The following is a 57,671-nucleotide window of genomic DNA, read 5'->3' as shown; positions in this document are numbered from 1 at the left end:
AACGGACGATACAGGAAGTTAACACTCCGTTAACATTCTGTTGATATACTTGCATAAGTAGTCCAATTATCAAGATAAGGGCGGGGGTAACATTGACGCAACGCATGCTTGTTATTGAAGATGAGCCGACACTTTCGCGGCTGTTGTCCTACAATCTGACGCAGGAAGGTTTTCAAGTCGAGGTAGAGGAACACGGTACCGCAGGTTACGAGAAAGCGTCGAATCATGATTATGATCTGATCCTGCTGGATGTCATGCTGCCTGGCATGAACGGCTTTCAGATTTTAGAGAAGCTTCGAAGTAACGGAATTACCACGCCGATCATTATTCTGACGGCGAAGAACGCCGAAGAGGAAGTTGTTCAAGGTCTGAAGATGGGGGCGGATGACTATATTACCAAGCCATTTGGCGTATCTGAGCTGCTGGCCCGTGTATCAGCCGTCATGCGCAGGGTTTCCGGTCACGCCGATGAAGTAAAGACGACGGACCACCAGGGAAACGTCATTTCACTTGGAGAATTGGAAATCTATCCTGAGAAATATGAGGTCCGACTTGGCGGTCAGAGCATTAATCTCCGCCCGAAAGAATTTGAGGTGCTGCTCTACCTGGCCAAAAAACCGGGCGTTGTGTTAACGAGGGATGATCTGATGAACGTGGTTTGGGGCTTCGATTATATCGGAGGTCAGCGAACCGTGGACGTTCATGTGAGTTCTCTGCGCAAGAAGCTCGAGCTTGATCCTGAATCTGTACACATTGACTCCATTCGCGGGGTTGGTTATAAACTTGTAGTGAATCCGAAAAAAGGCTCCCATCATTCCGTTTGAAATGATGAGGAGTCTTTTTTTTGGGTCTTTGGTCAGATCCTGACATGTCGAATGTCTCATTTCCGCGCCATTATCCTTCCGCAGTTTACGCTCCCTTAATCATTCGAGCATATTCCCATAATACTTGTCCGGTAAGATGCGTCTAAAGGACCAGATGAAGAAGGGGTGAAGGCACATGACACTGCTTCAAACCAAACCGATTCAGACAGAGAGAATGAAGATGGGGGTAAAGCCGGAACTTAATGGACAAGCAGCAAACGAGCCTGAAGCAGGCGCATTATATCGGCAATACATAAGAAGGGTCCCTGTTATAACAAAGTCTGAATCCTGCCTCGATGTGCTGAATGTGTTTGCGAAGGACCAGCGTATACCGTGTGTTATTTATTGCGATGAGGCAGACACACCTGCAGGACTGATCATGAGGGATGTGTTTTACCAGCGAATGATGGGCAGGTTTGCCGTGGACCTGTATTATTCCAAGCCTGCCTACCAGTTTGCGGACCATCAACCGACGCGTATCGACGTATTCGAGAAGGTCGGAACGCTGCTGGAATTGTCCCTGCAGCGCCCGGATTCCAAATTTTACGATTGTGTCCTGGTCACGGATGAAGGACGACTGCTAGGGGTGCTTACCGTCCGGGATCTGATGAGCCTGTCCAGTGTGCTCCAAGCGGAAGCGGAGGCGAAGCGGGAACTGATCCTGCAGGAAAGCTACCGGCATACCCGAAACATTCAATCCTCTTTAACCGAGGTCCGAACGGCAGCAGCGAGAACAAACTCGGAATGTATACGGATGAGGGAGTGGTCCCAAACCGGGAGGGAGAAACTGGATCTTGTCCGAAGCTCGTACCTTGGTCTTGTTGAGGATATGACGAAGCGTGAAGGCCAGGCCTCGGAGCTCGCTGCCGATGCCAGCCGCATCTTTTCCATCACCGGCATGATTACCGAGCTTGCGAACCAAAGCAGTCTGCTGGCCATGAATGCCTCAATTGAAGCAGCACATGCTGGAGAGCATGGGCGTGGATTCCAAGTGGTTGCGGCAGAGGTACAATCGCTCGCAAAACAAACACGCAAGCTGTCAGGGGATATATCCCAGCTGCTCGAGCAAATCCAGCGGCTGGCAGGAGATACAGCCAAGGGGGCTGTATCGTCGCTGAAGGAAATCCAATCCTGCGAGGGGTATGTAACGGAAGGTGCCCAAATGTTTAATGAAATGGACAACGCCGTTCAAGAGGTTCAGAAGTCCGGTAATCAGGTTTATCAACTGGCCGAGGAAACCGTGAAGCGTGTGGAGCGGGTTAAGGATGAGCTTGCCGGAATGAACACAGGTGAAGCTCCGATCGTGGAATAAAGGTCGAATCTATAACTCTACCTTTATTAAAATATTTTACACTGCGTTTACATTTCTCAGAAACTGCTATTACATTCGGGGATTAATATCAATATTGTAAGTAGGAAGTAGAGACAACAACCATTTTGAAGGAGTGGATTCGTTTGTTTAAAAGAAGGGGTCGTAAACCAGCAGGTATTCTCGTACTGGTATTGATGCTGAGCACGCTTTTGGCGGCATGCGGCGGAGGAACAACTTCCGGCGGTGCTTCAGGAGAAAATACAGACAACGGTTCAGCACAGCAAAATGAAGGAAGCACCACAACAGCTTTGTCGGGAACGATTGAAATTGACGGTTCCAGTACATTGCATCCGTTAACTGAAGCCATTGCTGAAGAGTTCGGCGCAGCGAACCCGGATGTCCGCATTCCGATTGGAACAGGCGGAACAGGTGGCGGTTTCAAACGCTTCAATAACGGAGAGATTCCAATCTCCAATGCATCCCGTCCAATTAAAGACAGTGAAGCTGAAGAAGCAAAATCCAAAGGCATTACTTATCATGAGGTTCTGGTAGCTTATGACGGACTTTCCGTTGTTGTTAACCCGAGCAATGAATTCGTAGATAAATTAACAGTAGATGAGCTGAAGAAAATTTACGAGCCGAACAGCACCGTAAAAACATGGGCTGACGTTCGCGAAGGATGGCCGGCAGAGGAAATCAAAATTTACTCCCCTGGTACAGACCACGGAACATTCGATTACTTCACAGAAGCGATTAACGGTGAAGCGCAAGCAAGCAGAAACGATAGCCAAATCACGTTCAGTGCCGATACAAACGCAGTCGTACAAGGGGTTGCTGGTGACAAGAACTCCATCGGATACTTCGGATTCTCCTTCTATGAAGAGAACCAAGACAAATTGAAGCTGGTTCCGATCGATAACGGTACGGCTACAGTAGCTCCAAGCATGGAAACGATCAAGGATAACAGTTATGCTCCATTGTCCCGTCCGCTGCTGCTCTATGTAAATGACAAGGAGCTTGAGCGTCCGGAAGTGAATGCATTCATGAACTTCTACCTTGATAATGCCGCTAGTCTTGCTGGCGAAGTTGGTTTCGTACCGCTTCAAGATGAACAGTATCAAGAAGAAAAAGACAAGTTGGCAAAATAATTAAAGACTTCATGCCCGAAGGGAATCCTTCGGGCAACCCATAGAAAGGGAAGAGGAGAATGAACAAAACTTCACCCGTGGCGGCAAACACTAAAAGCATGACATTCCGTCGAAGCAAAACACGCCTCTCAGACAAAATCGTTCCAATCCTGCTCGGCTTGTGTGCCATGCTTTCGGTGTTTACCACCATCGGTATTGTATATACGCTTCTACAGGAATCCGTGATCTTCTTCAAGGAAGTGCCAGTATGGTCCTTCTTGACCGGAACGACATGGAGTCCGATTCTCCCTCCAAAAGAATTCGGCGTGCTGCCCTTGCTGGGCGGCACATTGCTGATTACAGGCATTGCGATCATTTTCGCAGTGCCTATCGGCTTGGCATGCGCTATTTATCTCAATGAATACGCTCCTGCCCGGGTTCGGGGGGTTGTAAAGCCAGTGCTTGAAGTGTTGGCTGGTGTACCAACGATTGTTTACGGATATTTTGCGCTTGAAACGGTAACGCCATTCCTTCAAAAGATTTTTCCCGACATGGGGATATTCAATGCGCTTAGCGCGGGTCTCGTGGTCGGCATCATGGTACTGCCGATGATCTCGTCTTTAAGTGAAGACGCGATGCGTGCGGTGCCTAAGAGCCTTCGTCACGGAGCATACGCGCTGGGTGCTACCCGATTTGAGGTTGCACTGAAAATTGTACTGCCTGCCGCTTTATCGGGGGTTGTATCCTCCTTCGTATTGGCATTCTCGCGCGCAATTGGCGAGACGATGATCGTTACGGTGGCTGCAGGTGCTACACCGCAGCTGACACTGAATCCGCTGGAAAGCATTCAGACGATGACTTCTTATATTGTTCAGGTAAGCATGGGAGACGTTCCGCGAGGAACGATTGAATACGGCACGATTTTTGCGGTAGGTCTGACCTTGTTTGTCATCACCTTCTTGCTTAATATATTGGCGCAGTGGGTCGCTCGCCGCTTCAGGGAGGAATACTAGATGAAACAATTGAATCTGGGGGATAGCAAAGGAATCAACCGGAGACGTCTGGGTGACCAAACGCTGCATATGATATTCCTGGCTTGTACCAGTATCGGTATTCTAGCCTTGATGGCTTTGATTGTTACGATCGTGATGGATGGCGTTCACAGACTCTCACCCGATCTGTTCACGAACTTTCCGTCGCGTATCGCGGATAAAGCAGGCTTGAAATCGCCGATTGTCGGCACGATTTATCTGCTCCTGCTCATGGCCCCGCTGTCTTTTGTATTAGGCGTAGGCGCGGCAATCTTTCTCGAAGAGTATGCGGGCCGCAGCCGCTGGGTTCGGCTGATCCAGCTGAATATCAGTACGCTTGCAGGGGTTCCTTCTATTATATACGGTATCCTGGGACTGGCGATTTTCGTGCGCGGCATGAATCTTGGCCGCAGCCTGTTGTCCGGGGTATTAACGATGACGCTGCTGGTGCTGCCAATTATTATCGTTGCCGCTCAGGAGGCGCTTCGCGCCGTGCCTAAGAACCGGCGCGATGCTTCTTATGCGCTGGGCGCAACGAAATGGCAAACGGTATCCAGCGCCGTGCTGCCATCAGCGATTCCTGGAATTATGACCGGGGTTATCCTGGCCTTGTCTCGTGCGATCGGCGAAACCGCACCGCTGATCATGATCGGTGCTTTAACGTACGTGGCCTTCTTGCCGGAAAATCTGCTCGATTCGTTTACTGTCATGCCGATCCAGATCTTTAACTGGGTATCAAGACCAAGTGAGGCTTTCCACGAGCTGGCGGCTTCGGGTATTATTCTGTTGCTCATCATGCTGTTCATCATGAACATTGCAGCCGTGTGGATCCGGAACAAGTATTCGAAGAACATCTAAGAGACGCATAAAGCAGATCTAATCGTGAAAAAGGAGACATGAATAAGATATGGAATCCATCATACAGATTAAGAAATTAAACCTTTACTACGACACGTACCATGCACTTAAAAACGTGGATCTGGACATTCCGGAGAAAACGGTGACGGCGTTCATCGGACCGTCTGGCTGCGGTAAGTCTACGCTGCTGCGCACGCTGAACCGCATGAATGACATGATTCCTTCCACTCGGATTGAAGGCAGCGTGCAAATCGGAGGAACCGAAATCTATAGCGAGGAAGTCCACGTTGAAGCCTTGCGCAAGCAGGTAGGGATGGTATTTCAGCAGCCGAACCCGTTTCCTAAATCCATTTATGACAACATCGCTTACGGGCCGAGACTCCACGGTATCCGCAGTAAAGCGGAGCTGGACCAAATCGTGGAACAGAGCTTGAAACAAGCCGTGCTGTGGGATGAAGTCAAGGACTATCTCAAGCGGTCCGCGCTGAGTTTGTCCGGCGGCCAACAGCAGCGTCTATGCATTGCCCGGGCACTTGCCGTGCAGCCGGATATCCTGCTGATGGACGAAGCAACTTCCGCGTTGGACCCGATCTCGACCCTGAAAATCGAAGAGCTGGTGCAGGAGCTGAAGAGCAAATACACCATCGTCATGGTTACGCACAACATGCATCAGGCAGCACGCGTATCCGGGCAAACGGTCTTTTTCCTGAATGGCGAAGTGGTCGAATCCGCAAACACCGATACGCTGTTCTCGACGCCGTCGGACGCACGTACTGAGGATTATATCTCGGGCCGTTTCGGTTAAGCCATTATCACGACAATGATCTTTCTTAAAAGTAGATAGGAGGAGCATCACACATGATCCGGAGAATTGAGTTTGATCAGCAGCTTGATGAGCTGAAAACCTTGCTGCAGGATATGGGCAAACATATGGAGGAGGCACTGGCGAGCAGCGTAGAGTCTCTTCAGACCTTGGATGCGGAGAAAGCGCAGACGGTTATCAAGAACGATGTGCAGTTAAACACAATGGAAGAGCAGATTATGGACATCGGCTCCCGCTTGATCGTGACTCAGCAGCCTGTGGCGAAGGATTTACGCCGGATATTGGTTGCTTTCCGGATTGCAAGCGATTTGGAGCGTATGGGAGACTTGGCGCGGGATGTCGCTAAAGTTACGATCCGTCTGCAAGGCCAGAAGCTGATCAAGCCACTAGTGGATCTTCCACGGATGTCGGATTTGGTGCGCGCGATGGTTTCGGAATCCATCGAATCCTATCTGACGGAAAATACGGATCTGGCCTATAAAATGGCCCAGGACGATGATCAGGTGGATCATTTGTACAGCGTGATTTTGCAGGACCTGTATGCGCATCTGACCTCCGATCCGGATTCGGCCAATCAGGCGATGCTGCTGATCATGGTGGGACGTTACATCGAACGGATCGCTGACCATGCAACCAACATTGGCGAGAGCACGGTGTACCTCGTAACAGGTCATCGTCCCGACCTCAACCAATAGCATAATGTTAAGTCAAACGCTGGCGAAAGCTGGCGTTTTTTTGCGTATTCTTAGGAATTCACCGTTAATCGAACGGATTGTTCGGAATTGGCGGTAACCTATGTTATCATGTGGAAAGGAAGTAATATTGGTGCGAGGTGTTCTATGGACAAGCTGATTTTGATTGATGGAAATAATATCATTTACCGGGCATTCTTCGCGATGCCGCCGCTGACCAATGCCAGCGGACAGCAGACAAATGCGGTTTACGGCTTTACGACGATGCTGCTTCGCTTGATTGAGGAACACAAACCGACCCATATGATGGTCGCATTCGATGCAGGCAAGGAAACGTTTCGGCATGCGGATTTTCAGGATTACAAGGGTGGCCGCCAGAAAACGCCTCCCGAGCTCTCCGGACAATTCCCACTGCTCAAAGAGCTGTTGAAAGGCCTTGGCGTCTCCCAATTTGAAATCGGCGGTTATGAGGCCGACGACATTATCGGGACCATTACCCGTCAGGCTGACGAAGCTGGTCGGAAGGTGATGGTGGTATCCGGAGATAAGGATATGCTGCAGCTGGCCTCGGAGCATACCACCATCGCGATGGTCCGCAAGGGCGTTACCGATATCGAGTATTACGGACCAGAACAGATTAAGGAGCGATATGATCTGACGCCTGATCAGATTATCGACCTTAAGGGACTGATGGGCGATGCTTCCGATAACATTCCCGGCGTTCCGGGAGTGGGTGAGAAGACGGCTCTGAAGCTGCTTCATGAATTTGGATCCGTTGAAGCCGTGGTGTCACGCACCGACGAGCTGAAAGGCAAAATGAAAGAGAAAATCGAAGAGCATGCGGATTCCGCCATACTCAGCAAGAAGCTGGCTACGATCTTCCGCGAAGTGCCGCTGGAGCAGTCGCTGGATGACATGGCGTTTACTGGCTTGAATGAAGAGACAGCGGGACCCGCACTGGCGAAGCTGGAGTTCAAATCGCTGATTGAACGGTTAAACCTGAGCACAAGCGGAGTGGGCGGGGATGCGGCTGAGTCGAAGCCCGAAGCGAAGATTGAAGTGACCCTTGTAGACACGAAGGGGCTTAAGGAGGTTGCGGATAACCTGGCCCAGGTCACCGTACTCCACGTAGAGACGCATGGGGACAATCCTCATCAAGCCGAGGTGATCGGGCTTGCACTCGCTACGGAGGAACGGCAGTACTTCATTCCGTTTGAGGTTCTGAAGTCGGAAGAGGCCGAGCCTGTCCGTGCTTGGCTTGCCGATAGCGGGATCCCTAAACGCGGATATGATCTGCACCGCATTGATCTGGCCCTCCACTGGCAGGGCATCGCTTTTGCCGGCGCGGCATTCGACGTTCATCTGGCTGCCTACCTGCTGGACCCGACCGAATCGAATCAAAGTCTCAGCGGTCTGGCCTCCAAATACGGGCTTGCGTATCTACAAGCCGATGAGGATGTGTTCGGTAAAGGGGCAAAGTACAAGGTTCCCGATATGGAGAAGCTTAGCGAGCACATGGCCAGAAAATGCCTGGCTGTATCCGAACTGGTTCCCGTTCAGGAGAAAGAGCTGGCTGCCAATGAAATGCTGCCGCTGTTCCATGAGCTGGAGATGCCGCTGTCCCGCATTCTGGCTGATATGGAGAAGCAGGGAATTGCCGTGAATGCGGAGGATTTGAAGGAGCTGGGGCGCGAGTTTGAAGGACAGATCGAGAAGCTAGTTCATGAGATATATGAGATCGCCGGAACGGAATTCAATCTTAATTCGCCTAAACAGCTGGGCGAGATTCTGTTTGTGAAGCTGGAGCTTCCGGTCATCAAGAAGACCAAAACCGGTTATTCCACCGATGCCGAGGTGCTCGAAAAGCTGGCGCCTTATCATGATATTGTCCGCTTGATTCTGAAGTATCGTACCTTGGCCAAGCTGCAATCCACTTATGTGGAAGGTCTTCTGAAGGAAATTTCGTCGCAAACTGGCAAAGTGCACACATTCTATCGTCAGACGATTGCCGCGACGGGTCGTCTGAGCAGCCAATATCCGAATTTGCAGAACATTCCGATCCGTCTGGAGGAGGGCCGCAAGCTGCGCAAGGTCTTCGTTCCGTCCGAGCCGGGCTGGAGCATTTTGGCGGCGGACTACTCTCAGATCGAGCTGCGCGTACTTGCGCATATCTCGGATGATGAACGGCTGAAGGAAGCCTTCGTCCACGATATGGATATCCATACAAAGACCGCGATGGACGTGTTCGGAGTCAGCATGGATGAGGTGGACTCCAATATGCGCCGATCCGCCAAGGCGGTTAACTTCGGCATTGTGTATGGAATCAGCGACTATGGCTTGTCCCAGAACCTGAATATTACCCGGAAGGAAGCCGCGGCCTTCATCGACCAGTATTTCGAGGTGTTCCAGGGCGTGCGGCGTTATATGGACGTGATCGTCAAGCAGGCGAAGCAAGACGGCTATGTGAAGACATTGCTTGAACGCAGACGTTACCTGCCGGAGATTAACGCCAGCAACTTCAACCTGCGGTCTTTTGCCGAGCGGACGGCAATGAATACGCCGATTCAGGGAACCGCGGCCGACATTATCAAGCTGGCCATGGTCCATATGGACAAGGCGCTGCATGATCGTCAATTGAAGAGCCGCATGCTGCTTCAGGTGCACGATGAATTGGTGTTCGAGGTGCCGGAGGATGAGCTGGAGATCATGAAGGAATTGGTGCCGGAAGTGATGAGTCAGGCACTGAAGCTGTCGGTACCGCTGAAATCGGAAGTCAGCTATGGCGAGAACTGGTACGAAGCGAAGTAAAGTTATACAATGTGTTAGCGGATAGAGAATCGTTTATAGGGATCATGGCGTGAAGAGGGGCGCATTATGCACCATACCTTTCCACAAAACCATGGTCCCGCTCTGTCCTAACTTCCGGTATAATGGGAGATGAGGTGAAGTCATTATGCCGGAATTGCCGGAAGTAGAAACGGTGAAACGAACACTTAACCAATTGATTAAAGGTAAGCATATAGATCATGTATCCATACATCTGCCGCGGATTATTCAGCGTCCTGACGATATTGAGGCATTTGCGTTTATGTTGAAGGATCATACCGTGGAAGGTGTAGAGCGCCGCGGGAAATTTTTACGGATATTGCTGGACGGACTGGTGCTCGTCTCGCATCTTCGGATGGAAGGGCGTTACGGGTTGTACTCTGCCGAGGAGCCGGTGGAGAAGCACACCCATGTTATATTCCATTTCTCGGACGGCACGGAGCTGCGCTATAAGGACGTACGCCAATTCGGAACGATGCATCTCTTTGCAACGGGGGAAGAATTTCAGCATGCTCCTCTTGCCAAGCTGGGGTATGAGCCGCTGGATGAAACGTTTACGTTCGGAACCTTCAAGGAAGTCATCGGCAGCAAAAAAACGAAGATTAAAGCGGTGCTCCTGAATCAGGCATATGTGGTCGGCATCGGCAATATATATGTCGATGAGGCATTGTTTCGAGCCAAGATTCATCCAGAGCGTAACGCCAACAGCCTGAAGGATGCCGAACTCAAGCGATTGTATCATGCCATTGTGGATACACTGTCCGAAGCCGTAGAAGCGGGTGGTTCCTCCATTAAATCCTATGTCAATGGACAGGGTGAAATGGGGATGTTCCAGCATAGTCATCAGATTTACGGACGGAAGGACAAGCCGTGTCATACATGCGGTGGACCGATTCATAAGATCGTGGTTGGCGGACGGGGGACCCACTACTGCCCGAAGTGTCAGCCGGTTAAGAAGTAATCCAATAGGCGTGCACCCATTCCTATCCCTACACATATAATGTGGAACATATGTGGAGCGCATGGAGCTGCTCTTCTTCATGAATGAGCCGCTTGATGTGGAGCTTACGAGGAGGGAAAAGGGTGCTCAGTCATATTTTCTCGTCTGCGCTGCTGGCCATGGCATTAAGCCTGGACGGATTCGGTGCGGGGGTTACATACGGTCTGCGCAAAACAAGGATACCGCTGCTGTCTGTATTGATCATCTCGCTATGTTCCGGCTTGGTGCTTGGCGCCTCCATGCAGGCGGGCGCGCTGTTACAGCGGTTCTTATCCCCATCCGTGGCGTCCGTGATCGGAGCCGCCATTTTGATTCTGCTGGGCTTATGGTCTCTATATCAGCAAGTTCGCAGAAGAAACGAGTCAGATGTGCAGCCGGTTTCCAGTAAGGATGTTTCGAAGACTCTTATGGAAACGAAGGCATCTGACCATCAAGTGAAATCAAGACGTGAGGTTAACACGGCAGGTCAAGTGCATCTTCAGCGGACGGTATTCTCTCTTGAGATTCCGAAGGTCGGGGTTGTCATTCAAATTCTGCGCAGTCCCTCGAAGGCGGATCTGGACGACTCCGGCAGCATCTCCCCGTGGGAGGCGATGTGGCTCGGGATCGCGTTATCGCTCGATGCGTTCGGCGCAGGGCTTGGCGCTGCCATGCTGGGCTTCTCACCGTTAGGTACCGCGGCTGTTGTTTCTTTGTTTAGCGGGGTATTCCTGGTGCTGGGCATGAGGGTTGGTTTACGTTTTGCATCCAAGGGCGGGATGCGTTTTATCTCTTATTTGCCTGCTTTTTTGTTAATCGTCATGGGTATAATGAAGCTGTTATGAGGTGAAGTCATGAATATCGGTTTAACCGGAGGAATTGCAACTGGCAAGAGCACCGTGTCCTCCATGTTGACCATGAAGGGAGCACTTCTCGTCGATGCGGATCTCATCGCCCGGGAAGTCATGCTCCCGGGTCATCCGGTGCTGGGTAAAGTGACCGAACATTTTGGACAAGCAATCCTGTTTGAGGACGGTACGTTGAATCGAAAAAAACTCGGGGAGATGATCTTCCACCATCCCGAGCAGAGAACGGTATTGAATGAGATCACGCATCCGGCGATCCGGCAGGAAATCCGGGAACGGACGGAAGCGTATGAGCGGCAGTATCCCGACCGGCTCGTTGTAGCGGATATTCCGCTGCTGCTTGAGGCCAAGGAACATTATTCTTATCTTGACCAGGTCGCTGTTGTTTATGTACCGCGAGAGCTGCAGCTTGAGCGTCTGATGGTGCGCGATGATCTTAACAGGGAAGCGGCAGAAGCGCGTTTAAACAGTCAGATGGATATCGAGGAGAAGAAGCGTCTGGCGGATATCCTCATCGATAACAGCGGAACATTGGCCGAAACGCAGCAGCAGGTGGACAACCTGTGGGGCAGGTTGGTTAGTCTATGAAGTGGCTCCGTAAAAAAAGAGTGCTGCTTCTGCTGTTTGTCTCTTTCGTAGCGCTGCTGTATCTGAGCTCGAACTGGATGACCTTGCTGTATCCGATTCATTATAAAGATGAAATACGGAAGCATGCCGCTTACTATGAGGTCGATCCGTTCCTGGTGGCATCCATTATTCGTGTGGAAACGAACTTTAAGCCGGGCAAGGAGTCCAAGAAAGGCGCGCTGGGCATTATGCAGCTGATGCCGGATACGGCGAATTGGGCGATGGAAATGGCCAAGCTGCCATCGGTAAACCTGCTGAACGTTAAGAATGAAGTGGATGCAAATATCCAGCTGGGCACCTGGTATATTCAGAACCTGCACAAGGAAATGGACGGCAACCCGATTGCTGCCATCGCCGCCTACAATGCAGGCCCCGGGAACGTCAAGAATTGGATCAATAAGGGCATGTGGGATGGAACCTACGAGAATGTGAAGAGTATTCCCATCGGGGAAACCCGCCACTATGTACAGCGCGTGATTTATTATTATAATCAATATACGGATGTGTATAAGGACGGCTTTTAACGAAAAAAGAGCGCTGGACAGGCTCTTACATTGAGCCGTCCAACACTCCTTTTTAAGGAAGAATCAATTATTGACCGGAGAATTGACCAGCCAATTGTTGCTCGGCCAGGGTTACAAGACGCTTTGTGATGTATCCCCCGATCGAACCGTTCTCGTAGGAAGTCATGTTACCTTGGTATCCGTCTTGTGGAATGGAGATACCAAGTTCTTGAGCTACCTCGTACTTCAATTGCTCAAGAGCAGCGTTTGCGCGAGGAACAACCAGGTTGTTGGAGTTGTTGTTGCTTTGTGCCATGTTAAGTTCACCTCCTTGGGTTGGTAAAAGTATTATGTCTCGGGTTTCGCATTTTCATAACATAAAAGAAAAAAGTTTTGTTGGTAAATTTTTCATTAGTGCCTTTAAGGCTAAAATACGCTGAAACAAAGGAAGTGAAGATGACTTTATGAAGTGTCCATATTGCAGTTATGCCGGAACGAAAGTGCTGGATTCCAGGCCTGCCAACGAGAATAAATCCATCCGCCGCCGCAGGGAATGCGAGCAGTGCAGCAAGAGATTTACAACCTTTGAGATGGTGGAGGAAACGCCGCTGATTGTTGTGAAGAAGGATGGAAGCCGCGAAGAATTCAGCCGGGAGAAGGTACTCCGCGGTTTGATTCGGGCATGCGAGAAGCGTCCGGTATCCGTGGACCAGCTGGATATGATCGTATCGGATGTCGAGAAGGCAGTGCGCAATACCGCAGCAGCAGAGGTGGAGAGCCGCCAAATCGGGGAGCTTCTGATGGAACGGCTGTATCCGGTCGATGAGGTAGCATACGTCCGGTTTGCGTCCGTGTATCGGCAGTTCAAGGATATCAATATGTTTATGAAGGAACTGAAAAGCTTGCTGTCCAAGGATACGGACGGTCAGGAGCTGTAAGAGCGCCAGGCTTGTGCGTGATCCAGGTGCTCTTCCGGTGCTCTCAAGGAGCCCCATCCTCATCATCGATAAGTGACATTATATAGAGAAGTAAAAGGGATACAGCACGTCATCAAAAAATGTGAAAAACCTGTTGACATGCCTGCTGATTTTTTATATGATATAGAAGTCGCTTACGGGGCCTTAGCTCAGCTGGGAGAGCGCATCGCTGGCAGCGATGAGGTCAGGGGTTCGATCCCCCTAGGCTCCATAATAAGAAAACCCTTGATGGTATATCATCAAGGGTTTTTTGCTTTTTTAGTGATTCTTTAATTCTCCCCAAGAATGGTCTTGAGGAGAATTGGGGACGAGAATCGAACATAATGAACGTAGATTTATAATTTTCCGTAGAGCTATATGCGGCCAGTTCCGGGTGCCGATATGATCGATCTTGCTTTGGTTCGGTATCTAAGGGGCCATGAAAAAGCTCTTATTAGTCTGAAGACTTAGCATTGGGAAGAATGGAAGGAAAGATGAGGGTTACCTCGGTTCCTTTTCCCGTTTCACTCTGAAGGCTTAATCCATAAGCGCTGCCGTATTTGAATTGGATGCGGTGATGAACGTTAGCCACCCCGATATGTCCGTTTAATATCGAGTCCTTGCCCTCAGAATGGAGAAGATGGTTAAGCTGCTCCAGCCGGTCAGATGACATTCCAATCCCATTATCTTTTACCATGACAACAAGATCCCCATTTTCGTTGGTGTGCACATGGATATGTACTGCCCCGCCTTGAGCCAAGGTTTCAAGACCGTGCGTGAGCGCATTTTCCACGATCGGCTGGATGATCATCTTGGGTATGAGGAGGGGCAAAAACTCCTCTGGGCAGACCAATCCATACGTAAAGCGGCCGGAGAACCTTATCTGATAGATGGTGATATACGCGTTTACGATTTGAAGCTCTTCCCCGAGACTGACCTCATCCCCTCCCTTGATGCTGTACCGGAGCATCCGGCTTAAGGCACCCGCCATTTCATACGTTTCTCTGCTGCCCTGCGAAATGGCGATCCCTTTCATCGTATCCAGCGTATTGCTTAGAAAATGCGGATTGATCTGGCTCTGAAGGAAGGCGTACTGCAACCGCTGTTTCTCCAGCTCGGATTGATACAGTTGGGTATCGGATTGAACCAGCTGATTCGTTAAACCATTGATCCGCTGAAGCATCGTGTTGAATTCATTCGAGATCATTTCGATTTCCGCATAACCTTCCAGTCGGACCTTTGAATGCAGCACATTCAAGTTTCCGGTCTTTAATTGTTTCATGAAGGTCATGAGCTTGGACAGCGGCTTTAATAAGTTCATCATTAGAATACTGTACGGAATGGATATAATCAGAAGCATCAACACAACCAGAATGTAGCTCTTCGTTTTTAAAGGCTGGAGACCCTTAGTCAGCAGGCTGATCGGCGTAGCCGTCACAATTTTGCCTCCAATTTCGGGCAGCACATGGGATTGCACGATATAACGGGCGCCGGCATTCGTTTCTACGACCATGTGATCCTGGTCCTTGTTCAACAAGGGGCCGTTGATCAGCTGGATTAGTTGCTCATCCTGGCTGCTGTTGGAGTACACCAGATCGCGGTTGTCAAACAGATAAAAGTTGGTACCGGCCAAGCGGGGGTATTTTTCGATCTCCTTATTTATGGAGCGCACATCGAGCCCGATCATCATAAAGCCGGCGTTGTCCCCGTACGGGATTCTATTGCCTAGGGAGAAAATATTCATGCTGAACAGGAATTTGTCCCGGTCAAGCGTGGGACTGCCCTTTCGGAACCCGGCATAGTGAGCGGCACCGTCTTGCTCCGGTATGTTTTCCGCATCGTAAACATCGGTAATCGTTCCCTTTAACGAGACGACTTTGCGGGTGTTGCTGACGACGGAGATGTCCAATATATCGGGATTGGTATTTTTGATGACGCCCATGACGCTTTCAACCTTCTTGGCAAGCTCGTAAATTGTTAGATCATCGCTTTCCGCTAAGAAATTCTGAACCGTAGCATCATACCCCAGATTGACCATGAGTTCGGAAATCTCAGAGTAGTTGGAGGATATCCGCTGCTTCATGATAGCGATAAGCTCTTTGTTATACTGAGTGTTCTGATCGATAATTAATTCACTAGACTGCTTGTACGCATTTAGTACAATAACAGGGACCATGGCGATAATAATGAGTCCGATCGTCATGACCTGAACTCGGATAGACAGCTTTTTGAAAAACTTCATTTGGAAATACTCTCTCTGTACTGCGTCGGTGTTTGGCTTACGATCCTTTTAAATATACGGGTGAAGTAGAAATAATCGTTAAAGCCGCATTTCTCACCAATTTGCTTGATAGGGAGGTCCTTTTGAGCAAGCAGCTTGCACGCATATTCGATCCGAAGACGGGAGATATACTCGATAAAGTTTTCGCCAACTTCTTTTTTGAATAAGTGACATAAATAATTAGGGCTTAGATAAAATCGCTCGGAAAGACTCTGAATGGAGATTTCGGTTGTAAAGTTGTCATGGATAAACTCCAACATTTTTCTGATCGTTTTATGGGAAACCTCGGTTATGAGTACAGGCTGTTCTTCCGAGAGGTAACCCAGCGTGTGCTCCATCAAGTAGTCAATCATGGCATCCGCATCCCCGTAATGATATGAAAGCTCCTCATAGCCTTCATACACCCGGGCTGAGCTTGATACGCCTTCCCTGTAGAACAAAGTCATTAAGGCAGTGAAGATGAGATAGGCATCCTTTATGCTGAAAACACCGCTGCGAAATTGGAGCCTGGCGTGGTTCATGGCAGCGCTGAATTGGATTCTATCCTTCTGTTCCATTGCTTGCGATAAATTCCTTAGTACCTCTTCAATTCGGGGATTGGTATGTGGAGGAGCATTGAACACACCGGGTTTTCCGGTTGTAAAGATCCCGTACGATGCAAGAGAAGCCGCTTCTAAGGAAGAACTGAGCTCGGACAAGTCGGAGAGGGCATAACCGATCCCGATGCTGCACAATGATTCTTTACTGTTAGTAGAAAACAGGCTGTGAATCAAAGCTTCCGTCTCATTTTCATAGACTAGAAAGCCGAACCGGCGGGGGCTCATTTGAAAGCGGAGATGCTTGATTGTCCCTGAAATAACGGAGAACTTATTGCCATGAACAACAATTACCAGAGGCTGGATTTTATGTTTATCATGTAAGTTCATCTCGCTTCGTGTGATTATCTTCTTAACCAGGACCGTCTCATTGGCGCAGATCGCCTCGTAGAGTTCAGGTGAAGGAGGCAGGACTGATTCTTGCGGACGCGCCGATAGTACATCCGACAGCCGCTTTAACATATTGTGAATTTCCTCAACCTCGAACGGTTTAAGACAATAGCCGAACGTCCCGTAATTTAAGGCTTTCTGGGCGTACGCAAATTCAGCATGGGCGCTGAGCACGACAAATAATGTATTGGGAAATCGTTCTCTGCCTGTTTTGATGAGCTCAAGACCGTTCATCAGCGGCATCTTGATATCCGTAAATACGACATCCGGTCGAAGCTGTTCCATCATGGTAAGCGCGTCCTGACCGTTTTCGGCACTGCCGACGACCTCGAAGCCGTATGATCCCCATTCTACTCCTGCTTTAATGCCTTCCATGATCCATTTTTCGTCATCTACAATAATAGCTTTGTACATATGACCTCCTGTGTAGAACGATGTGCAAGTATGGATGCTGCTGAAAGCGCACTCATTTCTTATGGAAAGAATACACTACTTTTTGATTCGGGTAAACGGGGAAGCGGGCCTTACGATATAGACATTATTACGGATTCCTATGTACAAAACTTAGAATTGGGGAATGCGGATCAGATCATAAATAAGTCCAAACAGAACCCGAATTATGTCTATATGCGCCGAAACGGATGATTAATATAATAAATCACATCAAGTCGATATGGACTGCAGTCTCTATTTGAAACGTGAAAACGTATACATAGAGACGGCACACGATCATGAAAATACGGAATAAGGCGGCGAGAAAGAATGAAATCAGAGAAAAGATTGGAGGCGCACCCCTCTAAAATTGCTTTGTGGAGCACCATTCGTCAATATAAGTATCATTATTTAATGCTGCTTCCCGTCGTGATCTGGTACCTAGTGTTTAGCTATTTGCCGATGTATGGGGTCACACTTGCTTTAAAAACGTTTGATTTCAGCAAGGGGATATTAGGAAGTCCCTGGATCGGGTTCGATCATTTCAAGACGCTTATGCATGACCAGGAATTCTGGAATGCTTTCGAAAACACCGTTATCATCAGCTTGGCTAAGCTGGTCATCCATTTTCCGCTTCCGATCATTTTAGCTATAGTCATGAACGAGTTTTCACGCAGCCGAGCAAGAAAGTTCTTCCAGACACTCTTTACGTTTCCGCATTTCATCTCTTGGGTTGTCCTGGCGGGGATCCTTACCAATATTCTAAGTAATGACGGAGTATATACACAGCTCTTGTCACTGCTAGGTATTGAAACATCATCACCGTTGGTCAATGAAAATGAGTTCCGGCCGATGCTTTACATAACCCATGTATGGAAAGAGATAGGATGGGATTCCATCATTTATATGGCAGCGCTCGCAGGCATCAATCCGGATCTGTATGAAGCTGCTGAAATCGATGGGGCCAGCCGGTTCCAGCGACTACGGTATATCGCTTGGCCAGGTATTAAGAGCACAGTAGCCATCCTGTTTGTACTTACAATTGGCGGGCTGATGAGTCTGGGAGGCAGCTTTGATCAAATCTTCAACCTGTACAGTTCACCGGTATATTCCGTAGCGGATACAATCGATACCTATATATACCGGACCACATTTACAGTCGGTGCTGATTTTGGTTATATGACAGCGGTCGGATTGCTAAAGTCGGTGATCAACCTGGTGCTTTTAGTGCTGGCGAACATGGCTGTGAAAAGAATGGGAGAACAAGGATTGTACTAGCTGAAAGGAGCTGCTAAAGAGGATGGAACCAACGCGAGCTAAAAAGAAAATGAGCACCTTCGATATCGTAACTTATATTGTTCTGGGCATTCTTGCACTAATTACTTTTTATCCTTTCTATAACGTGATCATCATTTCATTTGCTAAGTTTGATGTCATCAGCAAAAGTGATTTATACTGGCTGCCGCAATCCTTTGACTTCTCAGCTTATAAGGTTGTATTGTCGGATACGAAATTCTGGAGCTCCTTCCTGGTTACGATCTTGGTAACCATCGGCGGGGTGATCTTCAGTATGGTCATCTCGGTGGCGGGTGCTTATGCTCTCTCCAAAAAAGGGATGCCGGGAAGGAACGCGGTTCTTACACTCATCTTGTTCACGATGTTTTTTAACGGGGGGCTCATTCCCTTTTACCTGGTGGTAAAGGAAGTAGGCTTGATTAATAACATCCTGGTCATGATCATCCCTGCGGGGATTAATACGATGTACCTGATTATTATGAAGAATTACTTCAGCACGATTCCAGATGGCCTGGAAGAATCAGCCAAGCTGGACGGCGCGAATGATATGTATATTTTGCTCAAAATTATCATCCCGATTTCCATGCCATTTATGGCAACCTTCGGTTTGTTCTATGCGGTGGAAAGGTGGAATGAGTGGTGGCACGCCCTCATCTTTATCAGTGATGCAGACAAGGCCCCGCTGCAGATTTACCTTAGAAATATCTTGATTACGGCCAGCTCTTCGCTAAATAGCATTGCTATGACCATGGCCGAGCAGAAAAATTTGACGAAGGTTTACACCCCGAGTCTCCAGATGGCCAGCATCGTGATTTCCTGTTTGCCGATCATGCTGGTATACCCGTTCCTGCAGAAACACTTCGCCAAGGGCGTCCTTGTCGGATCCATGAAAGAATAATACTTTCATATACAGTCATCCGGTTGTACACATAAAAAAGGGAGGTTTTACAATGCAAAAGCTACGAAAATTCAGCACGCTGACCATCATTCTAGTGCTGATGGCAGGATTGTTGGCTGGATGCGGAACAAAGGATGCTTCAAATCAAGAACCCAACAGCAATGGCGGGACGGGCGCGGCCAGTGATGATCCGTTCAAGGAACATCTCGAAATTTCGGTTGGTTTTTGGGATATCGACACGATTGCTCCCAAGTTTCAAGAGGATAAGATTTTTCAGGATGTTATGAAGAAATTCAACATTACCATCAAGCCTGTAAACGTGACATGGGATGACTATGTACAAAAATATCAGATGTGGGCCGCTTCCGGCCAGCTTCCGGATATTTTTGCAACAGATGCCATCGGAACTCAATATTACAGAAACTGGGTGAATCAGGGGGTCGTTAAGGCGCTTCCTGAGGACCTGTCCGCTTACCCGAACTTGAAAGAGTACTTTGAAACGCCAGATATTAAAGGATTGAGTGAGGACGGGAAATTCTATAACGTTCCGAGACGTATGTTCCCTACGGTTCAGTGGAGCGTACTTGACCGCCCTGTATTGTACAGATGGGATCTTGCCCAGCAAGCGGGTATCACCAAGGAGCCTGAAACCTGGGATGAATTCAAAGCCATGCTGCAAGCGATTGTAGAACAAGATCCGGAAGGCAAAGGGATTACAGGTCTTACATCATCTACGGTTAAAATGCTTGGCGGATTCTTCTGGTTGTACGGTAATGCTGCGGCAACAAGCGACGGCAGCGGAAGCGATTTTAAATGGATCAAGGAAGACGGGAAGTTCATACCGGCTGTATTCAGCAAAAACGCGCTTCCTGCTCTGCAAAACATGAGGGATATGTATGACAACAAACTGGTTGACCCGGATATCGCATTGACCAAACCGGACTCTGCGTATGATAAATTTGTTTCCGGTAAATCAGCAGCACTGCTGATGGGTGGAGGATTTAAAGGCATTGATCAGAACGTTTATGAGAAGCGTTGGAAAACAGTGTATCCAGACGCAGAATTCACGGAAAACGTAAAAATATTGAAGCCGCTAATAGGTCCGGACGGCGAACGCTATCATCCAGTATTTAAGACTTATTGGTCTGAAAGCTACTTTAACGCCAAGATGGATGATAAGAAGCTTGACCGTATTATGAGACTGTACGATTATATTCTTTCCGAAGAAGGCAGCACATTGCTGACTTATGGCATTGAAGGTGAAGATTACAAAATTGAAGGGGACAAGAAGGTTCCTCTCCACGAAGAGAGCCTGATGTTGAAGTATCCAGCTATTAACACACTGTTAAACCTGGTTACTTACAACACTTCGGATACTTATGCAATGGATAATCCAACGATTACTAACAAAAAGGTCAGACAGGAAGCGGTTGACTTCATTGATTGGAGTATTAAAAACTCCAAACTGCCGGATTATGATATCCGCCTGACTTACCTGTCCACACCGACCAAGGATAAATTCAGTGTGCTGGATCATGATGATTTGCTGAAGGTCATGCTGAGCAAAGAGCCGGTAGAGCAGGCTTGGAATAATATTTTGAATAACTACAAATCCAAGGGACTCGATCAGATGATTGAAGAGGTCAACGCCAAAGCGAAAGAGTCCGGCATTGAATAACAAAAGGCAATAGCAGCAGGTAGTACCGCAAAAAGCGTCTCTTTTATTAAAGGAAATGTCCAGTGACTTGGAACAAATTCTAATAAATAGGGGCTCTTTTGCGTTATCTGGTTTCTAGATCATGAATCGAGACGGGAGTGAGGAGAAACAAATTTTAACGGTAACGGTACAGATGTATCACAGCGGGAGTTTGAAGCGGCAAAACCATTGAACCCGGGAGAGATCAGCGGTGTTATTCCGATTCAGGGCGGATTTGCCTTGCTGCACAGGAAAAAACCAGGGCAGGCCCGTTCGGGTCTGTCCTGGTTCCTTGTGTTCATTATAGAATATGGCTCAGGCAAGCTACCGTTTTTCTTCCTATCATCAATTTACCGTCCTGTACAAATCCTTCTTCTCGATCTTCCAGCTCCTGAATGAGTCTCGCCCTCCATTCATGAAGTCTCGGTTCTTGATCCGTATTGGCTGCTAAATTCACTGTTTCATGCGGGTCCGCCGTCAGGTCGAACAGCTGCTCCTCCCCCGTCTGGGAGTACCATATGTATTTCGTTGACCCGTCTGTAACCCAATGGTTGGATTGTTCGCCGAATGCCTGCTCTCCATGAATGTAGGAGCGCCAAGCCGTGTCTCTACCTGTACACAGCGGCAGCAGGCTCTGTCCTTCGACGGATGGTGGGATTTCCGCACCCGCTGCATCAAGGAAGGTTGGCATAATGTCCCGGAGCTCTATCACTTCTTGTACCCGGCTGCCCTTTGAGAAGCCGTATCTGCCTGAAGGGTCGTTAACAATAAACGGAATTCTGGTGCTGCCTTCATAAGCAAGGGACTTGCGGAAATAATGATGGTCCCCTAATAACTCCCCATGATCTGAGGTGAATAGGATAATTGTATTTTGGTAGATTCCGTATTCCTTCACAGCATTGAGCAATCTGCCGATCTGATCGTCAATGTGGGTGAGCAAAGCGTAGTAGGCGGCCTGGGCCCGATGGAGACGACGTTCCGGTATTTTACCGCGATTCGTTGTTGGATCAAAGCTTCCCGCTTCGGCTTTAACTTGATCCACCCAGTCACCGATAGGGGGATCTGGCATTTCCAAATCTTTGTACATGTCAAAATACGCCTGCGGCGGGTCCAGCGGAGAATGCGGGCGAACAAAGGATGTCCACAAAAAGAAAGGCTTATCGGGATCACGCCGTCTCAGAAAGTCGATAGATTGTTCGACGGCCCAGTTGGTGGGATGAAGGCGCTCAGGCAGATGCCAAGGCCGTGCTACCGTGGAGGCATTACAGTCGAGCCCCAAGTCCAGCAGATCATGTTCTGCGCCTGCTGTTTGCCGCAGCCATACCAGGTAGTCGTCAGCCTGATCAAAATGAGAGCCGTAAGGAGTATGTCGATCTCGATTGTGGTGCAGGTATCCGTCATGCAGTACAACATTATGGAAGCCGCACAGATTACGTGCGGGGTACACGTGCATTTTGCCTACACATTGGGTGTGGTAGCCGGCCTTAGCCAGTTCCCCCGGCAGCATATGCTCGTAACGCCATGGCACTTTATCCTGATATCCTACTCGGCCATGAGAACGCTGGCTCATACCTGTGAAAATGGCAGCTCTTGCCGGGATGCATGTCGGTGTTGCCGAGTAAGCGCGATCAAAGAGCACACCGGTTTGGGCCAAATGATCCAAGTTCGGTGTCTCTACAATCGGGTGACCGAGAAGGCTCAGGCAATCTGCTCTCATCTGATCGACTGTAATTAGCAAAATATTGGGTTTCACTTCATGCCTCCAAACTATGACTTTTTACTTCATTCTATCAAAGTTCAGGATTTGATTATACAATCGATTGTTCATTCGGCTGATTTCGTCACACGTGATTTCATAGTAACTGACGTTGTTACAAGAACATCTTTGATGTACGCCTTCCCGTGCATCACTCTTTACGGGCCGATACCTCATGTTCATGGAGCATGGAATATAGGAGTATCACTGAATGAGGATGAAATAACGCTCTGTGACCATCTGAAGCAGTCTGGTTACCGTACGGTTGGGGTTGGTAAAATGCATTTTCGATCCTCGATGCAAATGGGATGGAGGAAGAATGACTGGTTGTGTTTACGAGCGATCACGGCGAGCTGCCGAGTGTCCATGTTCCATGCTGACTAGGTACATTCAATAATGAAGGCGCGGCTTGGTGTCGACGGAGGATTTGGACGATAGGCCCGGTCGAAAGATTGTACCCACATGTGCCAGACGACCAAGATTCAGCGCCCCCATGAACAGATGTTAAACATGCCGATCGTATTTCAGTGTTGCAGTCGCTTCGTAACGGGACTTGCGGTTTCTATATAATCTATCCAACACTTTCAAGCCGAAATAGTGCCTAAGTTAAAGCTCTATTGTTTTCCACACATTCAAGGCTGCCCCGGTAACGACGGCGGCCTCTTTGAGCTGGCCTTTCGAGAACTGAGGTTTATATTTCGAAGAGTAATGCACGTGTTTAAGAGCTATTTTAGTCGATTCTTCGAAATACATTTGGTTTGATGTAATGAGCGAACCGCCAAGGATGACCATCTCAGGATGCAAGGTGTTGATTAGGTTGGCCAAGCCGATACCAAAATAGGCTGCGGAGCGGCTGAACATCTCTCTCACGGATGGATCGCCTGCCTTTAATGCCTGAAGCAGTGTATCGTAACGAAGCTGCTCGGGCGGAATCTCCAACTGTTGGTCATGGTTTAAGAAAACGCCCATTTTTGCAAGAGACCTTGCTTCCTTTTCTAAAGCTTCAATGGATGCATATGCCTCAAGAGCACCATAATTGCCCGAAGCATTCAATCGGGGACCGTCGCACTGAATAATCATTTGCCCAATGGAACCCTCCATATCGACCGTTCCATGCACGATCCGCCCGTGAGACATTATGGCTGAACGCAGGCTTACTCCCGCATGGACGTACAAGGCATGTTGGATACTTTGATCACGCAGGGCCCATTGTTCGCCCATTAGGGCCGCATTTGTTCCATTTTCCAGCAACGTCAACCAGCCGGTTTCGCGGTGGAACAGTTCACAGATCGGAATGTCATGCCAGCCCTTCGCCGGAAAATACAACGGGTCCAGAACGGTTCCCGTATTCCGGTCTAAGGGACCGACGGATCCGATCCCGACCCCCAGGATCTTGTCCTGAGGAATGGCATGGTCCCTCAAGAAATTTCGCATTTGTCCTACGGTGTACTCCAGAAAGCGCTCGGGAGTCATCGCCTCGTCCATCCGCCAGTGGACAACAGACCGCGGATTCAAATGCATATCGAACAAGCCGAGAGAGGAGTGAATCCTGGAAATCTCCAGTCCGAAGATGTAACCATAATCGGCAAGGGTTCGGTATAGAATTGGCCGTCTCCCGCCCCGAGAAGGTCCAAACTCCGCGGCCTCAATCAGCTTTTCCTCGATCATTTCATCAAGGAGACGGGTGAGGGTGCTGCTGGTTAGGTTGGTTTGAGCGAGCAAATCAGCCTTGGCAGCCGTATCCTTCTCTGCAATCCGTGTATAAACCAGTTTTTTAGGCCCCATTATGTATTGTTCATCGATTAACATATGCTGCTCCTTCAATTCATCCCTTAGTTAATCTGATTATAGCGGACAATATGCTTAAATACCACGGGGCTAACTTTTTGCCAAAAAGGAATAAATATATTGCATTTATCCTCGGATTTTTCGTTAATAACAAAAAAATACCCTGTCCACAACCAAGTTTATAAAATATTTAGATGATAATAAGCAAACTTTATACCAAAATGAAATAAAGATGATACAATGAGATGGGTGAAAGGAGATGGGAAGACATGTTATGGTCACGTGAAAAGTTATCCCTCGTACTACAGTTGTTTGCTGTTTTTTTTCGGATCGGTCCTTCAACCTTTGGCGGGGGATATGCAATGATACCGGTAATTGAAAAAGAATTTTTACGAAAACGAAAGTGGTTTGACGAATTAGAAATGACGGATATGATTTCCCTGGCGGGTACGGGACCCGGAGGCGTTGGTGTAAACTTGGCAGCCTTTATAGGATACAGAAATGCAGGAATGGCCGGGGCGGTAGCAGCCGTCGCCGGCATAACGCTGCCGACGTTTTTAATCGTGCTTTCACTCAGCTTGGGGTATTTGTTTCTTCACGATATGCCTAAGGTGGAAGCAGCATTAAAAGGTATTCACGGCGCAGTTATCGCCCTGATCCTTATGGCAGCTTACCGGATCGCCAAACAAGCCGTATTTGACAGTTCAACGGCCGTTATGGTTATTGTGACCATTGTCCTGCTTCTATCTGCACAGTTCAGTCCGATGTATATGATTGCGTTCGGTCTGCTCGCCGGGATTATCGTCATCCAGGGAAAGAAATGGTTCGGTTTAGATATCCACACCGAAAAAGAAAAGAAAAGCCACAGCAATCAGGATCCTGTACAGCCTGAATATTTCATTTAAACAGCATAAGAAAGAAGGATAACTATGCTCTGGGAGTTATTGTTTACGTTTTTGATAATCGGACTAGTATCGTTCGGCGGAGGATATGCCGTAATTCCGCTGATTCAATATGAGGTTACCGAGAAGGGATGGCTAACAACGGAACAGCTGCAAGAAGCCATTACGCTTGCAGGCATGGCTCCGGGGCCGATTGCCACGAATACAGCGACACTGATCGGATATCAGACCAAGGGAACGCTTGGCGCCATTTTCTCTACGCTTGGCATGGTGCTGCCTTCGTTGGTTATCATTATCGCCTTAGCTGCATTTTTTTATCGCGTGCAGCATAACCGATGGGTGAAGTCCTCCTTCTATGGTCTAAGACCGATCATTGCGGGACTAATCTTTTATGCGGCTATCCATTTCGGCTTTATGGGGCAGCATCAGATGGGTTTCTCATGGTTTACCATAGGGACACTGGTGATCTGCGGTGCCAGTCTCTTTTTGCTGTTTAAGTATAAGCTTCATCCGCTCCTGCTTATTCTTGTCGGCGCGGCTGCAGGTATCGTATTATTTTAACTAGATAAAGAGATTGTCAGATTATACAGGTTTAGCGGCCTATCACCGGCTGACAGCCGCCCGCAACCCGAATACCTGAAGCCGACGGGAAAACGTTCGATGCGTGGCGGATTATACTTGCGTCACCGATCGTATTGCAACCGTTACCGCGTAGACGCACGAGCTCCAATACGCGGATAGTTCGTCAGGAAACTGTGGATTTCGTGTAGCACGTTCTTTGTAAGTCAGATGATGACAATAAAAGCACTCCTTAAGTGCCCCTTTTCAACATAAACGGTTAACAAAATCCTCTTCCTCATGAACCTTTACGTCCAAGTTAAACAGATAGTGCACGCCACCCTCTTTAGAAATGACACTGAAAGGGATGTTGGGGCGGTGAATTAACACATCTCCGGTTTGGGCTGCGTATTCCTTGCCTTCCGAGCTCGTGATTAGATTGCCTTGTTTCATATAGGAGACAGTGTAGCACGACTGGGTGTAATCTAGTACAACCCTGGATTGATACCGGACCTTTTTTACATCGAATATTGTGATTCCAATATGATTGTTAGTAGTAGCGGAACTCACCAGATACCGTCGCTCCTCTCAGGCAAACGTCTTCGCGGCTTGACAGCCTGGCTTCGGTTTCTGTACTGGCCGGGCGTCTCTCCCGTTAACGATTTGAATACTCTGTAAAAATGAGCAGGTGTCTCATATCCGCATTTCTCTGCGATCACATTCACATTCTCGTCGGAAAACGATAGAAGTTCCTTGGCTTTAATGATTCGTTTGGTGTTGACATAGCCTATAACGTTCAGTGAAGTTAACTGCCGGAACACTCTGGAGAAATGAGAAGGCGATACGCAGGCTTCCCTTGCAAGGTCAGTCAGATGAATCTCTCGCTCGGGATGCTCGTCAATCCGCTTTAGAGCCCGCAGTATCCAGGAGGGGCCAATCCGCGGGCTTTCGTGCTGGGTTATTTCATCGGTAAGGAGATGACGATTAATTTGCAGAAGTAACTGGCCGATCGTCAGCAGCACGGCTTCACGGTATCCCGTTTCCTGGTTCGCGAACTCGTCCGCGATTTGCTTGATTGCCATTTCGGCAGCGATTCGCAGTGATCCCGCCAGTCCAATCTTGAACTGCTTTTTTTTGCGGGCGATTTCATAGCATTGAAGCGGAAAGTATCCGTCGCCGAGCGAAGGCCCGGCAATGAGAGACGGTGCAAAGAATATCGCCGATGAGACGATTGGGTCTTCTAGGTCCGGTAGAGAATGATGGATCGTGTTGCCGGGGATGACGAACAGATCGCCGGCGCTTTTTTGGTACCAGCAATTGTCGATGAAAAATATCCCTTGGCCACTGTGCACATAAACGAGTTCATAATGATCATGCAGATGATCGGGGAGTTCATTGTCCGGGTACTTTATTGTCTTATACACAATTTCAAACGGAAACAGCGGATCTCCTGCAAATGATTTACGGTAGGGCTGCATGGATGGAGACCTCCTTTTCGGCTGCTTGTTCATATCAAAAAAGGATATAAAAATGCCTGTTCTAGACATTACAATATCATAAAACGGAATATACAATAAGGGTATTCAAGCTTAGATACCAATGAAATGGTGATAACGAGGTGGTTGTTTAACATGAGAATCGATGCCCATCAGCACTACTGGTCTATCGCACGCGGGGATTACGGATGGATTACGCCGGAGATTCCGAAGCTTTACCGCGATTTTTTGCCAGCCGATCTGGAGCCGCATTTACGCGTCCATGGGCTGGATGGTACGATCCTGGTTCAAGCCGCCCCGACTGTCTCGGAAACAGACTTTATTCTGAGGCTGGCTGAACAGACGCCTTCCATACTTGGCGTCGTAGGCTGGCTCGATCTGTTCGACCCGAACCATCGACTGCATTACGAGAGATTCAGCCGCCACCCGAAATTTGCAGGCTTTCGTATCATGATCCAGGACATGCCCGACGCAGCGCGAATTTTGGAGCCGGCATTTGTGAAAGCGCTTAAAGGCTACGCCGGGGATGATGTTCCGATCGATCTGTTGATCGTATCCGGACAACTCCCCCCCGTACTGGAGCTGCTGAGGCAGGTTCCAGACCTGAGGGGCGTCATGGATCATATCGGAAAGCCGTCGATCCGAAGCGATGAATGGGAGCCATGGGCAGAGGCGATGAGCCAGGCTGCTGCGTTTCCAGGCATCCACTGCAAAATTTCGGGGATGGTGACGGAAGCCCATCATGAAAGCTGGAATTACGAAGAGTTCGCTCCCTATGTCCAGCACATTCTGGAGACATTCGGCCCAGACAGAGTCATGTTTGGCAGCGATTGGCCAGTCTGCCTGCTTGCTGCCGGGTATGACGAGGTTATAGAGATTGTTCGGCGGGCTCTACCGAAGTCTTGGGGAGAAGAGGAACAGTCGCGTTTGTTCGGAGTCAATGCAAAAGAGTTCTACAAGCGATGAACGATCTGAACCTCAGCTCGCAATGCTGGTAATCGGTCAAAAAGTCTGGAAAAAGAATGGCCAATATGCATGGATGGAGGGAAACCAAAATGAAGTTTCGAAAATGGGGTCGCATGGGACTCGAGGTGTCGGTCCTCAGCTTCGGCGCCTCTTCGCTAGGATCGGTGTTCCGGGAAACGTCAGACCGCGAGAGCATTAAAACGGTGCATGCTGCCCTTGACGCAGGCATCAACTATATTGATGTTTCGCCTTACTATGGATTGACCAAGGCGGAGTCCGTACTCGGCCAGGCGATCAAGGAGCTTCCGCGGGATCGTTTCCTGCTATCGAGCAAAGCAGGACGATACGGTGAGAATACATTTGATTTTTCTGCGAAACGAATTTTTGACAGCGTTGAAGAAAGCCTGAGCCGACTGAACACGGATTATCTCGATATTCTTTTTTTGCATGATATTGAATTCGTGCCGTCCGGCATCATTCTAGAGGAAGCCGTACCTGCACTGCACAAGCTGAAGGAGCAGGGGAAGATCCGTTTTGCAGGCGTCAGCGGTCTTCCGCTGAAACTATTCGAGCAGATGCTTCCGCAGATTGAAGTGGATGCGATCCTGTCATATTGCCACTATTCTCTCAACGATACCTCATTGCTTAATCTGCTTCCGCTGTTAGAGGAGTACAGCGTCGGCCTGGTCAATGCTTCACCGCTATCCATGGGACTGCTGAGCACCCGAGAAACCGCCGACTGGCACCCGGCCGATCCCGAGCTCAAAGCTGCCTGCAGGAAGGCGGCCGAATACTGTGCTACCCGCGGATACGATATCGCCCAGTTGGCCGTGCAGTTCTCGACCGCTAACGAACGCATCCCGACGACGCTGGTGAGCACGGCCAATCCGGAGAACATCGTCAAGAACGCAAGGTGGGTCGAAGAGCCGATGGACCAGGAGCTGCTGGGTGAAGTGTCGGACATTCTCGCTCCGGTCCATAATCGGACCTGGACGAGCGGACTGCCTGAGTATAATGGCAGTCCACGGACGGCAGCGAAAGAGGGGCGGGCGTAATGAAGGGGGTTGTCTGCTCAGAAGCCGGAAGGCTGGTTTATCGAGAGGATTTACCCGAGCCAGTCAGGGGCGAAGGAGAGGCGATCGTCGCGATTCGGCGCATCGGCATCTGTGGCACGGACCTGCACGCATACCAGGGAAACCAGCCTTATTTTACTTACCCTCGCATCCTCGGGCATGAGCTCTCCGGGGTGATCGAAGAGATTGGTGATAATCCGGAAGGGCTAAGAGTAGGCGATCAGGTTAGTATGATTCCGTACCTGCACTGCGGCAATTGCGGCGCCTGCCTAAGCGGGAAAACGAACTGCTGCCGCAGCATGCGCGTGCTGGGCGTGCACCTGGATGGCGGCATGCGCGAGCGGATTTCTGTTCCCGTCTCCCATCTATTCCGGATGGAAGGGCTGTCACTGGATCAGGCGGCTCTACTCGAGCCTCTGGCGATCGGCGCGCATGCCCTCAACCGATCGGGACTACATCCCGGCGTGCGTGCCCTCGTAATTGGAGCCGGGCCAATCGGACTTGGCGTCATGGCGATGGCGGCAGCTTCCGGTTCCGAGGTGGCCGCGATGGACGTGAATGCAGACCGTCTTGCCTTCGCCAAATCCTGGGCCAAATCAGTACATGCCGTTCTTGCGACGGAAAGTCCGAAGGATCGCCTTCTCGAATGGAACGATGGAGAACTGCCGTCCGTTGTCATCGACGCGACAGGTAACCTGCGTTCGATGACGGATGCATTCGGGCTGGTCGGTCACGGCGGCTCGCTTGTTTACGTCGGACTCGTGAATGGCGACATTACGTTTAACGATCCTGATTTTCACGCGCGGGAACTAACGCTCCTGAGCAGTCGTAACGCTACACGGGAAGATTTCAGACGTGTGGCTGACGCGGTGACGAGCTCAAAAGTCGATCTAAACGCCTATATTACGCACCGTTGTACGCTCGATCGGATGACAGAGCAGTTCGACGCCTGGCTGAAGCCGGAATCCTGCGTGGTCAAAGCCATTGTAGAGATCAACTAAAACCAGTTTTTAGAGGAGGAGAGATAAGAATGGACAACCGGTTACAGGAGCACCGCTTGTGGTATTCAAAGCCCGCGAAGGAATGGAACGAAGCGCTGCCGGTAGGCAATGGACGGCTGGGGGCGATGGTCTTCGGGGGAGTTTCGGCGGAGCGTTTACAGCTCAACGAGGACTCCCTATGGTACGGAGGCCCACGAGACCGGAACAATCCGGACGCGCTACCCAATTTGACGGAGCTGCGGAAACTGATCCTGGAGGGGCGTCTGAAGGAAGCGGAGGAGCTGGCCTCGCTAGCCCTTCCCGGACTTCCGGAAACGCAGCGCCACTACCTTCCGCTAGGCGATCTTCTCCTGATGTTTAAGGGTCAGGATGAGCCCTGCACGGAGTACAGCCGGGAGCTGGATCTTGAACGCGGAACAGCCACGGTGCGTTACCGGATCGGAGATATCCTGTATACACGTGAAGTTTTGTCTAGCTATCCCGATCAAGCGCTGGTCATCCGACTATCAGCCGATAAAATCGGCGCGGTTTCGTTCAAGGCTCGTTTTAATCGCGGTCGATGGAGGTACCTGGAGAAGACCGAGAAATGGGGCGAAGACGGACTGGTCATGACCGGACATAGCGGCGGGGAGGGCGGAAGCACCTTCTGCGCCGCTTTGAAGGCGGTCAATGAAGGAGGGACCGCCCAGACGATCGGTGAGCATCTTGTAATCGAGAACGCCGATTCCGTAACATTGTTCCTTGCTGCGGCAACGACCTTCCGCCAAACGGACCCCTCCGCACACTGCAGATCGCATCTGAATGGCCTGCTGAATCAACCTTACTCAGAGCTGCTGGAGCGGCATCTTGCCGATTATCAGTCACTTTATAGCCGTACGAGTCTGTCGCTGCCGGGAAGTGCCGAGCTGGCCGGTTTGCCTACCGACGAGCGGCTGGATCGCGTAAAGCGGGGCGAAACGGATCATGGCCTGATCGCCCTGTATTTTCATTTCGGCCGGTATCTGCTTATTGCGTCCAGCCGTCCCGGTTCACTACCAGCGAACCTGCAGGGCATCTGGAACGACAGTTTCACGCCGCCGTGGGACAGTAAATTTACGATCAATATCAACACGCAGATGAACTACTGGCCAGCTGAGCTTTGCAACCTGGCGGAATGTCACGAGCCGCTGTTCGATCTCATCGAACGCATGCGGGAGCCGGGCAGGGTAACCGCACAAGCGATGTACGGGTGCCGCGGTTTTACGGCCCATCACAACACCGATATCTGGGCGGATACGGCGCCGCAGGATACGTACTTGCCGGCTTCATTCTGGCCAATGGGTGCGGCCTGGCTCTGTCTGCATGTATGGGAGCATTACCGATTCGGGCGAGATCTCACTTTCCTTGATAGAGCATACGAAACAATGAAGGAGGCTGCACTCTTTCTGCTCGATTATCTGATCGAAGACGAGCAGGGAGAGCTCATAACTTGCCCATCCGTCTCGCCCGAAAATCGATATATTCTTTCAAGTGGGGAAGCCGGTGTGTTATGTGCGGGCGCGTCCATGGATTTTCAGATTATTGGCGCGCTGTTCGGCGCCTGCATCGAGGGCGCGAAGCTGCTTGGGAAGGATGAGACTTTCAAGGGCGAACTGGAGACTGCCCTGAAACGGCTGCCGCAGCCGAAGATCGGCAAGTACGGACAGATCCAGGAGTGGATGGAGGATTACGAAGAGGAGGAGCCGGGTCATCGCCATATTTCCCATCTGTTCGCCCTGTATCCTGGCGATGCGTTCACGACCGAGCGCACGCCTAATCTAGCCGCTGCCGCGCGGACCACACTGAAGCGCAGACTGTCTTCCGGTGGGGGTCATACCGGCTGGAGTCGGGCCTGGATCATCAATTTCTGGGCCAGGCTCCAGGATGGGATGCTCGCATACGACAACGTGATGGCACTGCTGCAACATTCTACGATGGCCAACCTGTTTGACAATCATCCTCCGTTCCAGATTGACGGAAACTTCGGCGGAACTGCCGGTATCGCGGAAATGCTGTTGCAAAGCCATGCCGGCATCATTCGGTTGCTGCCAGCGATTCCGGACGCATGGAGCAAAGGCGAGGTTAATGGTCTTCGCGCACGTGGCGGATTCACGTTCAGCTTCAAGTGGGCAGAATCGAAGATTTCAGAAGTCGTCGTAGAATGTACTGTGTCTGGACCATGCGAGTTCGAGGCTCCCGGCTTCGCTCCCGTCTCCTTTATCGCAGAGGCGGGTAAGAGGTATACGTTCGAAGGAAATGTAGTGATAAATCACAAACAATGAACATATCGATAGGGACTCCTTTTTCATGGTAGACGGTGGCAGAAAGTAAATGAAGAAATTGCTATCGGAAGATTGAGGTCAGCGTTTCGATCCTCCAAGGCTCCATAATAAGAAAACCCTTGATGGAATATCATCAAGGGTTTTTGGTTCTTGATCTGTGATAAGCAGGGATATTAAATCTTTTACATAACCACTTTATGTTTACTTTTATTACATCGAAGCTAAAATCAGATATTTTTGGCGCTTTACAGAAAAATAGGTTTGATTTTTTCATAATGGAAAAAAATAGGGGTTGAATTGCAGACCATCTGCATCCTCTTACGGGAAGATCGAGTTATATCAAATTATAATTACCTCTATAGAAAAATAATATAACGTGATTTTTATTGACATAATGAAGAGAATTAAAATAACATAATAATTATTTTCATCACGAAGGAGGCAGCCATGAGCTTTAAAGAACAGTACGAAGAAATTGCAGGCGTTGGGCGGACCATATTCGATAACCCCGAACTTGGCTACAAGGAATTTAAGACCCATCAAACAGTGACCGAATTTTTGAAGAAGGTAAATCCGGATATCGAGCTGCAATCATTCAGTACAACCGGGCTTCGGACAACCCTCGGCAGCGGCAAGCCGCTGAATATCGCTTTTATTGCGGAGTTGGACGCCGTTTACGCTCCAACGCATTGGCGATCGGATAAAGAGACGGGTGCGGCACACAATTGCGGTCATTATACGCAGGTGGCGATCGCACTGGCTTTATACAAATATTATGTTGAATCAAAGGCGTACGAAGCCCTTGATTATAGCTTAACGTTTATTTTCGTTCCTGCTGAGGAGTATTTGGATCTCGCTTATAGGGACGAGCTGCTGGCCAGCGGTAGGATTTCCTATTACGGGGGGAAACCCGAAGCAATGAAACTCGGCGTGTTCGACGATATCGACATCGGGTTATGCGTGCACGCCATGGGTGGTGAGTTTGCAGAGCGCACGATCGAAATCAACTGCGATCTGGCAGGATTCCTATACAAGCATTATACGTTTACCGGAAAAGCGACCCATGCTGGTTTCGATCCTTTCTCCGCCAAAAATGCCTACAGCATGTCAACCCTGTTCAATGTGGCGTTAGGGCTCAGCAGGCAGCAAATGAAGGACAGTGAGAAGGTTCGCATGAATCCGATCGTTCTGGACTCCGACATGTCGACAAACGTCATTCCCAACCGGATTACGGTGGGCAGCGATCTGCGCACCCAGTCGGTCGACTATATGAAGGAAGCGGCCTCCAAGATGGACGATGCGGCCAAGGGCAGCGCACTGGCCCTTCAAGGCGAGGTCGAGATTAAGACGCAGATGGGATATTTGCCGTTCGTTCAGGACCGGTATTTGTCCGAATTCGTGATGGAGGCGTTCCAGGATAACGAGGAGATATCCCGTATTTGGAACAATAACGCCATCAGCGCGGCAGGAGATATCGGCGATCTGGCCTTCATGATGCCTTGCATTCAAATCGGCTACAGCGGTTTTACGGGGACGATCCACGGCGACGATTTCAAAGATATCGATCCCGAGTTTATCTATGAAGTGTTCCCGAGATTTTTAACCCAGGTGCTGGAGCGAATGAGCGGACGTATCGATCGGTCGAAGCTCTACCGTCGTACATTCGCCGAATACGAGCATCTCCTTGCGTCGATAGTTAGCCCCAACTAAGAACAGAAAAGAGGACATCATGGCATGAAGTTAAAACTACAGTATCTTTATTTGCTTGCATTCGTGCTCATTGTAATCGCGGTTGCCGAATTTATCGGCATTCAGTCGATCCAGGTGGGCTCCGTGAAAATAAGCCTGCTTCCGCTCGTATTCGCCATTTTGATCACGATGGTGCTCGGTTTGTCGATATTCCGGAAAGGCTTGATGAAGAAAATTTACAGCAAGGAAAACGTCGGCTTCTCCAGCAAGTATCTGATCTTTATTATGCTGCCGCTTATGGCGAGATACGGCGCCGACGTTGCCCCTAGATTAGAAGAAATCTTAAAAGTGGGCTGGGTATTCATCATACAGGAAATCGGCAACCTGGGGACGATTCTGCTCGGACTTCCCATCGCCATCCTGCTCGGCCTGAGAAGGGAAGCCATCGGCGCTACGCTTGGACTTGGAAGGGAAGGGGAACTTGCTTACATATCCGAGAAGTATACGCTCGACTCCGACGAAGGCCGCGGGGTACTGTCCCTCTATATTATCGGTACCCTGTTCGGGACGCTGTTCTTCAGCATTTTGGCGCCGGTCATGGTTGCCGCGGGCTTCTCGATCGAAGCGCTGGCCATGTCCTCCGGCGTCGGCTCCGCCAGCATGATGACAGGCTCTTCTTCCGCATTAATTGCGCATTCTCCTGAGATGACGGAGACCATTAACGGATACGCTGCTGCGAGTCAGCTGCTTACCAGCTTCCTCGGAACGTATACGATGGTATTTCTCGCGGTGCCGCTGCAGCGGTTTATGTACAAATTAATGGTCAGAGGTGAGAAGAAATGAGCACCGGTTTGAATAAATACGCAAAATACGCCCTCGTCCTGCTGCTTAGCGTCGGTCTTATTTTATTTACGGAGCAAATGAAGTTCATCAAAAACGGCGAAGGCCATATTACGTTGGGGACGATAGCCGGCTTGGCCGTGCTGTGGCTTTTTTCCTTCATTGGTGTTCTGATCTCGTCACTCATGAAAAAGACGCCGGTGAAATTCTTGCAGGACTTCCCGGTTCTCGGCTGGGTATCCATCGTTTCGCTTATCTGCTGCCTGATTTCGGATGTGTTCGTGGATGCCATTGCCAACGTCAACTTCTTGTCCATTACGACCCCGATCTTGGCGTTTGCCGGCATTTCCGTTGCCGACAGGCTGGTTGATCTTCGCAAAACATCGTGGCGCGTCGCCATCGTTGCGGTATTCGTGTTCACGGGCACGTACGTGGGAAGTGCATTGTTATCAGAGTTCGGCCTCTATTTGTCCGGTAAGTAAACGAATCTATTTCTTCATAACCCCGCCTGTTCTTTTGGACAGGCGGGGTTTTCATTTATTTGTTGTATATTATGCTTATTTAAAATTCAATTAATTCGAGAGGTATTATCTTCTTAAGTAAACGTGGAAAGGGGGCTTCATTCTGATCAGGGTGAAGCCCCCTTGTTCCAACTTTTATAGAAACTACGGCATGGTCACATGGGGCAAGCCATCAGCGACCTTTTCCAGCGAGACATTGGAATCACCTTTGACATAACGGTCGAAGAATGCGGATGAGAGCTCGTTAATGGAGCGGTGCATCTGACGAGGGGCAGCCCCTGTTGGCGGTAGTAATGGAGAGAATAGGTAAAAATCCGTGAAACTCATATGGTTCGCATGGGCGAATTCGACCGAGTATGCTTCTCCAGCCCCAGCCCGTTGTCGGCGATCCGCCGACTCGGCCCAAAACTGCTCGTAATCTTCCCGACTACGGCCGGAGGATTCCATTGCCTGGTCCAAGGATCGCTCGAATGCGAGGCGGTCTATGCTAAGCTCCGCATTCATCTGCATATATGGCTTCCCGTATCCGCCTTCAGGCACTGGCTGGCCGTAAAGCGTTCCGTCCATATTGAGGGCAGCTTTCACTCTGTTATCCGCCAGCAGCATCTGCGCTGCCGTGGCGCCGCCAAAGGAATGGCCGAACATGCCGACCTTATCCATATCGAGTCTATCGGATAAGATCCCTTTATGGTCCGATTCGTTAAGCAGCTCAATTTGATCCAATACGAATTTGGCATCTTCGACCCACAGCCGGCTCTTCTTCTCGTATGCATCGAAGCCCGACAGGTTCTCGAGTTTCAACATGGCTGTATGGTCCGGATAGACAACGGCGGCGGCATCATAGGCGTGATCGATGCCGACAACGACGTATCCCCGACTGGCCAATTCTTCAACCTGAAACGTGTTCTGGTTACGGAAGCCGGTCAGTCCGTGGGAGAACAACAGCACGGGATAACGATCCTGGTCCGTGGATAACTCCGCATCTTGCGTGGAATGGGGCTGCACGTATTTCAACTGACCTAACAACAACGGGGGAATGGAGATGGCCTGCTGTAAACCTTCAAGAACGACCGGGAGATGCTCTATATACGGAGATGGCCCGGTCCCTGTGCCCGGTGACGCAGGGTACCAGATTTGGATCATAAGCTTTCTGTGATCCGCAGGATCATCCGTGGCCGGCTCTTCTCTGCGCTCATCCTCGAGTACCATCGTGGTCGTTCCGACAGGATAGGGTCCTTGAAGTTTGGCAAAGGAGAAAACCGGAAGGAGTGACGGCAATGCAGCCGAAACGCCGATATACACGAGCAGAAGCAGTGCGGTAATCCAGCGTTTGATTGCTGTCATTCCGGCAAACTGCTTTGCAGGCTGGACCGAGGGGTGATCCTTCGAATGAGTGGACTGCCGTAAATGATAGAGGGCCAGTCCTCCTACAATTAGACACCCCGCATAGGCCGGGATCATCTGCCATCGGTAGCCTTCGGTTATCATCTGGATAAGGCTGAGGCCCCCGGACAGTGCGGCTGCCCAGAAGGAGAGATGTAGAGAACGCTTGTGTTTCCCAAAAAACGTGACGCAACCTATGATTAGCGCCAGATTCATGATCCATAATGCTGTTTCATATATACGCATAAGTATCCTCCTGTTTCATCGTAAAATAAGCTTATCAACCGGAGCTGTAGACTAGCTGTAGTCAACCTTACATAATCCTTACAATTAAAAATGGCTACGTCTGACCGATAATTACAGTGTATATTTTTATAAAGAGAGCCGCGGCTTTGCCGTATACATATGGAGGAACGATATGGAACAAGATACGAGACTAGTAAAAGAGCGGACGATCTTGATCGCGGACGACGAGTCGGACATCACGGAGCTGCTGAGGCTGTTCTTGGAGCGAGAGGGCTATCGCGTGCTGGAAGCTGTAACCGGACGGGAAGCATGGAATATATTGCAGTGCGAGCCGGTCGACCTGGCGGTAGTCGACATTATGATGCCAGAACTTGACGGCTATCAGCTGATCGCCCGGATCCGGGAGAATCACAGGCTTCCTGTCATTATTTTGTCGGCTAAAACCGGGGATGTAGATAAAGTTACCGGGCTGGGGCTCGGGGCGGACGATTTTATCTCCAAACCGTTCAGTCTGATCGAAGTCGTAGCGAGAATCAAGGCGCAGCTTCGTCGTTATTACGAACTGAAGGGCGCGGAACCCGCCCAGCGGTCGGAGACGTTAAAGACGGTGTGCGGACCACTGATGCTGGATCATGAAGCTTGCGTCCTTTACAAGCGAGGCGAGGCGATAACGTTGGGCCCGCTGGAATACAAGCTGCTCAGGTTATTGATGGAAGCGCCGGGACGGATCTTTACGAAGCGTCAAATTTATGAGAATGTCTGGAACGAGCCGTATCTGGAAGACAGCAATACCGTTATGGTGCAGATCAGCAGACTGAGGGACAAGCTCGAGGACGACCCTCGGGAACCGAGGTTTCTTATCACCGTTAAGGGACTTGGGTACAAGCTCGATCCGAGAGACGTGGCACCATGAGAAATCGAAGAAGCGTCCATAACAGCCTGATGATAAATTATGTCCTGTTTTCCGTCATTCTAGGGGTTATCGGTTTTCTGGTATATGAAAACATGTATGATGCCCGTGAGGAATATATAAGCCGGACACTTCCCATGGTTGAAGCGAGCCAGCTGATACGGAACGATTGGGAGAGCATCCCCTATGAAACCGTCCAATCCTTTGGCGGTTACATCCAGGTGCTGGACAAGAGCCTGAACGTTGTCTTTTCGCGGGGCAGCGGAATGGAGAAGGCAAAAGTCTCCTATACGGAGGAGGAGCTGCTCGCCCTGTTCTATGAAGGGAACGGGTCGGGCTATCACTCCCTAGCCCCTTTCGTTTCACCGGAAGGCCGGGAATACCGGCTGCTTGTTACGATACCTGGCGGAGCTGTGATGAAGGAAAGCCGTTTGGTGAAGACAAACGCCGAGATAACTGAAGTTTTCACCGGACTCCTGATTGAGGGATTTCTGTGGTTTGCCGCCGCATTTTTATTGAGTTTATGGTTATACGGCCGGATTACGGGAAGAAGGATCACGAATCCGCTTACGGACGTTTCCCGCGAGCTCGCACAGATTGCGGAAGGTAGGGGAGGGAAGCGGCTATTTTTTCGAGCCAATAAGGAGTTAATGGATCTTCAGCTTCATTTCAACCGGATGGCGGACAGGCTTGAGCAGGCGGAGACGGCAAAGCGAAGACTTGAAGAAGGGCGCCGCCGGCTGATGATGGACATTTCCCATGATCTGAAAACGCCGATCACAACGATACAGGGTTATGCGGAGGTGCTGCGGCTCGGTATGGAGCAGGACGAGGAGCAGCGCCTGAAATATGCGAACCGCATCCATGCCAAGGCGAGGTTTATCGCCTCGCTTGTCGATGACCTGTTTGAGCTAACCAAGCTGGAGAGCACGGAACTGTCATACGAGCGGAAGATAGGCGATTTAGCAGAGCTGTGCCGCACTGCAGCGGCCGATCTGTACGATTCGTTTGAACGGAAGGGAATCACGCTCGACATCCGCATTCCGGAATCGCCGGTCATGCTGTCTTATCACGAAGGTCTCATGCATAGAGCTATTTCGAATTTATTGACGAATGCCCTGAAATACAATAAGGAGGGTGCACATGTATGGCTGGAGCTGGAGGCAAGTGATGAAGGCATCCTGCTTACCGTGGGAGATGACGGTCCGGGAATATCGGACTCTGTGAGAGATACGGTGTTCGAACCTTTCGTGCGCGGTGATCAGGCCAGGAGAAGTGACGGCGGCAGCGGGCTCGGTTTAGCTATCGCACGAAGCTCGGTTGAGCGGCATGCCGGGCAAATTTGGCTTGATCCGGAGGCGGAGGGCACCGTTGTTCATATTCGATTGACCAAGACATGAGCGAAAGGAGCGAATGGGATGTTAAAGCATATTCATCGTTTCCAACTAGAAAGCGCCACGCAAAATAAAACTTGCGTGGCGCTTCGTATTTATTTCTGAAAATATCTATTTCGTCTCGAAAAGATAGAACTGCCCTTTCGAATTATACAATCCATTCACGGATGGTGCATTCTTCTTGGTAAACTGAACGACGCCCGGACGGTCTTTATCTTTTGAGATTTTGTAGTCGGACAAGTCCAGGTTTAAGACACCCTTGGCTACAGGAATCGCAGCTTGCAATAGTTTGTTTTCGCTATAGCTTATAAGTTTGTTGTACCCCTTGGTATATTCGGTTACGGAATCTTGTAAGCTCGTTACTTCTATTTTCGTGATTCGATGCGCCCCTTCCTCGATGTTTATGAAGACCGGGGTTTTAGGAGAGTCACCCTCGAATTGGAGTTCCGCGTGATTGCTGTCCTGTCCTTTAACATATGCTGCCTTCGTCAATTTCCCCAGGCTTATTCCATTGAGGCCTTCAACAGCGGCATTTGCAGCATCCAGCATGTCCTGAGATACGGATTCGAGCGGCATGGTGGACATAACCCGCTTGATTTCGCCATCTAACAGTGTAATGTAATGGTTATTTACGCTCGCAAACATTTCAAGTTTCCCCGAACCGGCATATTTGTAAAGGCTGACGGAATCGGGAAGCGTCTCCACGTTCAGCTCCTTGAGCACGGATTTGAGCGTCTGCTTGTATGTGTTTTGAAGATCGGCCCATTTTTGTTCCAGTTGAATGGTGTCCACTTTATTATTGACGATGTTGACGTAACCGTTTTTGACTCCCTTAATCGTCAGGGTCCAGCCTGTATCATTTCCGGTGCTCCATTTTTCCGCCTTGCTGAAAGCATAGCTTTTACCGGTTACTTCTTTAAGGCTGTTCTGTGCCTCTGTTAATAATTTGGCATCAATTTTTTTCAAAGATGAAACCGCAGCCGCCGAGGAATGAGTTTGGGCGGCGTGAGTATGACCGGTCAGAGCCGGTGTGCTGTTCAGCAAAAGGCCTGCAGCGGTCAGAATCGTCACCATTTTAATATGCTTGTTCATTTTTTCCTCCTATGATTCGGATCATTTATTCTGTTCTCCCGCAATAGGTATCGTCATTTCTAGAGCGGGGATATATTCCTTCTTCCAAGAGCCGCTGGCAGTTTTCCTCTCTTTCTTTTCCTCAAGCTCTTGTTCGATTGCATACCGAAACGGCTTAATGGTGAATGACTGCGCATCGGAAGGAAGGGGCTCGTACAGCATGTCGTAATGACGGTAACCTTGGTTCATATCATATCCATATCGGTCTACCATTCTAATTTCTTTGCCGTTCTGATCGACAATCTCAAAAAACATGGCTCGTTCATCCGGAGAACGGTCCTTTAACACCATTTCCAAACGGGTGGAGACAAGGGAACGCTCCATTTCTTCCAGCTTCCAGCCGATATCCCCCGACGATTTTTGCGCAGCGGGATACAGAGCATGGGTATCCGTATTTTGTTGCATCGGAATTTGTAGAACAAAAGGCTCCGGGATCCCCTCCAGTCTAACTTCCAGCGTCAAATCAAACGCCGCAGGCAGTGGAGGCCTACGGCTAACTCCGTCCAAGGATGCGCCGGTAATCGTCACGATGGCCGATCCGGTATCGCTGCCGGGGCCGATCTCCCAGGTGATGCCTCCTTCTTCTCCGTTCACGAACGCTTTCATCATTCCAAAGGAACCCTTGCTTTTTGGAAACGAATCTTCGTAATGGCTGCGGGCGTGAGGATCGTACAGAGAGGCAGGGTGCCCTGTCCCGTCCAGTTGAAGGGCAATGCCTCCACGCAAACCGTCAAATACGACCTGTGACGCTGTCAAGGTAAAGCTGTCGTGCGTGTCACGATAATGAGTTTCCATCGCCAACCCATGTTGTTCGGCTGTCTGCAATCCCAAATCCCCGGCGAGTTTGAACACATTATGCATCAGCGGAATTCGGCTTAAGGTTTCAGCCATCGCGGGGGAGATAAAGGCCGAGGATACGATGCTAATGCCTAATAAAACAGCGACTGTGCTTATGACCAAGGCTTTTCGAATGAAACTTCGATTACGTGATCTTCTGGTTAACGGGCCTTGGTTTGAAATATTTCTCTCGGTTGAGTTCCATACACGGTCATAAATATCCTGAGGGGTCGCCATATGATTGGCGGCACGGTGCATTTGATCTTTTAACTGCTCTTCAATGGACAAAGCAATCACCTCCTTCTTCGTGATCCAGGAGTATAGAGTGTTTACGAAGCTCTTTTAAAGCTTGGTGGTGCCTTGATTTGACGGTCCCCATGGGAATCTCGAGCAGTTCGGAAATCTCATTCATGCTGTATTCGTGATAATAGCGGAGAACGACGACAATTCGCAGCTTGTAAGATAAATGGTTAAGAATATCAAGCATTTCACGGCTTGTCTCGTTCAACATAATGACCCGGTCCGTCCGCGGGTGTTCAGGCTCGATTTCAAGCAACTTTTGACGCTCGAACAGCCGGAATTTCCGCCACTTTTTGCGTCTCCAGTCCTGAACCTGCCGGATTGTGATTCCGTGCAGCCAATTTCGAAAGGGACGACTTGAGTCATAGTTCGGAAGCGAGAGCCAAAGCTTCAAATAGATTTCATTCATGATATCCTCTATATCCTGCCGGCCGGATACTAGGAGTGCCACAGTTCGGTACACATTATCGACGGTTAGATCATAAACATACCGGAATGCTTCCTTGTCCCCCTCCTTTAGTCTTTGCAGCCACGGCGTTAAGTCTGAACCTTGCAAGCTTGCTCCTCCTTTAATGTGACCTCACCTATATATTCGCTCTGAGACATCAATAGGTTCAGTAAAAAAATACAGGCAGAAGGTGACCGAACCACTCCGGTCACCTTCTGCCTGTTTGAATATAAAGGCGCATGTTGCTATTTTTATCGTGCTTCCCAAGCCATTACGATTTCCGCCTGACGGGTATCCTCGTCGATGGTTTCTTCAACGACGGCAAAGCCGTTCCGGGAATAAAAACGAAAAGCGTTCCCGTTCTCTTTATATGCCTTGAGCTCGAGTTTGGGGCTGCGTTCCTTCACGAATTGAAGAAGAGCACGGCCATATCCCTTGCCCTGATGGCGTGGGTGAACGAACAAAGCGGCCAAGGCATGCTGTACGGTCGAAACAAAGCCGACCGTAACGCCCGCTTCCTCCAGCACATAGGTATCGGCCATTGGCAAATACACGTTTCGCATGTCCTGCTGCTTGGATTTCCAGTATTCGAGGGGGATGAAATGGTGGGCATCCTCCGATGCGGCCAGCCAAATGTCAATGAGGCTGTCCATATCCTTGTCGGTCATCAATCGAATTTGCATCGTATTCACTCCAGTGTATAAAACGTTTGCTACAGACATACGACCCGTATTGTAAAAGATTTCCTGACGGATGTCAATTCGTCATTCCATTTGACCCGCAAATCATGAGGTGATATATTTATCACGTAAAGTTACAAATATATCACTATTGAAAGAGGCGTTTGCGATGAAAATCATTCTCCGATTCACGATGGGACTGCTCTGGATCGGCATTGGCATTCAGAGACTTACCCAACAGTCGTACCCGCTGGCGCTATTATTTTTGGCAGGAGGCGTTCTTTTTGTATATGCAGGCTGGAGACGTTGGAAAGTCGGCAAGCAATGAGGGGGTGGATGGGCGGCATTTATTAAGCTTGAAGGGGTTAGCTGCTTGGTACCGTGCGGAAACAGACGCCGTCATCTCGAATCTTAATTTGGAGATCGGCCCCAATCAGATCATAGGTTTGGTGGGATTGAACGGGGCAGGCAAGAGCACGCTGCTCCATGTCCTGAGCGGCATTCACCGGCATTATTCGCTGGAGCGGCTACAGTGGAAGAACGAGGAAACTTCCCTGACAAGCCCTGCATTTAAACGAAACCGGTATACGGTGTTCTCGGAAGACGAGTCGTTTGAGTATTTTACGTTCGAGGAGTATGTAAGGCATGTGTTTCAATCCTACGGACAAGAGGTTCGTCACGATATCTTGGACGAGCTCGCTGCAGGATTCCATTTTCAGAAATACCGGAACGCATTCTTGGGCCAATTATCGATGGGCAACAGGAGGAAAGCCTACCTGATCACGGGATTTGCATTGCGCCCGGAGCTGCTGCTGCTGGATGAGCCGGTTAACGGACTGGATTTCGAAAGCACGGAATTTCTGTATCAAATGATGAACGAATACAGGAAACATGGGACGATTTTGTTTTCTTCTCACGTTCTGGAGAGTTTATGTCTAACATCAGACAGCATCATCATTTTGGAAGCCGGAACCATCCGTTATACCTTTTTGCAGGGAGACATGGATCCCGAGTTTATTAGAGGGGTACTAAACAAGTGATCTCGACATTTCATGGATTCGCCAAAAGGCTCCTGGGGTCAAGCTACGACCGATTGTGGAAGCATGCCGCAGCCGTAGCTGCTATCTTTGTGGCCATGAGCAGTCTGGATATCCATTACCAGGTATCCTTGAATTTATTCATGACGGCTATCTCCGTATTTACGTTCGGCATGGTGCTGAGAACCTTATCCTCGGACGATAACCGCAGGAAGCTGAAAGGGGCGTTCATGCTTCCATTCAGGCCAAGCAAGTTCAACGCAGCTTATTTTCTTGCGATAGCACTATATACCTTGGTCACTAAAACTTCGTACATCCTCGTATTCTACATGGCATTTTCGTCATTTACCGCTATGCATGTACCGGCATTTCTGCTGAGCTTCTTGAATGCGGGGGTGACCGCCTTCGTGGTATTTGCCCTGCTGAACAGGGGGAACAGGATTCCGGCCTGTTTCTGGATGCTGCTGCAAGCGGCGGTTTGTCTGCTCCATGAGCCGTCCTATCGTTTGACGGGATTGCTGATCAGCTTCATCCTCCAATGGTTCGTACTGCATCGGACAGATTCTTACCGATTTTACAAGGATTTGAAGACGACGGAGATCCATGGAACGCCGATTCGAAACTCTTCGTTCCTCCGGTATATAGGACGCTACCTATTCTCCCATAAAAGCTATCTATACAATACGATTGCATTATGCATATTTGCAGGCTTCATGGCGTTCATGCTGGAGCAGATGCACCTTGCCTCGTACCTGCCGCTTGGATTTGCGGTGCTATCCTTCAACACGCCGATCGGCATCCTGCTGTCGAGTAATCGCGGGCTTTACCGGAAAATCCAAATGCTGCCCGGCCAGCTTCAACGTATAGTGGTTCCGTATGGGCTGTTTATACTGGCAGTAAACTTATTCATATATGCGATCTACTTGGCATGCTGGTATCTATTTCATGGATCGGTGGAAATCATGTATTATGTACTTAGTGTGTTATTTGCCGCCCAATGCGCCATTTCGACCGTTTGGCTCGAATGGAAACATCCCATTTTCCGTTGGAAGGTGGAGAGCGACTTATGGCATCATCCCCGCAAATATGCCGTTCCGCTCATCATGTGTTTATTGGCGGTCACGGTGATAAGCATGGAGCCGGCCGTGTATATGATCGCTCTGCTGGTAGGGACAGAGATGGTTTTGATTTTTAACCGCAGGAGAGGAATCAGGAATGTATAAGGGACAGAAGAAGCGTTACGTACGAATCGGCAAGCACGGATGGCTGCTTGGTTTATTGGGGTTTAACGGCCTTCAGTATTTCAAGACCCATGATCCTTCATTTTTGTTTTACTTTAGTTTTTTCAGCTTTTTCAGTTTCTATTTCCATGGGAAGCTGGCGGAGGAGATGCCGGATGAGCGGTATTACATGAATGCCCAGAAGGCGCGGTCCATCACCATGTGGGTGCCGGCCGTATGTTTGTTTATCATCGGAATCGGCAGCATGTTTCCCTTCGGAACAAAAGAATTCATGATCATCGTGAGCGCAGCGGGTTGGGCAGCTACGTTTCTGACGTATTCCATAACTTTTTATTATCTGGATAAATATTGTTAGGTGGATGCCCATGGAACCATTCAAATGCAATTTAAAAAAGTACAGGCAGTTAGCGGAGATGACCCAGGACGAGTTGGCGGGCAAGGTCGGGGTTCGCAGGGAAACCATCATCCGTCTGGAGGCGGGCAAATATAATCCCTCCCTAAAACTGGCGATCGATATTTCGCGGGTGGTAGGAGCGCCCATTGAGGAGCTGTTTATATTCGACTAAACAACGATGATGCATTTAATGGGTCCTAGCTATCCAAGCGAATGCGTAATTTCTTATATCTGCACAAAAACTAAATAGTTCTTGAAAAAACTATTCAGTCATACTACAATAACATTTGTTCCCAGTCAGAAAGAGAAAGCATTATTCCGTTTTCACACGGACTCTCAACATGTTATGGATTCTCCGACCGATACCCCATGGTGAGTTGGACGCAGTTATTTCATAGATTCGTAGAACGGCTAATATTTGGATTATTTTAATATATTCATATATTTTTTGGGCTTTTTAGTATTTTCATGCAACCTTATCTTAATCTTAACGTCTGATATGTATATTCAGTCATAGGAGGAATAATATTCATGTATACCAATCAAAAGAAAACCGTCGCTCGACTCGTCACAACAGGTATGGCCTTAGCTCTACTCGCATCGCCAATCTCTTCCATGCTGCCAGGGCCGGGGCATGTCGCCGCTGCTGCGTCTGCTGTGGGCAAGTCTTCCCACAACCTGAAGCCAATATGGACGAAGACGTTGGGAGATCCAAGCAGGATTGACCCCCAGACGACATTAATTAAGAACAACTTATACTATACCGTTGGGAAGAAGTATATTGCTTTTGACGCGTTGGCAGGCAAAACCCGCTGGACGTATCCCGCCGCTGCCGTCTCACAGACCGTAACGGATGGCCAATCGGCATGGTTTACGGATGCGACAGGCCGATTAATCAAGCTCAATGCTGCAACTGGCAAGCTGCAGTGGAAGGTCAAAACACAATCCCAGCCAGGAAAGAAAGAGAGCTATGTGAACCTCAGCTTGCATGCAGCCGATGGTGTGATCTATGTCGGTGACGCGTATGGGCTGACGGCGTACAACGCATCAAGCGGGAAGGTTAAGTGGAAATTGAAGGGCAGCGCCCATGGATACAAACTGCTCCAGACGGGAAAAATCCTTGTCGCAACCACGATTATCGACGGAGCATTGACCACGAGCGGGTTACTGGGAATCGATGCCCAGAACGGTAAAGTAAAATGGACACAGACCGACGGTGACCATCAGGACATTCTCTTCTCGAATGACAAGTCGTTTTATACGCGTGACGTAACCGAAGGCATCGATGCCGGATATGCAGCGAACATTGATGAAATTAATCTGACCAACGGAAAAATTATGGCTACCCGATCCTATATACCCGTGGATTTCGTGGAAGACCAAAGTGCATCCGATGTCGTATCCGACGGGGAATATTTCTATGTCATTGAAAAGTATGATGACACTCAAAAGAAAGCTGTAGTCTCCCGATTCCCGACGGCTAGTCGTTCCAAAGCCGAGCCGGATCAAACCTATGCATTTGAAGCGGGAGTGGCCGAATGGTCCCTCGGGGATGCAGGCATCGCCTATGTAAGACTGGAAAACGGCAAGCTGTTTACGCTAGATACGAACAGCGGACGTACGCTGGCCTCTGCTCAATACAAAGGCACTCCATTGCCGACGCTTATCGGTCAAAACGTGCTGGTCGTTCAGCATGGTGGGCAGATCAGCGGCGTCAAGAAAGCTGCTGCCTCCCAGTAACGCATGTCAAATGTCAAACCTTGGCGTAGTTCCATACTTTAAAACAAAAAGTCGACCTAAAATGGGTCGACTTTTTGGTATGCCGTATCGTAGGTTGCAGTGTATGATATCTGTATGCCATAATCTTTGAGTTATTTAGATCATGCCGTTGAAATGAAGGTTGGCTAAGACATATCCGGTAAATCGTAAACGGTTACAAGGCTGCAAGGGGGGCAGGTATGAAACCATTATTCAAGATCATGATTGTGGATGACGAAATGCTTGTCAGGCAGGGGATTAAACACCTGCTCAATTGGGAACAGGAAGGATACCAAATCGTCGGTGAGGCTTCCAACGGTCTGGAAGCACTGAATTTGATGGATGAGGTGAATCCCCACGTCATTCTTACAGATATCGTAATGCCTGTCATGGGCGGGGAGAAACTGGTCAAGATTGTCAAGGAGAAGCATCCTCATATCGAAGTCATCGTGCTCAGCAGTTTCAGTGAGTACGATTACGTCCGGTCTACTTTTCAGAGTGGTGTAGCGGACTATATCCTGAAGCCAAAGCTGGAAGCAGATTATCTATTATCCATCCTAAATAAGACTACGGCCAAAATGGTCGCCATGAAGCCGGAGGATGATCCAAGCGCGGATCGAGAGGAAGGGCAGATCCTGCAAGCCATCGAGAAACTTATGACCGGATATGAGCCTGCGCTGGATCCCGTGTTGCTGGATTCGAAATTCCCTTATGGACAGTATTTGTTTTTTGGAGTGGAAATGAAGCACATGAAAGATTCCGGTGACAAATGGAGTTTCGGAAACGAAATGGAACGAGGGCTTCAGAAGCTTGCTTTGTCCGAGATCGTGTATATACGCTTGAAGTTTATCAACGATACGGCACTTTTTCTGCTCAATGTGAATCCTGAGCGGTGGGACGAGCTTGTTATTGAACTCCGCCACCTGATCTCGAAAATGGCACATTTTACGCAAGAGACGCATTTCGTTATCAGCCAGGGCTTCTCAGATTTTAAGAATCTTGGTGAGATTTATAATGGCAATTATCTGAGACTCATGCGATACGGCTTCTTCCTTGAGGATCGGGCTTTGATTGAACATGATCATTTACCGTCCCTCCCGGATGCGTATCTCGAGTATGACATGGGTGAATTCATGGATCAGTTGAAACGTAGGCAGTACCACAAGGCCTTCACAGGCTTTTTGGAGCACGTCCACTTGCGTTCGATGGATTACCGTACGGATATTTTCGAATTTAAATCATTTCTGGGGAATTTCATATTTAACGTGGCCACCACGCTTGGAAAAATGAAGGTCGAGACCGGAAGCCTGGAGAATGCCAAATACGATGATTTCCGAAAAATAGACGAAGCCAGGTATGCCGGAGAAGCCATTGCCGTTGTTGAAGCATTCATTCGCGAAGCAGAGCGTGCGATAGGCGAGACGACTACATCCGTCAATCCCAATATGACCCGGCTGCTCGAATATATTCAGGACCATTATGCCGATCCCATCACACTCACCGGGGTGGCCAGGCAATTTCACTTCAATGCATCTTATCTGTCGAGTTACTTCGCTGCCTACAATGGAGAAGGTTTTAGTGAGTACCTCAACAAGATTCGGTTGGAAAAAGCCATGGAGCTGCTTATTACCACGGAGCACACGATTTCCGATATCAGCGCAAGCGTGGGCTATTCGGATCAGAGCTATTTCACCAAGGTGTTCAAGAAGCAGACAGGCATCTCCCCGAGCCAGTTTCGGAGACAAGTCGCGCGGGAGATACGGGAATCATGATTGGACAAGCCATAAACAAGCTTAGAAAACAGGGGTTATTCCTTAAGTTGTTCCTCGTGACCCTCATCAGCATCGTTACCGTGTCACTTCTGACGCTGTCCATTACCATCAGTATGTCGGAAAAGTTATTTTTGCAGACATTCAGCATCACGAACGGCAAGCTGTTAAACCAGATGAAATCAAACCTGGAGTCCTATAATAACGCCATAGCAACCGGTGCCACCATGATCGCCCAGAATGCGGCAATCCGCAGTTATTTATCGGGCGGAGAGACGGAGGCCGTGGCGCTTGCGATGAAAACGTACCAGATGACAGAGGGCATGAAGTCGGTCCAGTCTAACTTTAGTGCTTATGACGTCGGCATCATGATCGTTGGAGCGAATGGGAGAAGTTATTCCACAGATCCTTGGTATTGGTCTGTCTCGGCCAAGGAACTGAAGGATCACCCGATTACAAAAGCGACCATGGCTCACCCTGCGCAAATCTTATACCAACTCTATCGCGGCGAGGATTATAGCGCAGACACAAAGGAGCCCATGCTCGTCGCATCCAAAGCTCTCTTTGATCAGTCGACCGGGAGAATGTATGGCACGCTATACGTGGTCATTCGCGACCGGAATTTTAAACCCTTCTATGCGAATTTTACAAGCGAAGGCAATGACGTTGTGCTGTTGAACGAGGATGGGGTTATTGTATCCAGCAACAGGACCGAGTTGATCGGGATGGCGGATGAGGGGCTGCTTCAAGAAGTCGTAACGGATCAGGGCGAGGGAGAGGACGATCCATCCGCCCATGTGATGGGGAACGAACGAATTGTGTTCTCGGAATACTTGCCGGAATTCGAGTTTTATTTGGTCAATATGATCGACAAGAAAGCCGTGACCGGACAGATGGTGAACGCTAAAGCAGTCACCTTGACAATCATGTCCATCGTTGCCATATCACTTGTCATTGTTTTTCTGATCACCCGGCGAATGACGCAGTCGCTCCGTGTGCTCGTCGAACAGATGTCGAGTATGCCGACAAGCGGATTCGATCATCATGTAGATGTTGCCAATAGCAGTTATGAAGTCAAGGAATTAGGGAATGCGTATAATTATATGCTTGATGAGCTGCACGATTATGTGGATCGATTGATGGAAACCCAGAAGCAGCAGCGAAATGCAGAGCTGGCCGCGCTCCAAATGCAAATCAATCCACATTTTTTATACAATACGCTGGCTTCGATCAAATTTCTGGTGCAGCAGGGCAACAAGGAAAAAGCCGCGGGTACGATCAACGCGCTTATATCGCTCCTGCAAAATACAGTCAGCGATATTCATTCCACCATACCTGTGCGGCAGGAACTGGAGACACTGAAGCATTATGTGTATATTAATCACGTGCGTTATGGTGAGAAAATACGCGTTCATTACTTTGTGGAGCCGGATAGCCTGGATTATCATATGCCCAAGCTCATTCTTCAGCCTTTTATTGAGAATGCATTCTTTCACGCATTCAACATCAAGGGAGAGGGAACAATTCTGATCATGATTGCGGTTCAGGAAGACCAGCTTGTATGTGAAGTTGTAGATGACGGGGACGGAATGAATCAGGAGCAGAACCCGGCGGAGGAAGAATCGTTGCCTGCACCGATGGGCAAACGCCAATTGTTCTCCGGCATTGGGATACGCAATGTGGATGACCGAATCAAGTTGATGTACGGTGAGAAATACGGGATCCATATTACAAGCAAACGCAGTGAAGGAACAAAAATCATGATTACGCTTCCATTGATCCAAAGCTAAAGATATTACAAGAACCTAAAGATTGTACCAGATACGACATGAAAGCGGAAACAGGATCCAATAATAGCACCAAAGCTAACAAAGATAGTGCCAATGAAAACGAATACAAAGTGATAAGATGGATGCGTAGCAAGGAAAACGCTTCCATTTTTTATTATTTCAGACTTATAAGGGGGTTTATACATTGAAAAAATTAATGGGCTTACTGCTGGCGGGAGTTGTCCTCTTGTCGGCATGTTCCTCGGGCGGCGGTACGGAAGGCGGGTCGGGCAGTAACGGCAGCTCTGGCGGTGAAGGCAGTGCAGCTCCCAAAGAAATCACGGTATGGGCTTGGGACCCGGCATTTAACATTGCCGCCATGAATGTTGCCAAGGAAGCCTACGCTCAAGTGAATCCGGATGTCACGATTCATGTGGTAGAGAATGCGCAGGCCGATATCGTCCAAAAGCTGAACACCGGGTTGAATTCCGGTTCCACGAAAGGCTTGCCTAACATCGTGCTCATTGAGGATTACCGTGCGCAGAGCTTCTTGCAAGCGTATCCGGATTCCTTCTACGAATTGACGGACATCGTGAAAGTGGATGACTTCGCGGACTATAAGATTGCCCCGACGAGCGTAGAAGGCAAGCAGTACGGCGTTCCATTTGACTCCGGCGTGACGGGAATGTACGTGCGAACGGATTATCTCGAGCAGGCAGGCTACAGTCTGGATGACCTGCAGGACATCGACTGGAAGCAGTACATCGAGATTGGCAAAGCCGTTAAAGAGAAAACCGGCAAAAGTATGATTACGCTCGATCCTAACGATCTGGGACTTATCCGCATGATGATCCAATCCGCGGGGGCATGGTATACGGCGGAAGATGGCCAGACTCCGACGATTGCTGACAATGCTGCGCTGCAAGAAGCCTTTGAATTGTACAAAGAAATGATGGACTCCGGCATCGTGAAGGTGAACTCGGACTGGAGCCAATTCGTCGGAGCATTCAACAGCGGTGAAGTGGCTACCGTGCCGACCGGAAACTGGATTACGCCTTCGATCAAAGCTGAAGCTTCGCAATCCGGTAAATGGGCGGTAGCTCCGCTGCCTAAGCTTGCGGCAACCGAAGGCTCTGTCCATGCATCCAACCTTGGCGGCAGCTCCTGGTATGTCATGAATGTAGAGGGTAAAGAAGCAGCTGCGGAGTTCCTCGCGAAGACATTTGCTTCCGACGCTGAGCTGTATCAGACGTTGAACACAAAAGTTGGGGTCATCGGCACCCTGAAAGCCGCCGCAAGCGGAGAAGCTTACGCGGCAGCGGATGAATATTTCCAAGGCCAAAAAGTCGTATCAGACTTTGCCGCTTGGACCGAACAAATTCCTAACGTTAACTACGGCATGAACACGTACGCCATCGAGGACATTATGGTCGTTGCCATGCAGGCGTATCTCGGCGGTAAAGATGTGGAAACCGTTCTGAAAGATGCGCAGGCGCAGGCCGATACGCAAATTCGTTAAACACACTCAGGCAGTATAACCAATGCCCTTGCTCCTTCTTCTCCTGTAAAGTGGACATCTGCTGAAGGAAGGGGAGCGAGGGTGTTATTATTTCTATCCATAAGAAATGGGATCAACAGAAGGGTGTGGAGTGGTGTGAATACAGAAAAAGCGAAGCTAAACCCGCCAATTCATAAGGGCCTGAACAGTCAAAGGCGGATACGTTTGACAGGTTGGTTCTTTGTTCTTGTGCCGGTTGTCATGATTAGTATTTTTTATTTCTATCCAATGGTTCAAGCGTTAATTCTATCCTTCAAATCGGGCAGGGGCAGCAATCTGCAGTTTGTCGGTATCGACAACTATATTCGCCTGTTCAGCGATACCACCTTCCTTACGGCCGTCAAGAACACATTTATTTACTTGCTCATTCAGGTTCCGGTCATGCTGGTGCTGGCGCTCTTTATCGCTGTGCTGCTCAATGACGATAGACTGAAATTTAAAGGTTTTTTCAGAACGGCTATTTTCCTGCCGACGGTAACTTCGCTTGTAGCGTACTCCGTCGTTTTTAAGTACATGTTCGGAGCCGACGGCATCGTCAATAAATTTCTGGTAAATCTACATCTCATCCAGGAACCGATTCAATGGATTACCGACCCGTTCTGGGCCAAAATCACGATTATCATCGCGATCACCTGGCGTTTTACAGGCTATAATATGATTTTTTATTTATCGTCACTGCAAAATATCGATAAATCCGTGTATGAAGCTGCACGCATCGATGGTGCGAATGCCTTCACGCAGTTTTTCAAAATTACGATTCCGCTCTTGAAGCCGATCATCTTGTTTACGACGATCACATCGACCATTGGAACGCTCCAGTTGTTTGACGAGGTGGTTAACATCACCAAAGGCGGACCCGGAAACGCAACCATGTCGATATCGCAATATATTTACAATCTTTCCTTCGAATACACGCCTGACTTTGGATACGCTGCTACCGTTTCCTACTCGATCGTACTCATGGTGATCATATTGACGATGATCCAGAACAAAGTTGGAGGTGACAAGAGATCATGAAAACCAAACGCGTGTTTACTTACCTGTTTCTAGTCATCGCTGCCCTGATCTCTATCTTTCCGTTTATCTGGATGGTTGTCAGTGCCACCAACCAGTCCGTGGACGTAACGAAAGGGACGCTGCTGCCGGGTTCGCACCTGGTCAAGAATATCAACAATCTGTTCAGCTCCGTGGACATGTGGCAAGCTCTCTGGAATTCCGCCAAAATTTCGGTGGTGACTACCGTGCTTTCACTGCTGGTAGCCTCAGCGGCAGGTTATGGTTTTGAGATGTACCGCAGCCGCGGCAAAGATATCGTATTTAATATTCTGCTAGCCTCGATGATGATTCCATTCGCGGCGATCATGGTGCCTTTATTTCAGATGTTTGCCAAAGTATCGGGGGTTGTGCCCTTTCTAGGCATTGATACGGCAGGGGCTGTCATTCTGCCGACGTTCACTACGGCGTTCCTTATCTTCTTCTTCCGTCAAAGCACCAAAATGTTTCCCAAGGATATGATGGAAGCCGGTCGCATCGATGGTCTGTCGGAGCTGGGCCTATTCTTCCGCATCTATATGCCGACGATGAAATCGACCTATGCAGCCGCAGCGATTATTACTTTCTTGAACAGCTGGAATAACTATCTGTGGCCGCTGATCGTGCTGCAGTCGCCGGAGAATATGACCGTGCCGCTGCTGATATCGAACCTGGGATCAGGCTATGCTCCAGACTACGGGTTGATCATGTCCGCCATCGTCATTACGACGCTGCCGACGGCGCTTGTGTTCTTTATGATGCAGAAGCAATTTGTCGCTGGAATGACTGGTTCAGTGAAATAAAGTTGTGAAAAATGGAGGGAAACAGATGAAACAGCAGGTTGAACGAGGAGCCGCGCCAAGTCTTGCGTGGTTGTCCGATCCCGGTGTATTTGCGGTAGGCAGGATGCCCGCGCACTCCGATCACCGGTATTACGAATCGATGCTCGAAGCTGAACAGCTTGGAGAGATGCCTTGGCGCCGCAGTCTGAATGGGAGCTGGAAGTTTAGTTACGCCCGTAATGCCAAGGAACGCCAAGCGGATTTTTATAAAACGGAAGAATCCTGCAGAGGATGGGATGATATTGAGGTTCCCGGGCATATCCAGCTTCAGGGTTATGGGCAGCCGCAGTACGTGAACACGATGTATCCATGGGACGGTCAGGAGTTTCTTAGACCCCCGATGATCTCAGAGGACCACAATCCCGTGGGCAGCTATGTGAAGTTCTTCAACGTTCCTGCCGGCTGGCGGCAGCGCCCGCTGTATATCTCTTTTCAGGGAGTTGAATCGGCTTTCTATGTATGGTTGAACGGGGAGTTTGTCGGTTACAGCGAAGACAGCTTTACGCCGAGCGATTTCGATCTCACACCGTACTTGACGGAAGGCGAGAATAAGCTGGCTGTCGAGGTCTATCAACGCAGCACCGGAAGCTGGCTGGAGGATCAGGATTTTTGGCGTTTTTCCGGTATTTTTCGCGATGTGTATCTGTACACGGTACCTGACGTTCATGTGCAGGATCTGCATGTTCAAACCGATTTGGATGAAACGTATGAACTTGGAACGCTGAGGGTTACCATGCAGCTGAGGGGAAAGCCGGCTTCGAAAGCAGCCCTAGAGCTCAAGGATGCAGCAGGAAATCCGGTGGTCCGGGGAGAGACCCATGCTTCCGGGGAAACGGCGTCGATTGCGTTGGCTGCAGGTAAGGTCAAGCGATGGAGCGCAGAAGAGCCTAATTTATATACATTGTACGTATCCGTCTATGACGCATCCGGAAACCTTGTGGAGGTCGTGCCGCAAAAGATAGGTTTTCGCAAATTCGAGATGATTGACAAGGTGATGCATGTAAATGGCAAGCGCATCGTGTTCAAAGGCGTCAACCGGCACGAATTCAATTCCCGCCGCGGACGCAGCATTACGAAAGAGGATATGCTGTGGGATATCAAGACATTGAAGCAGGCGAATATCAACGCCGTACGGACGTCGCATTATCCGAATCAGACGATGTGGTACGAGCTGTGTGATGAGTACGGCGTGTATGTCATCGACGAGATGAATCTGGAGACGCATGGATCGTGGCAGAAAATGGGGGCCGTTGAGCCGTCCTGGAACATACCGGGCAGCAGGCCGGAATGGCAGGATATCGTGTTGGACCGTGCCATTTCGATGATCGAGAGGGACAAAAATCACCCATCGATTTTGATCTGGTCTTGCGGCAATGAGTCTTACGCCGGAGAAGTCATTCGGAACGTTGCGAACTTGTTCCGGGAGAGGGACCCCAGCCGGCTGGTCCATTACGAAGGGGTGTTCCATAACCGGGAATATGACGATGCGAGCGATATGGAGAGCCGCATGTATGCAAAACCGGCGGAAATTGAGCAGTATCTGCAAAACGATCCTTCCAAGCCCTATATTAGCTGCGAGTACATGCATGCCATGGGCAATTCCGTCGGCGGATTGCATAAATACACGGAGCTGGAGCGGAAATATCCGATGTATCAAGGCGGCTTCATCTGGGATTTCATGGATCAGGTGATCGTGAAACATGATCGTTACGGCAAGCCTTTTATGGCTTATGGAGGGGACTTTAATGATCGTTCAACCGATTACAACTTCTCCGGCAACGGCATCGTCTATGCGAATCGGACATGGTCCCCCAAAATGCAGGAAGTGAAGTTCCTGTATCAGAACGTCAAGCTGACCCCGGATCGTTATGGCGTCACGATCAGAAACGAGAACTTGTTCGCTTGCTTGGATGCTTATGATGTTATATATTGCCTGAATTATGAAGGCAGGAATATCTACAGTGGGGCGGTATGCCATCAGCTTGGCCCCGGTGAAGAGCGATATGTAAAGCTGGAACTGCCTGAGGTGGGGCTCTCAGCCGGTGAGTATACGTTAGACGTTTCACTCGTGCTCAAGAAGGATTCGTTATGGGCGGAAGCCGGTTATGAAATGGCTTTTGGACAGTTTGTTTTCCGAGTGGATAACCCGTTGGCTGTTAACGATCCTGGCAATACGTCAGCGTCGACGGGGGAACGCCTGCAACCAGGTTCTGGGGGTTCGCATGGTACGCCCGCGAATGACTTCCGTGTAGTTGAAGGGGATGTAAACATCGGCGTTTATGGGCGTGACTTCTCCGTCATGTTCTCGAAGCAGGCAGGGACCCTGATCTCCGTCAAGTATTCGGGACGGGAGATGATCTCTTCGCCGCCGGTACCGCTCTTCTGGAGAGCGATGACGGATAACGATAAAGGGGCGGGACTGCCGTTCGACTCCGCGCTTTGGTATGCAGCAAGCCTGACCCGGAGAACGCTAAGCTACGAGCTTACCGAGGATTCGGACCGCGCGACCGTAACCTATGTGTATAAACTGAGCGTGTCCGAGGAAGTAAGGGTGCGCGTATCTTATACGGTGTTCGCTGATGGCAGTATTCAAGTAAAATCGGGGTACCAAGGTGCACCGGGATTGCCGAGGCTGCCGATCTTTGCTCTTACCTTCAAGGTGCCGGCGGACTACGACAACCTGGATTGGTATGCGAACGGGCCGGAAGAGAATTATATCGACCGTGCATTTGGAGCTAAATTGTGTCGCTTCCGGAATCGTGCGGCGGATAATGTTTCAGCATACTTGGTACCGCAGGAATCGGGCAATCGTACAGGCGTGCGGGAGGTATCCATAACCAGCGATCAAGGTCATGGAATCACGATTGAGGCGCCATCGGCAGCACCGGTAGAAGCCAATATATCGCCGTATACCGCATTTGAGCTGGAGAACGCGACGCATCATTATGAGCTGCCGAACGTTCACCATACCGTTGTTACCATTGCCGGGCGGCAAATGGG

The 57,671-nt window shown here is 49.5% G+C and carries 51 protein-coding genes, 1 tRNA gene and 1 pseudogene (1 of these 53 running past the window's edge); 42 read left to right on the top strand and 11 right to left on the bottom strand.

Annotated features, from left to right (window positions below):
• The 13 genes from pnpS to DP091_RS05940 form a co-directional block, all read left to right on the top strand.
• Nucleotides 1-22, top strand: partial view of a two-component system histidine kinase PnpS gene (pnpS, locus tag DP091_RS06000; protein WP_113057488.1) — the 3' portion only. It extends 1,793 nt beyond the left edge of the window; 22 of the gene's 1,815 nt are visible here — the last part of the coding sequence; its start codon lies beyond the left edge, outside the window; the stop codon is at nt 20-22.
• A gap of 70 nt (nt 23-92) precedes the next feature.
• On the top strand, nt 93-824 hold the full coding sequence (locus DP091_RS05995) for a response regulator transcription factor (protein ID WP_113057487.1): 732 nt from the start codon (nt 93-95) through the stop codon (nt 822-824).
• A 175-nt stretch (nt 825-999) separates the two neighbouring features.
• A complete protein-coding gene (locus tag DP091_RS05990; protein WP_113057486.1) occupies nt 1,000-2,175 on the top strand; it encodes a methyl-accepting chemotaxis protein in 1,176 nt (391 codons plus the stop codon).
• Between the two features lie 143 nt (nt 2,176-2,318).
• Nucleotides 2,319-3,323, top strand: coding sequence for a PstS family phosphate ABC transporter substrate-binding protein (locus DP091_RS05985; protein WP_071218079.1), 1,005 nt, complete (start codon nt 2,319-2,321; stop codon nt 3,321-3,323).
• 59 nt (nt 3,324-3,382) lie between these two features.
• On the top strand, nt 3,383-4,315 hold the full coding sequence (gene pstC / locus DP091_RS05980; RefSeq protein ID WP_071218080.1) for a phosphate ABC transporter permease subunit PstC: 933 nt from the start codon (nt 3,383-3,385) through the stop codon (nt 4,313-4,315).
• Nucleotides 4,316-5,191: a phosphate ABC transporter permease PstA gene (pstA, locus tag DP091_RS05975; RefSeq protein ID WP_071218081.1), complete on the top strand. Its 876-nt coding sequence runs from the start codon at nt 4,316-4,318 to the stop codon at nt 5,189-5,191. It begins immediately after the preceding gene.
• Nucleotides 5,192-5,240: 49 nt separating this feature from the next.
• Nucleotides 5,241-5,996: a phosphate ABC transporter ATP-binding protein PstB gene (gene pstB, locus DP091_RS05970; RefSeq protein WP_113057485.1), complete on the top strand. Its 756-nt coding sequence runs from the start codon at nt 5,241-5,243 to the stop codon at nt 5,994-5,996.
• Between the two features lie 53 nt (nt 5,997-6,049).
• The gene (phoU, locus tag DP091_RS05965; protein ID WP_113057484.1) at nt 6,050-6,709 is read left to right on the top strand and encodes a phosphate signaling complex protein PhoU; all 660 of its coding nucleotides are present in this window, start codon (nt 6,050-6,052) and stop codon (nt 6,707-6,709) included.
• A gap of 144 nt (nt 6,710-6,853) precedes the next feature.
• Nucleotides 6,854-9,514, top strand: a complete 2,661-nt coding sequence (gene polA, locus DP091_RS05960) for a DNA polymerase I (RefSeq protein WP_113057483.1) — start codon at nt 6,854-6,856, stop codon at nt 9,512-9,514.
• A 145-nt stretch (nt 9,515-9,659) separates the two neighbouring features.
• Nucleotides 9,660-10,493, top strand: a complete 834-nt coding sequence (gene mutM / locus DP091_RS05955; protein WP_113057482.1) for a DNA-formamidopyrimidine glycosylase — start codon at nt 9,660-9,662, stop codon at nt 10,491-10,493.
• Nucleotides 10,494-10,615: 122 nt separating this feature from the next.
• The gene (locus DP091_RS05950) at nt 10,616-11,356 is read left to right on the top strand and encodes an MntP/YtaF family protein (RefSeq protein ID WP_113057481.1); all 741 of its coding nucleotides are present in this window, start codon (nt 10,616-10,618) and stop codon (nt 11,354-11,356) included.
• Nucleotides 11,357-11,365: 9 nt separating this feature from the next.
• On the top strand, nt 11,366-11,965 hold the full coding sequence (gene coaE / locus DP091_RS05945) for a dephospho-CoA kinase (RefSeq protein WP_113057480.1): 600 nt from the start codon (nt 11,366-11,368) through the stop codon (nt 11,963-11,965).
• A complete protein-coding gene (locus DP091_RS05940; protein WP_071218087.1) occupies nt 11,962-12,528 on the top strand; it encodes a lytic transglycosylase domain-containing protein in 567 nt (188 codons plus the stop codon). Before coaE ends, DP091_RS05940 begins: the two co-directional genes overlap by 4 nt.
• A gap of 67 nt (nt 12,529-12,595) precedes the next feature.
• On the opposite strand, the gene DP091_RS05935 is transcribed toward DP091_RS05940, so the two are convergent.
• Entirely contained in the window at nt 12,596-12,823 is a 228-nt protein-coding gene (locus tag DP091_RS05935) for an alpha/beta-type small acid-soluble spore protein (RefSeq protein ID WP_053492022.1), read from the bottom strand.
• 148 nt (nt 12,824-12,971) lie between these two features.
• Between DP091_RS05935 and nrdR the strand changes: the two genes are divergently transcribed.
• Both nrdR and DP091_RS05925 read left to right on the top strand, forming a co-directional pair.
• On the top strand, nt 12,972-13,445 hold the full coding sequence (gene nrdR / locus DP091_RS05930; protein WP_113057479.1) for a transcriptional regulator NrdR: 474 nt from the start codon (nt 12,972-12,974) through the stop codon (nt 13,443-13,445).
• 177 nt (nt 13,446-13,622) lie between these two features.
• Nucleotides 13,623-13,695 (top strand) — tRNA-Ala (locus DP091_RS05925).
• Between the two features lie 222 nt (nt 13,696-13,917).
• On the opposite strand, the gene DP091_RS05920 is transcribed toward DP091_RS05925, so the two are convergent.
• Together DP091_RS05920 and DP091_RS05915 are read right to left on the bottom strand one after the other, a co-directional pair.
• Nucleotides 13,918-15,705 carry a sensor histidine kinase gene (locus DP091_RS05920; protein WP_113057478.1) on the bottom strand — a complete coding sequence of 596 codons (1,788 nt, stop codon included), beginning with the start codon at nt 15,703-15,705 and terminating at the stop codon, nt 13,918-13,920.
• On the bottom strand, nt 15,702-17,144 hold the full coding sequence (locus DP091_RS05915) for a response regulator transcription factor (protein WP_113057477.1): 1,443 nt from the start codon (nt 17,142-17,144) through the stop codon (nt 15,702-15,704). Before DP091_RS05915 ends, DP091_RS05920 begins: the two co-directional genes overlap by 4 nt.
• Nucleotides 17,145-17,492: 348 nt before the next feature.
• On the opposite strand from DP091_RS05915, the gene DP091_RS05905 reads away from it, so the two are divergent.
• The 3 genes from DP091_RS05905 to DP091_RS05895 are packed head-to-tail and all read left to right on the top strand — an operon-like array spanning nt 17,493 to nt 21,034.
• Nucleotides 17,493-18,440, top strand: coding sequence for an ABC transporter permease (locus DP091_RS05905; RefSeq protein ID WP_113057475.1), 948 nt, complete (start codon nt 17,493-17,495; stop codon nt 18,438-18,440).
• Between the two features lie 22 nt (nt 18,441-18,462).
• Complete coding sequence (locus tag DP091_RS05900) at nt 18,463-19,356, top strand: carbohydrate ABC transporter permease (protein ID WP_113057474.1); 894 nt, start codon at nt 18,463-18,465, stop codon at nt 19,354-19,356.
• Nucleotides 19,357-19,408: 52 nt separating this feature from the next.
• Nucleotides 19,409-21,034, top strand: a complete 1,626-nt coding sequence (locus tag DP091_RS05895; protein WP_113057473.1) for an extracellular solute-binding protein — start codon at nt 19,409-19,411, stop codon at nt 21,032-21,034.
• Nucleotides 21,035-21,353: 319 nt separating this feature from the next.
• Here the strand turns inward: DP091_RS05895 and DP091_RS05890 are convergent, their stop codons facing one another.
• Together DP091_RS05890 and DP091_RS05885 are read right to left on the bottom strand one after the other, a co-directional pair.
• Nucleotides 21,354-22,805: an arylsulfatase gene (locus tag DP091_RS05890; RefSeq protein ID WP_113057472.1), complete on the bottom strand. Its 1,452-nt coding sequence runs from the start codon at nt 22,803-22,805 to the stop codon at nt 21,354-21,356.
• Between the two features lie 609 nt (nt 22,806-23,414).
• Nucleotides 23,415-24,617, bottom strand: coding sequence for an ROK family protein (locus DP091_RS05885; protein ID WP_113057471.1), 1,203 nt, complete (start codon nt 24,615-24,617; stop codon nt 23,415-23,417).
• Nucleotides 24,618-24,865: 248 nt separating this feature from the next.
• Here DP091_RS05885 and DP091_RS05880 point away from each other — a divergent pair, with 248 nt between their 5' ends.
• From DP091_RS05880 to DP091_RS32460, 3 genes and pseudogenes are all read left to right on the top strand, one after another.
• Nucleotides 24,866-25,501: a chromate transporter gene (locus tag DP091_RS05880; RefSeq protein ID WP_113057470.1), complete on the top strand. Its 636-nt coding sequence runs from the start codon at nt 24,866-24,868 to the stop codon at nt 25,499-25,501.
• Nucleotides 25,502-25,525: 24 nt separating this feature from the next.
• On the top strand, nt 25,526-26,059 hold the full coding sequence (locus DP091_RS05875; RefSeq protein ID WP_113057469.1) for a chromate transporter: 534 nt from the start codon (nt 25,526-25,528) through the stop codon (nt 26,057-26,059).
• 37 nt (nt 26,060-26,096) lie between these two features.
• A pseudogene (locus tag DP091_RS32460) lies at nt 26,097-26,282 on the top strand (SUMF1/EgtB/PvdO family nonheme iron enzyme); the annotation flags it as partial.
• 340 nt (nt 26,283-26,622) lie between these two features.
• On the opposite strand, the gene DP091_RS05860 reads toward DP091_RS32460, so the two are convergent.
• Nucleotides 26,623-27,534: a helix-turn-helix transcriptional regulator gene (locus DP091_RS05860; protein WP_113057467.1), complete on the bottom strand. Its 912-nt coding sequence runs from the start codon at nt 27,532-27,534 to the stop codon at nt 26,623-26,625.
• A 153-nt stretch (nt 27,535-27,687) separates the two neighbouring features.
• Between DP091_RS05860 and DP091_RS05855 the strand changes: the two genes are divergently transcribed.
• From DP091_RS05855 to DP091_RS05825, 7 genes are all read left to right on the top strand, one after another.
• Entirely contained in the window at nt 27,688-28,518 is an 831-nt protein-coding gene (locus DP091_RS05855) for an amidohydrolase family protein (protein WP_113057466.1), read from the top strand.
• Between the two features lie 89 nt (nt 28,519-28,607).
• Nucleotides 28,608-29,573: an aldo/keto reductase gene (locus DP091_RS05850; RefSeq protein ID WP_113057465.1), complete on the top strand. Its 966-nt coding sequence runs from the start codon at nt 28,608-28,610 to the stop codon at nt 29,571-29,573.
• Nucleotides 29,573-30,592: a zinc-binding alcohol dehydrogenase family protein gene (locus DP091_RS05845; RefSeq protein ID WP_113057464.1), complete on the top strand. Its 1,020-nt coding sequence runs from the start codon at nt 29,573-29,575 to the stop codon at nt 30,590-30,592. The genes DP091_RS05850 and DP091_RS05845 overlap by 1 nt, the downstream gene beginning before the upstream one ends.
• A 29-nt stretch (nt 30,593-30,621) precedes the next feature.
• Nucleotides 30,622-32,892, top strand: a complete 2,271-nt coding sequence (locus DP091_RS05840) for a glycoside hydrolase family 95 protein (protein ID WP_113057463.1) — start codon at nt 30,622-30,624, stop codon at nt 32,890-32,892.
• Between the two features lie 447 nt (nt 32,893-33,339).
• Nucleotides 33,340-34,602, top strand: coding sequence for a M20/M25/M40 family metallo-hydrolase (locus DP091_RS05835; RefSeq protein WP_113057462.1), 1,263 nt, complete (start codon nt 33,340-33,342; stop codon nt 34,600-34,602).
• A gap of 24 nt (nt 34,603-34,626) precedes the next feature.
• Nucleotides 34,627-35,424 (top strand): DUF3100 domain-containing protein, encoded by a 798-nt coding sequence (locus tag DP091_RS05830; protein WP_015736873.1) that lies wholly within the window; start codon nt 34,627-34,629, stop codon nt 35,422-35,424.
• Nucleotides 35,421-35,903 carry a hypothetical protein gene (locus tag DP091_RS05825; protein ID WP_113057461.1) on the top strand — a complete coding sequence of 161 codons (483 nt, stop codon included), beginning with the start codon at nt 35,421-35,423 and terminating at the stop codon, nt 35,901-35,903. Before DP091_RS05830 ends, DP091_RS05825 begins: the two co-directional genes overlap by 4 nt.
• Before the next feature lie 183 nt (nt 35,904-36,086).
• Here the strand turns inward: DP091_RS05825 and DP091_RS05820 are convergent, their stop codons facing one another.
• The gene (locus DP091_RS05820) at nt 36,087-37,571 is read right to left on the bottom strand and encodes an alpha/beta hydrolase family protein (protein ID WP_113057460.1); all 1,485 of its coding nucleotides are present in this window, start codon (nt 37,569-37,571) and stop codon (nt 36,087-36,089) included.
• A gap of 172 nt (nt 37,572-37,743) precedes the next feature.
• On the opposite strand from DP091_RS05820, the gene DP091_RS05815 reads away from it, so the two are divergent.
• Together DP091_RS05815 and DP091_RS05810 are read left to right on the top strand one after the other, a co-directional pair.
• Complete coding sequence (locus tag DP091_RS05815; protein ID WP_113057459.1) at nt 37,744-38,484, top strand: response regulator transcription factor; 741 nt, start codon at nt 37,744-37,746, stop codon at nt 38,482-38,484.
• Nucleotides 38,481-39,881, top strand: a complete 1,401-nt coding sequence (locus tag DP091_RS05810; protein ID WP_113057458.1) for a HAMP domain-containing sensor histidine kinase — start codon at nt 38,481-38,483, stop codon at nt 39,879-39,881. The genes DP091_RS05815 and DP091_RS05810 overlap by 4 nt, the downstream gene beginning before the upstream one ends.
• 105 nt (nt 39,882-39,986) lie before the next feature.
• Here DP091_RS05810 and DP091_RS05805 read toward each other — a convergent pair whose 3' ends face one another.
• From DP091_RS05805 to DP091_RS05790, 4 genes are all read right to left on the bottom strand, one after another.
• Nucleotides 39,987-40,967, bottom strand: coding sequence for a hypothetical protein (locus DP091_RS05805; protein ID WP_113057457.1), 981 nt, complete (start codon nt 40,965-40,967; stop codon nt 39,987-39,989).
• A 21-nt stretch (nt 40,968-40,988) separates the two neighbouring features.
• On the bottom strand, nt 40,989-42,131 hold the full coding sequence (locus DP091_RS05800) for a DUF4179 domain-containing protein (RefSeq protein ID WP_113057456.1): 1,143 nt from the start codon (nt 42,129-42,131) through the stop codon (nt 40,989-40,991).
• Nucleotides 42,121-42,699, bottom strand: a complete 579-nt coding sequence (locus tag DP091_RS05795) for a sigma-70 family RNA polymerase sigma factor (RefSeq protein WP_113057455.1) — start codon at nt 42,697-42,699, stop codon at nt 42,121-42,123. Before DP091_RS05795 ends, DP091_RS05800 begins: the two co-directional genes overlap by 11 nt.
• A gap of 143 nt (nt 42,700-42,842) precedes the next feature.
• On the bottom strand, nt 42,843-43,274 hold the full coding sequence (locus DP091_RS05790) for an N-acetyltransferase (RefSeq protein WP_113057454.1): 432 nt from the start codon (nt 43,272-43,274) through the stop codon (nt 42,843-42,845).
• Between the two features lie 166 nt (nt 43,275-43,440).
• Here DP091_RS05790 and DP091_RS31250 point away from each other — a divergent pair, with 166 nt between their 5' ends.
• The 12 genes from DP091_RS31250 to lacZ form a co-directional block, all read left to right on the top strand.
• Nucleotides 43,441-43,599 (top strand): hypothetical protein, encoded by a 159-nt coding sequence (locus tag DP091_RS31250; RefSeq protein ID WP_181469737.1) that lies wholly within the window; start codon nt 43,441-43,443, stop codon nt 43,597-43,599.
• Nucleotides 43,562-44,311: an ATP-binding cassette domain-containing protein gene (locus tag DP091_RS05785; protein ID WP_258394421.1), complete on the top strand. Its 750-nt coding sequence runs from the start codon at nt 43,562-43,564 to the stop codon at nt 44,309-44,311. The genes DP091_RS31250 and DP091_RS05785 overlap by 38 nt, the downstream gene beginning before the upstream one ends.
• Nucleotides 44,308-45,531, top strand: a complete 1,224-nt coding sequence (locus DP091_RS05780; RefSeq protein ID WP_113057452.1) for a hypothetical protein — start codon at nt 44,308-44,310, stop codon at nt 45,529-45,531. Before DP091_RS05785 ends, DP091_RS05780 begins: the two co-directional genes overlap by 4 nt.
• The gene (locus DP091_RS05775) at nt 45,524-45,904 is read left to right on the top strand and encodes a DUF2178 domain-containing protein (RefSeq protein ID WP_113057451.1); all 381 of its coding nucleotides are present in this window, start codon (nt 45,524-45,526) and stop codon (nt 45,902-45,904) included. Before DP091_RS05780 ends, DP091_RS05775 begins: the two co-directional genes overlap by 8 nt.
• Nucleotides 45,905-45,914: 10 nt before the next feature.
• A complete protein-coding gene (locus DP091_RS05770; protein ID WP_071223363.1) occupies nt 45,915-46,115 on the top strand; it encodes a helix-turn-helix transcriptional regulator in 201 nt (66 codons plus the stop codon).
• A 359-nt stretch (nt 46,116-46,474) separates the two neighbouring features.
• On the top strand, nt 46,475-47,683 hold the full coding sequence (locus DP091_RS05765) for an outer membrane protein assembly factor BamB family protein (protein WP_113057450.1): 1,209 nt from the start codon (nt 46,475-46,477) through the stop codon (nt 47,681-47,683).
• Between the two features lie 218 nt (nt 47,684-47,901).
• A complete protein-coding gene (locus tag DP091_RS05760) occupies nt 47,902-49,473 on the top strand; it encodes a response regulator (protein WP_113057449.1) in 1,572 nt (523 codons plus the stop codon).
• Nucleotides 49,470-51,260, top strand: coding sequence for a sensor histidine kinase (locus tag DP091_RS05755; RefSeq protein ID WP_113057448.1), 1,791 nt, complete (start codon nt 49,470-49,472; stop codon nt 51,258-51,260). Before DP091_RS05760 ends, DP091_RS05755 begins: the two co-directional genes overlap by 4 nt.
• A gap of 184 nt (nt 51,261-51,444) precedes the next feature.
• Nucleotides 51,445-52,758, top strand: coding sequence for an ABC transporter substrate-binding protein (locus tag DP091_RS05750; protein ID WP_113057447.1), 1,314 nt, complete (start codon nt 51,445-51,447; stop codon nt 52,756-52,758).
• 240 nt (nt 52,759-52,998) lie between these two features.
• Nucleotides 52,999-53,814, top strand: coding sequence for a carbohydrate ABC transporter permease (locus tag DP091_RS05745; RefSeq protein ID WP_258394420.1), 816 nt, complete (start codon nt 52,999-53,001; stop codon nt 53,812-53,814).
• Entirely contained in the window at nt 53,811-54,632 is an 822-nt protein-coding gene (locus DP091_RS05740) for a carbohydrate ABC transporter permease (protein WP_113057446.1), read from the top strand. The genes DP091_RS05745 and DP091_RS05740 overlap by 4 nt, the downstream gene beginning before the upstream one ends.
• A gap of 25 nt (nt 54,633-54,657) precedes the next feature.
• Nucleotides 54,658-57,671 (top strand): beta-galactosidase, LacZ type (gene lacZ / locus DP091_RS05735; protein ID WP_113057445.1); only part of this gene is annotated, 3,014 nt, incomplete at its 3' end.

This window comes from Paenibacillus sp. MDMC362 (genome assembly GCF_003269305.1).
In the GTDB taxonomy this organism is placed as follows: domain Bacteria; phylum Bacillota; class Bacilli; order Paenibacillales; family Paenibacillaceae; genus Paenibacillus_AQ.
The sequence above is the reverse complement of the archived record's forward strand: the minus strand, read 5'-3'. Positions and strand labels throughout refer to the sequence as shown.

Bases quoted from the DNA above. Each gene is read 5' to 3' on its own strand.
- DP091_RS05825 (WP_113057461.1), top strand. From the start codon at position 35,421: ATGAGCACCGGTTTGAATAAATACGCAAAATACGCCCTCGTCCTGCTG.
- DP091_RS05885 (WP_113057471.1), bottom strand. From the start codon at position 24,617: ATGTTAATCGATGAACAATACATAATGGGGCCTAAAAAACTGGTTTAT.
- coaE (WP_113057480.1), top strand. From the start codon at position 11,366: ATGAATATCGGTTTAACCGGAGGAATTGCAACTGGCAAGAGCACCGTG.
- DP091_RS05830 (WP_015736873.1), top strand. From the start codon at position 34,627: ATGAAGTTAAAACTACAGTATCTTTATTTGCTTGCATTCGTGCTCATT.
- DP091_RS05990 (WP_113057486.1), top strand. From the start codon at position 1,000: ATGACACTGCTTCAAACCAAACCGATTCAGACAGAGAGAATGAAGATG.
- DP091_RS05790 (WP_113057454.1), bottom strand. From the start codon at position 43,274: ATGCAAATTCGATTGATGACCGACAAGGATATGGACAGCCTCATTGAC.
- DP091_RS05940 (WP_071218087.1), top strand. From the start codon at position 11,962: ATGAAGTGGCTCCGTAAAAAAAGAGTGCTGCTTCTGCTGTTTGTCTCT.
- DP091_RS31250 (WP_181469737.1), top strand. From the start codon at position 43,441: ATGAAAATCATTCTCCGATTCACGATGGGACTGCTCTGGATCGGCATT.
- DP091_RS05785 (WP_258394421.1), top strand. From the start codon at position 43,562: ATGCAGGCTGGAGACGTTGGAAAGTCGGCAAGCAATGAGGGGGTGGAT.
- DP091_RS05745 (WP_258394420.1), top strand. From the start codon at position 52,999: ATGATTAGTATTTTTTATTTCTATCCAATGGTTCAAGCGTTAATTCTA.
- DP091_RS05935 (WP_053492022.1), bottom strand. From the start codon at position 12,823: ATGGCACAAAGCAACAACAACTCCAACAACCTGGTTGTTCCTCGCGCA.
- DP091_RS05900 (WP_113057474.1), top strand. From the start codon at position 18,463: ATGGAACCAACGCGAGCTAAAAAGAAAATGAGCACCTTCGATATCGTA.
- DP091_RS05905 (WP_113057475.1), top strand. From the start codon at position 17,493: ATGAAATCAGAGAAAAGATTGGAGGCGCACCCCTCTAAAATTGCTTTG.
- DP091_RS05915 (WP_113057477.1), bottom strand. From the start codon at position 17,144: ATGTACAAAGCTATTATTGTAGATGACGAAAAATGGATCATGGAAGGC.
- DP091_RS05845 (WP_113057464.1), top strand. From the start codon at position 29,573: ATGAAGGGGGTTGTCTGCTCAGAAGCCGGAAGGCTGGTTTATCGAGAG.
- pstB (WP_113057485.1), top strand. From the start codon at position 5,241: ATGGAATCCATCATACAGATTAAGAAATTAAACCTTTACTACGACACG.
- DP091_RS05820 (WP_113057460.1), bottom strand. From the start codon at position 37,571: ATGCGTATATATGAAACAGCATTATGGATCATGAATCTGGCGCTAATC.
- DP091_RS05815 (WP_113057459.1), top strand. From the start codon at position 37,744: ATGGAACAAGATACGAGACTAGTAAAAGAGCGGACGATCTTGATCGCG.
- DP091_RS05765 (WP_113057450.1), top strand. From the start codon at position 46,475: ATGTATACCAATCAAAAGAAAACCGTCGCTCGACTCGTCACAACAGGT.
- DP091_RS05770 (WP_071223363.1), top strand. From the start codon at position 45,915: ATGGAACCATTCAAATGCAATTTAAAAAAGTACAGGCAGTTAGCGGAG.
- DP091_RS05850 (WP_113057465.1), top strand. From the start codon at position 28,608: ATGAAGTTTCGAAAATGGGGTCGCATGGGACTCGAGGTGTCGGTCCTC.
- DP091_RS05760 (WP_113057449.1), top strand. From the start codon at position 47,902: ATGAAACCATTATTCAAGATCATGATTGTGGATGACGAAATGCTTGTC.
- DP091_RS05805 (WP_113057457.1), bottom strand. From the start codon at position 40,967: ATGAACAAGCATATTAAAATGGTGACGATTCTGACCGCTGCAGGCCTT.
- DP091_RS05775 (WP_113057451.1), top strand. From the start codon at position 45,524: ATGTATAAGGGACAGAAGAAGCGTTACGTACGAATCGGCAAGCACGGA.
- DP091_RS05860 (WP_113057467.1), bottom strand. From the start codon at position 27,534: ATGCAGCCCTACCGTAAATCATTTGCAGGAGATCCGCTGTTTCCGTTT.
- DP091_RS05810 (WP_113057458.1), top strand. From the start codon at position 38,481: ATGAGAAATCGAAGAAGCGTCCATAACAGCCTGATGATAAATTATGTC.
- nrdR (WP_113057479.1), top strand. From the start codon at position 12,972: ATGAAGTGTCCATATTGCAGTTATGCCGGAACGAAAGTGCTGGATTCC.
- pstA (WP_071218081.1), top strand. From the start codon at position 4,316: ATGAAACAATTGAATCTGGGGGATAGCAAAGGAATCAACCGGAGACGT.
- mutM (WP_113057482.1), top strand. From the start codon at position 9,660: ATGCCGGAATTGCCGGAAGTAGAAACGGTGAAACGAACACTTAACCAA.
- pstC (WP_071218080.1), top strand. From the start codon at position 3,383: ATGAACAAAACTTCACCCGTGGCGGCAAACACTAAAAGCATGACATTC.
- DP091_RS05740 (WP_113057446.1), top strand. From the start codon at position 53,811: ATGAAAACCAAACGCGTGTTTACTTACCTGTTTCTAGTCATCGCTGCC.
- DP091_RS05880 (WP_113057470.1), top strand. From the start codon at position 24,866: ATGTTATGGTCACGTGAAAAGTTATCCCTCGTACTACAGTTGTTTGCT.
- DP091_RS05755 (WP_113057448.1), top strand. From the start codon at position 49,470: ATGATTGGACAAGCCATAAACAAGCTTAGAAAACAGGGGTTATTCCTT.
- DP091_RS05855 (WP_113057466.1), top strand. From the start codon at position 27,688: ATGAGAATCGATGCCCATCAGCACTACTGGTCTATCGCACGCGGGGAT.
- DP091_RS05835 (WP_113057462.1), top strand. From the start codon at position 33,340: ATGAGCTTTAAAGAACAGTACGAAGAAATTGCAGGCGTTGGGCGGACC.
- DP091_RS05895 (WP_113057473.1), top strand. From the start codon at position 19,409: ATGCAAAAGCTACGAAAATTCAGCACGCTGACCATCATTCTAGTGCTG.
- DP091_RS05840 (WP_113057463.1), top strand. From the start codon at position 30,622: ATGGACAACCGGTTACAGGAGCACCGCTTGTGGTATTCAAAGCCCGCG.
- DP091_RS05875 (WP_113057469.1), top strand. From the start codon at position 25,526: ATGCTCTGGGAGTTATTGTTTACGTTTTTGATAATCGGACTAGTATCG.
- polA (WP_113057483.1), top strand. From the start codon at position 6,854: ATGGACAAGCTGATTTTGATTGATGGAAATAATATCATTTACCGGGCA.
- phoU (WP_113057484.1), top strand. From the start codon at position 6,050: ATGATCCGGAGAATTGAGTTTGATCAGCAGCTTGATGAGCTGAAAACC.
- DP091_RS05920 (WP_113057478.1), bottom strand. From the start codon at position 15,705: ATGAAGTTTTTCAAAAAGCTGTCTATCCGAGTTCAGGTCATGACGATC.